General features: G+C 62.3%; 53 protein-coding genes (2 of these 53 running past the window's edge). 35 read left to right on the forward strand and 18 right to left on the reverse strand.

All coding sequences use genetic code 11. The features are described from left to right. The 5 genes from pstB to GDV60_RS00300 form a co-directional block, all read right to left on the reverse strand. Window positions 1-118, reverse strand: partial view of a phosphate ABC transporter ATP-binding protein PstB gene (gene pstB, locus GDV60_RS00280; RefSeq protein WP_029289934.1) — the start only. It extends 716 nt beyond the left edge of the window; 118 of the gene's 834 nt are visible here — the first part of the coding sequence; it begins with the start codon at window positions 116-118; its stop codon lies beyond the left edge, outside the window. Window positions 119-304: 186 nt separating this feature from the next. Next, window positions 305-1,975, reverse strand: coding sequence for a phosphate ABC transporter permease PstA (gene pstA, locus GDV60_RS00285; protein WP_029289935.1), 1,671 nt, complete (start codon window positions 1,973-1,975; stop codon window positions 305-307). A 15-nt stretch (window positions 1,976-1,990) separates the two neighbouring features. Further along, entirely contained in the window at window positions 1,991-4,024 is a 2,034-nt protein-coding gene (locus GDV60_RS00290; RefSeq protein ID WP_169870888.1) for an ABC transporter permease subunit, read from the reverse strand. 486 nt (window positions 4,025-4,510) lie between these two features. After that, window positions 4,511-5,494 carry a phosphate ABC transporter substrate-binding protein PstS family protein gene (locus tag GDV60_RS00295; RefSeq protein WP_159905943.1) on the reverse strand — a complete coding sequence of 328 codons (984 nt, stop codon included), beginning with the start codon at window positions 5,492-5,494 and terminating at the stop codon, window positions 4,511-4,513. A gap of 283 nt (window positions 5,495-5,777) precedes the next feature. Further along, window positions 5,778-7,058 (reverse strand): MFS transporter, encoded by a 1,281-nt coding sequence (locus GDV60_RS00300; protein WP_169851367.1) that lies wholly within the window; start codon window positions 7,056-7,058, stop codon window positions 5,778-5,780. A 562-nt stretch (window positions 7,059-7,620) separates the two neighbouring features. Here GDV60_RS00300 and GDV60_RS00305 point away from each other — a divergent pair. Both GDV60_RS00305 and GDV60_RS00310 read left to right on the forward strand, forming a co-directional pair. After that, on the forward strand, window positions 7,621-8,025 hold the full coding sequence (locus tag GDV60_RS00305; RefSeq protein WP_003176975.1) for an acyl-CoA thioesterase: 405 nt from the start codon (window positions 7,621-7,623) through the stop codon (window positions 8,023-8,025). A gap of 57 nt (window positions 8,026-8,082) precedes the next feature. After that, window positions 8,083-8,970: a D-hexose-6-phosphate mutarotase gene (locus GDV60_RS00310; protein WP_159905945.1), complete on the forward strand. Its 888-nt coding sequence runs from the start codon at window positions 8,083-8,085 to the stop codon at window positions 8,968-8,970. 114 nt (window positions 8,971-9,084) lie between these two features. Here the strand turns inward: GDV60_RS00310 and GDV60_RS00315 are convergent, their stop codons facing one another. The 5 genes from GDV60_RS00315 to GDV60_RS00335 form a co-directional block, all read right to left on the reverse strand. Continuing rightward, window positions 9,085-9,621 (reverse strand): DUF3299 domain-containing protein, encoded by a 537-nt coding sequence (locus tag GDV60_RS00315; protein ID WP_029289947.1) that lies wholly within the window; start codon window positions 9,619-9,621, stop codon window positions 9,085-9,087. A gap of 78 nt (window positions 9,622-9,699) precedes the next feature. Next, a complete protein-coding gene (locus tag GDV60_RS00320) occupies window positions 9,700-9,945 on the reverse strand; it encodes a GlsB/YeaQ/YmgE family stress response membrane protein (RefSeq protein WP_029289950.1) in 246 nt (81 codons plus the stop codon). 100 nt (window positions 9,946-10,045) lie between these two features. Then, a complete protein-coding gene (locus tag GDV60_RS00325) occupies window positions 10,046-11,131 on the reverse strand; it encodes a 5-(carboxyamino)imidazole ribonucleotide synthase (protein ID WP_029289952.1) in 1,086 nt (361 codons plus the stop codon). A 12-nt stretch (window positions 11,132-11,143) separates the two neighbouring features. Continuing rightward, complete coding sequence (purE, locus tag GDV60_RS00330; RefSeq protein WP_029289954.1) at window positions 11,144-11,635, reverse strand: 5-(carboxyamino)imidazole ribonucleotide mutase; 492 nt, start codon at window positions 11,633-11,635, stop codon at window positions 11,144-11,146. Window positions 11,636-11,951: 316 nt separating this feature from the next. Then, window positions 11,952-12,875 (reverse strand): LysR substrate-binding domain-containing protein, encoded by a 924-nt coding sequence (locus tag GDV60_RS00335; protein ID WP_029289957.1) that lies wholly within the window; start codon window positions 12,873-12,875, stop codon window positions 11,952-11,954. Window positions 12,876-13,055: 180 nt separating this feature from the next. Here GDV60_RS00335 and aspA point away from each other — a divergent pair, with 180 nt between their 5' ends. From aspA to GDV60_RS00465, 26 genes are all read left to right on the forward strand, one after another. Further along, complete coding sequence (gene aspA, locus GDV60_RS00340) at window positions 13,056-14,480, forward strand: aspartate ammonia-lyase (RefSeq protein ID WP_038444539.1); 1,425 nt, start codon at window positions 13,056-13,058, stop codon at window positions 14,478-14,480. A 548-nt stretch (window positions 14,481-15,028) separates the two neighbouring features. Continuing rightward, window positions 15,029-15,865: an ABC transporter ATP-binding protein gene (locus GDV60_RS00345; RefSeq protein ID WP_050492657.1), complete on the forward strand. Its 837-nt coding sequence runs from the start codon at window positions 15,029-15,031 to the stop codon at window positions 15,863-15,865. A gap of 39 nt (window positions 15,866-15,904) precedes the next feature. Next, window positions 15,905-16,897, forward strand: coding sequence for an ABC transporter substrate-binding protein (locus GDV60_RS00350; RefSeq protein WP_104911216.1), 993 nt, complete (start codon window positions 15,905-15,907; stop codon window positions 16,895-16,897). 28 nt (window positions 16,898-16,925) lie between these two features. Further along, window positions 16,926-17,699, forward strand: a complete 774-nt coding sequence (locus GDV60_RS00355) for an ABC transporter permease (RefSeq protein ID WP_029289965.1) — start codon at window positions 16,926-16,928, stop codon at window positions 17,697-17,699. Beyond that, entirely contained in the window at window positions 17,699-18,463 is a 765-nt protein-coding gene (locus GDV60_RS00360; RefSeq protein ID WP_371923836.1) for an SDR family oxidoreductase, read from the forward strand. Before GDV60_RS00355 ends, GDV60_RS00360 begins: the two co-directional genes overlap by 1 nt. 13 nt (window positions 18,464-18,476) lie before the next feature. After that, entirely contained in the window at window positions 18,477-19,016 is a 540-nt protein-coding gene (locus GDV60_RS00365; protein WP_029289969.1) for a cupin domain-containing protein, read from the forward strand. 4 nt (window positions 19,017-19,020) lie between these two features. Continuing rightward, entirely contained in the window at window positions 19,021-19,899 is an 879-nt protein-coding gene (locus tag GDV60_RS00370; protein WP_104911218.1) for an alpha/beta fold hydrolase, read from the forward strand. Further along, a complete protein-coding gene (locus GDV60_RS00375) occupies window positions 19,896-20,729 on the forward strand; it encodes an IclR family transcriptional regulator (RefSeq protein ID WP_029289973.1) in 834 nt (277 codons plus the stop codon). The genes GDV60_RS00370 and GDV60_RS00375 overlap by 4 nt, the downstream gene beginning before the upstream one ends. A gap of 1 nt (window position 20,730) precedes the next feature. Beyond that, a complete protein-coding gene (locus GDV60_RS00380; RefSeq protein ID WP_029289975.1) occupies window positions 20,731-21,528 on the forward strand; it encodes an SDR family oxidoreductase in 798 nt (265 codons plus the stop codon). Continuing rightward, window positions 21,521-23,203 (forward strand): thiamine pyrophosphate-binding protein, encoded by a 1,683-nt coding sequence (locus GDV60_RS00385; RefSeq protein WP_070996688.1) that lies wholly within the window; start codon window positions 21,521-21,523, stop codon window positions 23,201-23,203. Before GDV60_RS00380 ends, GDV60_RS00385 begins: the two co-directional genes overlap by 8 nt. 10 nt (window positions 23,204-23,213) lie before the next feature. Beyond that, window positions 23,214-24,017, forward strand: a complete 804-nt coding sequence (locus GDV60_RS00390) for an aspartate dehydrogenase (protein WP_070996686.1) — start codon at window positions 23,214-23,216, stop codon at window positions 24,015-24,017. A gap of 10 nt (window positions 24,018-24,027) precedes the next feature. Continuing rightward, window positions 24,028-25,521 (forward strand): aldehyde dehydrogenase, encoded by a 1,494-nt coding sequence (locus tag GDV60_RS00395; protein ID WP_104911220.1) that lies wholly within the window; start codon window positions 24,028-24,030, stop codon window positions 25,519-25,521. Further along, window positions 25,521-26,486, forward strand: coding sequence for a VOC family protein (locus GDV60_RS00400; RefSeq protein WP_092232224.1), 966 nt, complete (start codon window positions 25,521-25,523; stop codon window positions 26,484-26,486). Before GDV60_RS00395 ends, GDV60_RS00400 begins: the two co-directional genes overlap by 1 nt. A gap of 13 nt (window positions 26,487-26,499) precedes the next feature. Continuing rightward, on the forward strand, window positions 26,500-27,642 hold the full coding sequence (locus GDV60_RS00405; RefSeq protein ID WP_070996685.1) for an FAD-dependent monooxygenase: 1,143 nt from the start codon (window positions 26,500-26,502) through the stop codon (window positions 27,640-27,642). Window positions 27,643-27,644: 2 nt separating this feature from the next. Continuing rightward, window positions 27,645-27,962: a hypothetical protein gene (locus GDV60_RS00410; RefSeq protein WP_029289988.1), complete on the forward strand. Its 318-nt coding sequence runs from the start codon at window positions 27,645-27,647 to the stop codon at window positions 27,960-27,962. Between the two features lies 1 nt (window position 27,963). Beyond that, window positions 27,964-28,191 carry a recombinase-like helix-turn-helix domain-containing protein gene (locus GDV60_RS00415; RefSeq protein WP_029289990.1) on the forward strand — a complete coding sequence of 76 codons (228 nt, stop codon included), beginning with the start codon at window positions 27,964-27,966 and terminating at the stop codon, window positions 28,189-28,191. Between the two features lie 21 nt (window positions 28,192-28,212). Then, on the forward strand, window positions 28,213-29,247 hold the full coding sequence (locus GDV60_RS00420) for an aromatic ring-hydroxylating dioxygenase subunit alpha (protein ID WP_029289992.1): 1,035 nt from the start codon (window positions 28,213-28,215) through the stop codon (window positions 29,245-29,247). Further along, on the forward strand, window positions 29,244-29,675 hold the full coding sequence (locus GDV60_RS00425) for a Rid family hydrolase (RefSeq protein ID WP_159905947.1): 432 nt from the start codon (window positions 29,244-29,246) through the stop codon (window positions 29,673-29,675). Before GDV60_RS00420 ends, GDV60_RS00425 begins: the two co-directional genes overlap by 4 nt. Then, the gene (locus GDV60_RS00430; RefSeq protein ID WP_159905949.1) at window positions 29,668-30,627 is read left to right on the forward strand and encodes a PDR/VanB family oxidoreductase; all 960 of its coding nucleotides are present in this window, start codon (window positions 29,668-29,670) and stop codon (window positions 30,625-30,627) included. The genes GDV60_RS00425 and GDV60_RS00430 overlap by 8 nt, the downstream gene beginning before the upstream one ends. A 596-nt stretch (window positions 30,628-31,223) precedes the next feature. Next, window positions 31,224-32,450 (forward strand): hypothetical protein, encoded by a 1,227-nt coding sequence (locus GDV60_RS00435; protein WP_133715218.1) that lies wholly within the window; start codon window positions 31,224-31,226, stop codon window positions 32,448-32,450. Between the two features lie 366 nt (window positions 32,451-32,816). After that, window positions 32,817-34,268, forward strand: a complete 1,452-nt coding sequence (locus tag GDV60_RS00440) for a sodium:alanine symporter family protein (RefSeq protein ID WP_159905951.1) — start codon at window positions 32,817-32,819, stop codon at window positions 34,266-34,268. A 77-nt stretch (window positions 34,269-34,345) separates the two neighbouring features. Beyond that, a complete protein-coding gene (locus tag GDV60_RS00445; protein ID WP_159905953.1) occupies window positions 34,346-35,323 on the forward strand; it encodes an asparaginase in 978 nt (325 codons plus the stop codon). 50 nt (window positions 35,324-35,373) lie between these two features. After that, window positions 35,374-36,366 carry an AraC family transcriptional regulator gene (locus GDV60_RS00450; RefSeq protein WP_092232238.1) on the forward strand — a complete coding sequence of 331 codons (993 nt, stop codon included), beginning with the start codon at window positions 35,374-35,376 and terminating at the stop codon, window positions 36,364-36,366. 136 nt (window positions 36,367-36,502) lie between these two features. After that, complete coding sequence (locus tag GDV60_RS00455; protein WP_159905955.1) at window positions 36,503-37,537, forward strand: histone deacetylase family protein; 1,035 nt, start codon at window positions 36,503-36,505, stop codon at window positions 37,535-37,537. Next, on the forward strand, window positions 37,534-38,625 hold the full coding sequence (locus tag GDV60_RS00460) for a polyamine ABC transporter substrate-binding protein (protein WP_133715215.1): 1,092 nt from the start codon (window positions 37,534-37,536) through the stop codon (window positions 38,623-38,625). The genes GDV60_RS00455 and GDV60_RS00460 overlap by 4 nt, the downstream gene beginning before the upstream one ends. Window positions 38,626-38,745: 120 nt before the next feature. Further along, window positions 38,746-43,365 (forward strand): dermonecrotic toxin domain-containing protein, encoded by a 4,620-nt coding sequence (locus GDV60_RS00465; protein ID WP_159905957.1) that lies wholly within the window; start codon window positions 38,746-38,748, stop codon window positions 43,363-43,365. 3 nt (window positions 43,366-43,368) lie between these two features. Here the strand turns inward: GDV60_RS00465 and GDV60_RS00470 are convergent, their stop codons facing one another. Next, window positions 43,369-44,895, reverse strand: coding sequence for a PLP-dependent aminotransferase family protein (locus GDV60_RS00470; protein ID WP_159905959.1), 1,527 nt, complete (start codon window positions 44,893-44,895; stop codon window positions 43,369-43,371). Between the two features lie 101 nt (window positions 44,896-44,996). On the opposite strand from GDV60_RS00470, the gene GDV60_RS00475 reads away from it, so the two are divergent. The 3 genes from GDV60_RS00475 to GDV60_RS00485 are packed head-to-tail and all read left to right on the forward strand — an operon-like array spanning window position 44,997 to window position 46,785. Next, window positions 44,997-45,644, forward strand: a complete 648-nt coding sequence (locus GDV60_RS00475; protein ID WP_159905961.1) for an FMN-binding negative transcriptional regulator — start codon at window positions 44,997-44,999, stop codon at window positions 45,642-45,644. Next, window positions 45,631-46,077: a GNAT family N-acetyltransferase gene (locus GDV60_RS00480; protein WP_159905963.1), complete on the forward strand. Its 447-nt coding sequence runs from the start codon at window positions 45,631-45,633 to the stop codon at window positions 46,075-46,077. The genes GDV60_RS00475 and GDV60_RS00480 overlap by 14 nt, the downstream gene beginning before the upstream one ends. Window positions 46,078-46,113: 36 nt before the next feature. Further along, the gene (locus GDV60_RS00485) at window positions 46,114-46,785 is read left to right on the forward strand and encodes a GNAT family N-acetyltransferase (RefSeq protein WP_133715211.1); all 672 of its coding nucleotides are present in this window, start codon (window positions 46,114-46,116) and stop codon (window positions 46,783-46,785) included. Window positions 46,786-46,886: 101 nt separating this feature from the next. Here the strand turns inward: GDV60_RS00485 and GDV60_RS00490 are convergent, their stop codons facing one another. Then, on the reverse strand, window positions 46,887-47,786 hold the full coding sequence (locus GDV60_RS00490; RefSeq protein ID WP_070996664.1) for a homocysteine S-methyltransferase family protein: 900 nt from the start codon (window positions 47,784-47,786) through the stop codon (window positions 46,887-46,889). A gap of 113 nt (window positions 47,787-47,899) precedes the next feature. Here GDV60_RS00490 and GDV60_RS00495 point away from each other — a divergent pair, with 113 nt between their 5' ends. Then, window positions 47,900-48,721 carry an ABC transporter substrate-binding protein gene (locus tag GDV60_RS00495; RefSeq protein WP_154907136.1) on the forward strand — a complete coding sequence of 274 codons (822 nt, stop codon included), beginning with the start codon at window positions 47,900-47,902 and terminating at the stop codon, window positions 48,719-48,721. Next, the gene (locus tag GDV60_RS00500) at window positions 48,718-49,548 is read left to right on the forward strand and encodes an amino acid ABC transporter permease (RefSeq protein WP_029290023.1); all 831 of its coding nucleotides are present in this window, start codon (window positions 48,718-48,720) and stop codon (window positions 49,546-49,548) included. The genes GDV60_RS00495 and GDV60_RS00500 overlap by 4 nt, the downstream gene beginning before the upstream one ends. A 3-nt stretch (window positions 49,549-49,551) precedes the next feature. On the opposite strand, the gene GDV60_RS00505 is transcribed toward GDV60_RS00500, so the two are convergent. Both GDV60_RS00505 and GDV60_RS00510 read right to left on the reverse strand, forming a co-directional pair. Beyond that, window positions 49,552-49,818, reverse strand: a complete 267-nt coding sequence (locus GDV60_RS00505) for a helix-turn-helix domain-containing protein (protein ID WP_371128935.1) — start codon at window positions 49,816-49,818, stop codon at window positions 49,552-49,554. An 8-nt stretch (window positions 49,819-49,826) separates the two neighbouring features. Then, window positions 49,827-50,120: a hypothetical protein gene (locus tag GDV60_RS00510; protein ID WP_256679348.1), complete on the reverse strand. Its 294-nt coding sequence runs from the start codon at window positions 50,118-50,120 to the stop codon at window positions 49,827-49,829. Between the two features lie 275 nt (window positions 50,121-50,395). On the opposite strand from GDV60_RS00510, the gene GDV60_RS00515 reads away from it, so the two are divergent. Next, a complete protein-coding gene (locus tag GDV60_RS00515) occupies window positions 50,396-51,664 on the forward strand; it encodes an autotransporter domain-containing protein (RefSeq protein WP_159905965.1) in 1,269 nt (422 codons plus the stop codon). 66 nt (window positions 51,665-51,730) lie between these two features. On the opposite strand, the gene oadA is transcribed toward GDV60_RS00515, so the two are convergent. Next, on the reverse strand, window positions 51,731-53,539 hold the full coding sequence (oadA, locus tag GDV60_RS00520; protein WP_029290033.1) for a sodium-extruding oxaloacetate decarboxylase subunit alpha: 1,809 nt from the start codon (window positions 53,537-53,539) through the stop codon (window positions 51,731-51,733). Window positions 53,540-53,550: 11 nt separating this feature from the next. Further along, entirely contained in the window at window positions 53,551-54,966 is a 1,416-nt protein-coding gene (locus tag GDV60_RS00525; RefSeq protein WP_029290035.1) for an acetyl-CoA carboxylase biotin carboxylase subunit, read from the reverse strand. 195 nt (window positions 54,967-55,161) lie between these two features. On the opposite strand from GDV60_RS00525, the gene GDV60_RS00530 reads away from it, so the two are divergent. After that, a complete protein-coding gene (locus GDV60_RS00530; protein WP_029290038.1) occupies window positions 55,162-56,136 on the forward strand; it encodes a LysR family transcriptional regulator in 975 nt (324 codons plus the stop codon). On the opposite strand, the gene GDV60_RS26655 is transcribed toward GDV60_RS00530, so the two are convergent. Together GDV60_RS26655 and hexR are read right to left on the reverse strand one after the other, a co-directional pair. Then, entirely contained in the window at window positions 56,066-56,263 is a 198-nt protein-coding gene (locus tag GDV60_RS26655; RefSeq protein ID WP_071610068.1) for a PA3496 family putative envelope integrity protein, read from the reverse strand. The two genes, GDV60_RS00530 and GDV60_RS26655, sit on opposite strands and share 71 nt — an antisense overlap. 309 nt (window positions 56,264-56,572) lie before the next feature. Continuing rightward, a protein-coding gene (gene hexR / locus GDV60_RS00535) for a transcriptional regulator HexR (protein WP_029290040.1) crosses the window boundary here: on the reverse strand, window positions 56,573-57,325 show its 3' portion. It continues 114 nt past the right edge of the window; the window shows 753 of its 867 coding nt (coding positions 115-867); the start codon falls outside the window, past its right edge; it ends in the stop codon at window positions 56,573-56,575.

The raw sequence follows: 57,325 nt of genomic DNA on the forward strand, positions 1-57,325 counted from the left end.
AGTACAGGCTCAGGCCCGGGACTTCGATGGCTACGGTTTCTTCGGCCAGGCTCAGGCTTTGCTTGTCGCGACCCAGGGCTGACATGTTGATGCCGTGGGAATGGGTTTCATGTTGCATGGGATGCTCCCTGTGCTACCAATTCGTTTCGTTGAACCGCGGCTTCATAGTGGGCCTTGCGGTTTACCTCAAATCTGTTTCCAACTCGGTGCCCTGTGGGAGCGGGCTTGCTCGCGAAAGCGTCAGGTCAGAGACACCGCATTCGCGAGCAAGCCCGCTCCCACCTTGGGTCCGCGTTCAATTCAATCAGCTATCCAGCGCCTTGTATTTTTCGCGCAGGTGGTTACGAATCCATACCGCCGACAGGTTCAGCGTGGCGATCACCAGCACCAGCAGGAACGCGGTGGCGTACACCAGCGGACGTGCCGCCTCGACGTTGGGGCTCTGGAAGCCGACGTCGTAGATATGGAAGCCCAGGTGCATGATCTTCTGGTCCAGGTGCAGGTACGGGTAGTTGCCGTCCAGCGGCAGCGACGGTGCCAGCTTCACCACACCCACCAGCATCAGCGGCGCCACTTCACCGGCGGCGCGGGCCACGGCGAGGATCATGCCGGTCATCATCGCCGGGCTGGCCATGGGCAGGACGATTTTCCACAGCGTTTCCGCCTTGGTCGCGCCCAGTGCCAGGGAGCCTTCACGTACGGTACGCGGGATACGAGCCAGGCCTTCTTCGGTGGCCACGATCACCACCGGCACCGCCAGCAGCGCCAGGGTCAGCGAGGCCCACAACAGGCCCGGCGTACCGAAGGTCGGCGCCGGCAGGGCTTCGGGGAAGAACAACCGGTCCACCGAACCACCCAGCACGTAGACGAAGAAGCCCAGGCCGAACACACCGTAGACAATCGCCGGGACACCCGCCAGGTTGTTCACCGCGATGCGGATGATGCGGGTCAAGGTGTTCTGCTTGGCGTATTCACGCAGGTAGACCGCCGCCAGTACGCCGAATGGGGTCACGATCATCGCCATGATCAGGGTCATCATCACGGTGCCGAAGATCGCCGGGAAAATCCCGCCTTCGGTGTTGGCTTCACGCGGGTCATCGCTGAGGAATTCCCAGACCTTGCTGACATAGAAGCCCATCTTGGTCAGGGTGCCCATGGCGTTCGGCTGGTAGGCGTGCACCACGTGGCCGATGTTGATTTCAAGCTCTTTGCCGTTGGCATCGCGGGCCGTGAGGCTGTCGCGGTTGAACTGGGCGTGCAGGTCGGTCAGGCGTGCCTCGATGGCCTGGTAACGCGCATTCAGCTCGGCGCGGTCAGCATCCATGTCGGCCTGGGCGGCGGCGTCGAGCTTACCGCTGAGCTCCAGTTTGCGACCGTGCAGGCGGATACGCTCAAGACCTGCGTTGATCGCGCCAATATCGCTCTTCTCAAGGGTCTTGAGATCGGCGGCCAGCTTGTTCACCCGCTCAACCCGCGCCTGCAGCTCTGGCCAAGCAGCCTCGCCTTCGGCGACGACTTTGCCATCCTGCTTGACGTTGACCAGGGTGCCGTAGAAGTTGCCCCACTCACGACGCTCGATGGCCATCAACTCGACAGGCGTGGTCTGGTTGGTCAGCCACTCGCCGACGATCCACGTGAAGTCGTTGCCGTTCAAGTCACGGTTGCCGACCTTGATCAGCTCGCGGGTCATGAACTCCGGACCTTCGTCCGGCACCGGCAGGCCGGCGCTTTTCAGGCGCTCGCGCGGCACTTGTTCTTTCTGTACCACTTCGCCGATGACGATGTGGTTGGCCTGGCCCGGCACGTTGTAGTTGGCCTGGATCAGGTCGGCTGGCCAGAAGTGACCCAAGCCGCGCACGGCAATCACAGCCAGCAAACCAATGGTCATGATGACCGCGATGGCCACCGCACCACCGCTGATCCAGACGCCTGGGGCGCCGCTCTTGAACCATCCATTCAGGGAGTTCTGTTTCACAGACTTCTACCTTTCTTAAAGCGACGAGTATTTCTTGCGCAGACGCTGACGGATCAGCTCGGCGAGGGTGTTCATGATGAAAGTGAACAGCAGCAGCACCAGCGCCGAGAGGAACAGCACGCGGTAATGACTGCCGCCCACTTCCGACTCGGGCATTTCCACTGCGACGTTGGCTGCGAGCGTTCGCAGGCCTTCGAACAGGTTCATCTCCATGACCGGGGTGTTACCAGTGGCCATCAGCACGATCATGGTTTCACCCACCGCACGGCCCATGCCGATCATCAGCGCCGAGAAAATCCCTGGGCTGGCGGTCAGCAACACGACGCGGGTCATGGTCTGCCATGGCGTAGCGCCCAGGGCCAGGGAACCCAGGGTCAGGCCCCGCGGCACACTGAATACGGCGTCTTCGGCGATGGAGTAGATGTTCGGGATCACTGCAAAACCCATGGCCAGGCCGACAACCAGGGCGTTGCGCTGGTCGTAGGTGATGCCCAGGTCGTGGGAGATCCACATGCGCATGTCGCCACCGAAGAACCAGGTTTCCAGGTACGGGCTCATGTACAGCGAGAGCCAGCCCACAAACAGGATCACCGGGATCAGGATTGCGCTTTCCCAGCCATCCGGTATCCGCAGGCGGATCGACTCAGGCAACCGGCTGAAGATGAAGCCGGCCAGCAGGATGCCAATCGGCAGCAGCATCAGCAGGCTGAAAATCCCCGGCAGGTGGCCTTCGACATACGGCGCCAGGAACAGGCCGGCGAAGAAGCCGAGGATCACGGTTGGCATCGCTTCCATCAGCTCGATCACCGGCTTGACCTTGCGGCGCAGGCTCGGGGCCATGAAGTATGCGGTATAGATTGCCGCGGCAATGGCCAGTGGCGCAGCCAGCAGCATCGCGTAGAACGCGGCCTTGAGCGTACCGAAGGTCAGTGGCGCCAGGCTCATCTTGGGTTCGAAGTCGCTGTTGGCAGCGGTCGATTGCCAGACGTATTTAGGCTCGTCGTAGTTTTCGTACCAGACCTTGCTCCACAACGCGCTCCAGGACACTTCCGGGTGCGGGTTGTCGAGCTCCAGCGGCTGCAGCTTGCCGCCGGCTTCAACGATCACACGGTTGGCCCGTGGCGACATGCCAAAGATGCCCTGGCCTTCGACCACAGGGTCGACCAGCAGGGTGCGGTGCGCGGTGCTGTGGAACACACCGAACTTGCCGGAGGCATCGAGGGCGACGAAGCCTTTGCGACGCTCTTCGGCGGTGATTTCAACGATAGGCGTGGTGCCCATCTGGAAGGTGCGGATCTGCTTGAAACGTTGCTCGCCATCCGGATCGCGGGCCATGAACCACTGGGCCAGGCCACCCTTGGAGTTACCGACGATCAACGAGATACCGCCTACCAACTGGGTGCTGGCGGTGATTTCGGCGTTGCCATCTTCCAACAATTTGTAGCGACCGTTGAGGCTGTTGTCCCGCAGGCTGAACACATCGGCCAGGGCGCGGCCGTTGATCACATACAGCCATTGCTGGCGCGGATCGACGAAGATCGCTTTCACCGGCTCAGTCATTTGCGGCAGTTCGATACGCTTCTGCTCGCTGACAACTTCGCCGGTCATCATGTTTTCTTCGCGGCTCACCGACAGCACGTTCAGGTGCGAACCAGCAGAACCGGCAATGATCAGCGAGGTGTCGGTGGCATTGAGGGCCACATGCTCCAGCGGCCGACCGCCGTCATCGAGCACCATCGGCGTTTCGCCGTATGGATATTCGATCTCGGGCGAGATGGTCTTCTTGCCGTCCGGGTAGGTCACTTTATAAGAGTGGCGGAACACCAGGGACTGGCCATTGGACAGGCCGAGGATCACCAGCGGGCTGCCTGGCTGGTCTTCACCGATGGACACCACACTGGCGCCGGCTGGCAGGGCCAGGTCGACACGCTTGAGTTCAGCACCGGTCTCGACACTGAAGAACAATGCCTGGCCCTTGTCGGAAACCCGCATGGCCACCTGGTTCTGTTCTTCCAGCGAGATCAGCAACGGCTTGCCGGCATCCTGCATCCAGGCCGGAGTCAGGGCCTCGCCCTTGGTCAGGCTGGCACCCTGGAACAGCGGCGCGACCACGTAGGCCAGGAAGAAGAAAATCAGGGTGATAGCGCCGAGGACGGCGAGACCGCCGACCAGCACGTACCAACGGGTCAGGCGATCCTTGAGCGCGCGGATGCGGCGCTTGCGTTGCAGCTCAGGCGTATTGAAGTCAATGCGCTTGGGAGGAGAAGTCGTCGTCATGGTGGAATTGGCCAGATCATTCATGCGCACACCCTAGCGATCCTGTATGACAGAAAGATGACAATGCAGTGACGCAAGAAATCCGCCGCATAGCAGGGCTGGCAGCGGACCGAAAAATTAGGAGTTTCTGTAGGAGCGAGCTTGCTCGCGAAAAACGTCAAGGCACCGCGTTGACTCAGGGACGGCGCGTGATCGTTAACGCTTTTCGCGAGCAAGCTCGCTCCTACAGAAAAGGCCGGCTTTACCCGGCCCCGTAGCTTATTTGCCTTCTTTCAGGCCCAGCTCAATCAGTGTCTTTTCGACCACTTTAGCTGGCAGTGGGATGTAGCCGTCCTTGACTACAACTTCCTGGCCCTGCCTGGACAGAACCAGTTTCACGAACTCGGCTTCCAGCGGGGCCAGAGACTTGCCCGGGGCTTTGTTGATGTACACGTAGAGGAAGCGCGACAGCGGGTACTTGCCGTTCAGGGCGTTCTCTTCGGTGTCTTCGACGAACTCGCCGCCTTCTTTCTTGGCCAGGGCCACGGTTTTCACGCTGGCTGTCTTGTAGCCGATGCCCGAGTAACCGATACCGTTGAGCGAAGAGCTGATGGACTGCACGACCGAAGCCGAGCCTGGCTGTTCGTTGACGTTAGGCTTGTAGTCACCTTTGCACAGGGCTTCTTCCTTGAAGTAGCCGTAGGTGCCGGATACCGAGTTACGACCGAACAGCTGCACTGGCTTGTTGGCCAGGTCACCGGTCACACCCAGGTCGCCCCAGGTCTTGACGTCAGCCTTGGCGCCGCACAGGCGAGTCGACGAGAACACGGCATCGACTTGAGCCATGGTCAGGTGCTTGATCGGGTTGTCTTTGTGTACGAATACAGCCAGGGCGTCCACGGCCACCGGGATAGCTGTCGGCTTGTAGCCGTACTTCTGCTCGAAAGCCTGCAGTTCGTTGTCCTTCATCTTGCGGCTCATCGGACCCAGGTTAGCGGTGCCTTCGGTGAGTGCAGGCGGCGCGGTGGAAGAACCGGCGGCTTGAATCTGGATGTTGACGTTCGGGTATTCTTTTTTGTAGTTCTCGGCCCACAGAGTCATGAGGTTGGCCAGAGTATCGGAGCCGACACTGGACAGGTTGCCCGATACACCAGAGGTCTTGGTGTAGGGCTTGATCGCAGGGTCAACAGCGGCGACCGCGTTGGCAGTGGCTACGCCAGCAGCGACAAAAGTCATTGCCGCCATCAAACGCTTCAGTTTCATGCCTTACTCCTAGCAGATAGGGATAGTTGGATCGGGGCCAAGTATCGGTAGGCCGTGTGAACACTCTATGTCTGGAATATGACAATTAGATGAAAGGCCAGTATTGGCAGCGCAAGTGGACACGGGAGAGGAGCTGAGTAAATGCGGGGGCGAGGCGAGGAATTGCGGTAATTCGGAAACACTCTGTAAACGTTGACTGCCTACAACACCTTGCCGGCGATGGAGCCCTTGAGTCTTACGCTGACCAAGGGACGCCATCGCCGGCAAGCCGGCGCCTACAGGTTCAGCGCCCGCGCTTCCACAGGTACCCGCCCACGACCATCCCCATCACACAGAGGATGGCAACGTAGTAAGCCGGGCCCATCGGGCTTTCTTTCATCAGCAGCGATACCACCAGCGGCGTCAGACCACCGAACACGGCGTAGGCAACGTTGTAGGAGAACGACAGGCCGCTGAAACGCACTACCGGCGGGAAAGCCTTGACCATCACGTAGGGCACCACGCCAATGGTGCCGACAAACAAACCAGTCAAGGCATACAGCGGGAACAGCCAGTCCGGGTGATCCAGCAGGCTGTGATACAGCGTCCACGAGGTCGCGAGCAGCAACGCGCAACCGGCGACCAGCACACGGCCCGCACCAAAACGGTCAGCCAGCGCGCCGGACGCGATACAGCCAAAGCTCAAGGTGACGATCGCCAGGCTGTTGGCCTGCAACGACACCGTCGGGCTGAAGTGGTAGATGGTCTGCAGCACCGTCGGAGTCATCAGGATGACAACGACAATGCCGGCCGACAGCAGCCACGTCAGCAACATCGACAGCACGATGGCGCCACGGTGGTCGCGCAATACCGCACGCAACGGCAACTCGGCCGCCAGGGTCTTGCGCTGCTGCATCTCGGCGAAGATCGGCGTTTCGTGCAACCAACGGCGCAAGTACACCGAAAACAGGCCGAATACACCGCCCAACAGGAACGGAATCCGCCAGGCGTAATCGGAGACCTGCTCCGGGGTGTAGGCCGTATTGATCGCGGTGGCGACCAGCGAGCCCAGCAAAATCCCGCCGGTCAGGCCGCTGGTCAGGGTGCCGCAGGCGTAGCCGATATGCCGTGGCGGTACGTGCTCGGACACAAACACCCACGCCCCCGGCACTTCGCCACCAATCGCCGCACCCTGGATCACGCGCATCAGCAGCAACAGGATCGGTGCCCACAGGCCAATCTGCGCGTAGGTTGGCAGCAGGCCCATGATCAGGGTCGGTACGGCCATCATGAAGATGCTCAGGGTGAACATCTTCTTGCGCCCCAGCAGGTCGCCGAAGTGCGCCATGATGATCCCGCCCAGCGGCCGCGCCAGGTAGCCGGCGGCGAAGATGCCGAAGGTCTGCATCATGCGCAGCCATTCAGGCATGTCGGCGGGGAAGAACAGCTTCCCGACCACCGTCGCGAAAAACACGAAGATGATGAAGTCGTAGAACTCCAGCGCACCGCCCAGGGCGGACAGCGACAGGGTCTTGTAATCGTTGCGGTTCAGCGGGCGGGCGGGCGGCGCAATGCTTGAAGGCACTGTGGTCATGGCAAGGCTTCTCTTATTAGGTCAGATCAGGAATCCGCAACGGCTTGGGTTTGGCCCGGCAGGTCCGGCAAGATAGCAAATTGCCCGGAAAAGCACAGTCTAAACGCCTGCACGGCGGTTGGCGCCAACTCGCAAAGTCACCCCCTTGCGAGGCCCGCCCGTTCCCTCTTCGAATTATTGTCGGGGACCGAAAACGCCAACAAATACTGGGGCGCCGGGTTCAAAATAAACAATGGTCAAACCCCTCAAGTTGCATGACTGTTTTGGCCATTTTATTGACGCCTGCCAAACCCTGTAGATAGATGTACAAAATCAGGACCCGGTGGTCGTCGTGCAGGCTATCGACCGATATACTCCCCACCTTGCACCGGCCTATCAGTGGAAGTTGCGCGAAAACGTCGTTGGCACCGGCCAGCCGATTTCGCAGAGTTTCCCTTCAGGCGCCTTTCGAAAAACGTGACGAACGTAGTATGTTCGGGGCTGAATCGTTTTTCCAAGACGGCTATTCACCGATTACATATTCCAAGAGTCACGGGTCAGAGGCACCCCCGGCATGATCGAACTCGAACAAGAAGATCCTATCCCGCAAGGCGATCTCGCCCTGCAAATCACCGCACTTCCCCGTGAAACCAACGGTTTCGGCGATATTTTCGGCGGCTGGCTGGTCGCGCAGATGGACCTGGCCGGCACGGCAATGGCCAGCAAGGTCGCCGGCGGCCGCGTGGCTACCGTGGCGATCGATCGCATGGCGTTCCTGGTTCCGGTGGCGGTGGGCGCGCAGTTGTCCTTCTACACCCAGGCCCTGGAAATCGGCCGCAGCTCGATCCAGATGATGGTCGAAGTGTGGAGCGATGACCCGCTGTCCAGCGAATGGCGCAAAGTCACCGAGGCGGTGTTTGTGTTCGTCGCCATTGATGGCAGCGGTCGCACCCGCTCGGTTCCGTCACGGGCGCGTTAAACCTCACGGCGGTTTGACGGTCCATTGCCCCATTGCCTGTCATTAAGAGAGCCCTGTATGCCTACGCCCCACGTTGAAACCGTGAAAATGGATGAGCTGGACTGCTGGCGCATCCGCCACAACGGCGCCGAAGTGCTGGTGGCCCAACAGGGTGCGCACGTCTTCAGTTACCAGCCGGCCGACGCAAAACCGGTGATCTGGCCCAACGACAAGGCGGTGTTCAAGCAAGGCAAAGGCATCCGTACCGGCGTGCCGGTGTGCTGGCCGTGGTTTGGTGTATTCGAGCGCAACCCGCAAAGCGTCAAGGCGATGCGCCAGAGCGACCAGCCGGCCGGCGCCCATGGCTTTGCGCGTACCGCCATCTGGACCTTGGTCGGCGTGCAAGACAATCGGGTTGAATTGGCGCTCATTGCGCCAGCGGGCGGTTTCCCTGGCTGGCCGCATCAGGTCGATCTGAACATGAGCCTGCTGCTGGACGAGCAACTGCATATCCGCCTGACCAGCCACAACCGTGGCACCGACACGGTGACGATCAGCCAGGCGCTGCACAGCTACTTCGCCGTCAGCGATGTGCGCAACGTGCAGGTCGAAGGCCTGGATGGGCTGGACTATATCGATACCGCCGACGGTTGGGCGACCAAGAAGCAATCGGGCCTCCTGCACTTCACTGCCGAGACCGACCGCATCTACCTCGACACCCCGGCCCAATTGAACATCGTGGATAACGACTGGCAGCGGCGTATCCAGCTCAACAGCGAAGGGTCGAAATCGACAGTGATCTGGAACCCCTGGACTGAACGCGCCAAGGCTTTCGATGACATGGCCGACGATGGCTGGCAGGGCATGCTGTGCATCGAGACGGCCAATGTGCTGGACGATGCAGTGGCGCTGGCACCGGGTGCGAGCCACACCATGGGCGTGAGCATCGCCAACCTGCCCCTGTAGACCCAATGTGTGCGGGCTTGCCCGCGATAGCGGTGGGTCAGTTAACGAAATGTCGACTGATACACCGCCATCGCGAGCAAGCCCGCTCCCACAGGGGGGGATTTGTGGCGCTGGTTACAGGTCTGACTCCTGCACCACCCGCACCACACCCGCGTCCAGCGCATACGCCGCATCCGCCAGGTCGTTGTTGACCGTCTCCACCTTCAACGTGCCGGTGACCCACAACGGCGTGTAGATATCATCGAGCTTCAAGCCCTTGGGATAGCGCACCAACACCAACTGGTTGGGCGGTGGCGGCGGCACGTGGATGCAAGCGCCCGGGTACGGCACCAGGAAGAACAGGGTACTGCGGCCCTTGGCATCGGTTTCCAGGGGCACCGGATAGCCACCCAGGCGGATGTGCTTGCCATTCATGGCGCCCACGGTCTTGGTCGAATACATCACGGCCGGCAAGCCCTTGCTCTGCTTCAAGCCACCCTTTTCGGTAAAGGTGCCCAGGGCCTCTGGGGAGTTGTGGTCGATATCCGGCATTTGTTCGAGGGCCTTCTGATCCGACTTGGGCATCAGTTCCAGCCAATCGGTTTCCGGCAGCTCAGCGGCGTGGGCCAGGCTTGAACCCAGCAAAAGGACAGTCAACAGGAGGCGGCGCATGAAGGGGCTCGGCAAATAAATACAGTGCCGGCATTCTAGCCCTCTGCGCCTGCGCAGCGCAGAGGGCTTGTCGCTAAATCATTTCTTTTTCAGCAGACCGTAGATCACCAGCAACACAATGGCACCGACCAACGCGCCAATGAAACCCGCGCCCTGGCCTGCCTGGTAGATACCCAGCGCCTGACCGCCATAGGTCGCCGCCAGGGAGCCGGCGATACCCAGCAGGATAGTCATGATCCAGCCCATGCTGTCGTCGCCTGGTTTCAGGAAACGCGCCAGCAGGCCGACGATCAAACCGATAAAGATGGTCCCAATGATACCCATGGCATTTCCCTCTGAATGAAAGTTAGCTGAAGCCTAGTCAGACTTTGGCATCCTGCAATCAGAGGATGGCGGTCACCAATGGTTCCCGCCAGCCCGTGGGTTATTGCGCTGCGATCAGCGCCTGCACCTTGGCAATCTGCGCGTCGAGTGTCGCGCGGTCCTTGCAACGCAAGTTGGCGTGACCGACCTTGCGCCCGACCTTGAAAGCCTTGCCATAGTGATGCAGGTGGCAGTCATCAATCGCAATGACCTGGTCAACCGGCGGCACCACGCCAATGAAGTTGAGCATCGCGCTCTCGCCGACCTTGGCCGTGGAACCCAGTGGCAAGCCCGCTACCGCCCGCAGGTGGTTTTCGAACTGGCTGCACTCAGCGCCTTCGGTGGTCCAGTGCCCGGAGTTGTGCACGCGCGGGGCGATTTCGTTGGCCTTGAGGCCACCGTCGACTTCAAAGAACTCGAACGCCATCACGCCGACATAATCCAGTTGCTTCAATACGCGGCTGGAATAGTCTTCAGCCAGGGCCTGCAACGGGTGATCGGTGCTGGCCACGGACAACTTGAGGATGCCGCTGTCGTGGGTGTTGTGCACCAACGGGTAGAAGCGGGTTTCGCCATCACGGGCGCGTACGGCCACCAGTGAGACTTCGCCGGTGAACGGCACGAAGCCTTCCAGCAGGCAGGCGACGCTGCCCAGCTCGGCGAACGTGCCGACCACATCGGCTTCGGTGCGCAAGACTTTCTGGCCCTTGCCGTCATAACCCAGGGTGCGGGTTTTCAGCACAGCCGGCAGGCCGATGCTGGCGACGGCAGCATCCAGGTCCGCCTGGGACTGGATATCGGCGAACGCCGGGGTCGGAATGCCCAGGTCCTTGAACATGCTCTTTTCGAACCAGCGGTCACGGGCAATGCGCAGCGCTTCGGCGCTTGGGTAAACCGGCACGAATTGCGACAGGAACGCCACGGTTTCAGCCGGCACGCTCTCGAACTCGAAGGTCACCAGGTCGACTTCATCGGCCAGTTGGCGCAAGTGGTCTGGGTCGCTGTAGTCCGCCCGCAGGTGTTCGCCCAGGGCCGCCGCACAGGCGTCCGGCGCCGGATCAAGAAACGCGAAGTTCATCCCCAGCGGAGTGCCCGCCAAGGCCAGCATGCGACCCAGTTGGCCGCCACCGATTACACCGATTTTCATCAATCAACAACCTCAGGCGATGCGTGGGTCTGGATTGTCCAGGACGCTGTCAGTCTGTTCGGCGCGGAATTTCTTCAGGGCCGCGTGGAACTGTGGATGCTTGGCGCCCAGGATACTGGCAGCCAGCAATGCCGCGTTGATCGCACCAGCCTTGCCGATCGCCAGGGTCGCCACCGGAATCCCGGCGGGCATCTGCACGATGGACAACAGCGAATCCACGCCCGAGAGCATCGACGACTGCACCGGCACACCGAGCACCGGCAAGTGGGTCTTGGCCGCACACATGCCCGGCAAGTGGGCGGCGCCACCGGCACCGGCGATAATCACCTCGATGCCACGGGATTCTGCTTCATCGGCATACTGGAACAGCAGGTCTGGCGTGCGGTGGGCAGAGACCACCTTCACTTCAAACGCAATGCCGAGCTTTTCCAGCATATCGGCGGTGTGGCTAAGGGTGGACCAATCGGACTTGGAGCCCATGATCACGCCAACCAATGCACTCATCGTCGTGCCTCTTCTCTCTGGGCGCCCGCAGGCGCGTCAAAAAACAACAAGCCACGCGGGAAATCCGGCGTGGCTTGTTGTACGAATTAAGGCCGGTTGGACCGGCCGAAGGCCGCGCAGTATACCGTAATAATGCAGATAAACAGCCCCTTGGGTGACCATCTGTCTTACACCTCAAACAGGCGGTTTTATTGACTTCCAGGTCAGCGAAAACACCACAAAATACTGTGGGAGCTGGCTTGCCTGCGATAGCGGTGTATCAGCTGACATTTCAGGCACTGACCCTCCGCCATCGCAGGCAAGCCAGCTCCCACATTTAACCGCGCTCAGCCGCCGGGGACTGCGCCGCGCCGCCTTCCAGCTTGCGCCACAACAACCGCACGTTCGCCTTGCGCACCAACGCACAGCGATACAACCGGATCTCCAGCGGCACATGCCACTGCGCCCCGCCGCACACCACCAGTTCACCCCGGGCCAGCTCGGCGCGCACGCTCAACTGTGGCACCCAAGCAATTCCCAATCCTTCCAGGGCCATGCTTTTCAGGCTATCGGCCATCGCGGTTTCGTAAATCGTGGTGAAGCGCAGGGCACGTTGGCGCAAGAGCAGATTGACCGAGCGCCCGAGAAACGCACCCGCACTGTAGGCCAGCAGCGGCACACTGCCCTCGCCCTCCAGGTCAAACAACGGCTTGCCATCGGCATCGGCGGCGCACACCGGGAGCATTTCGGTGTTGCCCAGGTGCAACGACGGGAAAATGTCCGGGTCCATCTGCATCGCCGCATCCGGGTCGTAGAACGCCAGCATCAGGTCGCACCCGCCTTCGCGAAGGGCATGCACGGCGTCGCCGACGTTGGTGGCCACCAGACGTGTGGCGATGTTCAGCCCTTCGTTGCGCAATTGCGCGATCCAGCGTGGGAAAAAGCCCAACGCCAGGGAGTGAGCGGCAGCCACTTGCATGACTTCGCCCTGGCCACCTTCCAAATGATGCAAATGGCGCAGTACTTCGCCCAATTGCTCGACCACCGTGCGCGCGGTGACCAAAAACAACTGCCCCGCCGCGGTCAGTTCGACGGGCGTGCGTGAACGGTTGACCAACGTCAGCCCCAGGGCCGCCTCGAGGCTGCGGATGCGTCGACTGAAGGCCGGCTGGGTGACGAAGCGCCGCTCCGCTGCCTGGGAGAAGCTGCGGGTGGCCGCCAGGGCGCTAAAGTCTTCCAGCCATTTGCTTTCAAGGTTCATCTGATTCTCCAGGGCATGCACCATTTTGGCACACACGCCCGCCATGATAACCGGGTCACATCAACATTATGCCGTTTGTGCATAGGCCAGTGCTTAATAGCATTGGCCCAAAAACTCCCACAAGCCTAGCATTCACAGCGTTCCGGCCTAGCCCGGGTCCATATCGAGATGATTTCCGTCATGTCCTCCGCTGCATCATTCCGCACAGAAAAAGACCTGCTTGGCGTACTTGAAGTACCTGCTCAAGCGTATTACGGCATCCAGACCCTGCGAGCTGTGAATAACTTCCGTCTCTCCGGCGTTCCGATTTCGCATTACCCGAAATTGGTGGTCGGTCTGGCAATGGTCAAGCAAGCCGCCGCAGATGCCAACCGCGAGTTGGGCCAGCTCAGCGAAGCCAAGCACGCTGCCATCAGCGAAGCCTGCGCCCGCCTGATCCGCGGTGACTTCCACGAAGAGTTCGTGGTGGACATGATTCAAGGCGGCGCTGGCACTTCAACCAACATGAATGCCAACGAAGTCATCGCCAACATCGCGTTGGAGGCCATGGGCCACAACAAGGGCGAATACCAATACCTGCACCCCAACAACGACGTGAACATGGCGCAGTCGACCAACGACGCCTACCCGACCGCGATCCGCCTGGGTCTGCTGTTGGGCCATGACGCGCTGCTGGCCAGCCTCGACAGCCTGATCCAGGCGTTCGCCGCCAAAGGTGTCGAGTTCGGCCACGTCCTGAAAATGGGCCGCACCCAACTGCAAGACGCCGTGCCGATGACCCTCGGCCAGGAATTCCGCGCCTTCGCCACCACCCTGGGTGAAGACCTGGCACGCCTCAAAACCCTGGCTCCGGAGCTGCTGACCGAAGTCAACCTGGGCGGCACCGCCATCGGTACCGGCATCAACGCCGACCCGCGCTACCAGGCCCTGGCCGTACAACGCCTGGCCACCATCAGCGGCCAGCCGCTGGTACCGGCGGCCGACCTGATCGAAGCCACCTCCGACATGGGCGCTTTCGTGCTGTTCTCCGGCATGCTCAAGCGTACCGCGGTGAAGCTGTCGAAGATCTGCAACGACCTGCGCCTGCTGTCCAGCGGCCCACGTACCGGGATCAACGAGATCAACCTGCCAGCGCGTCAGCCAGGCAGCTCGATCATGCCCGGCAAGGTCAACCCGGTGATCCCGGAAGCCGTGAACCAGGTAGCGTTCCAGGTCATCGGTAACGACCTGGCCCTGACCATGGCGGCCGAAGGCGGCCAGCTGCAACTGAACGTGATGGAGCCGCTGATCGCTTTCAAGATCTTCGACTCGATCCGCCTGCTGCAACGCGCCATGGACATGCTGCGCGAGCACTGCATCGTCGGCATCACCGCCAACGAAGCCCGCTGCCGCGAACTGGTGGAGCACTCCATCGGCCTGGTCACTGCGCTGAACCCGTACATCGGCTATGAAAACGCCACCCGCATCGCGCGTATCGCCCTTGAAAGCGGCCGCGGCGTGCTGGAGCTGGTGCGCGAAGAAGGCTTGCTCGACGACGCCATGCTCGACGACATCCTGCGCCCAGAAAACATGATTGCCCCGCGTCTGGTGCCTTTGAAGGCCTGAACGCATGTAGCACCGCTCACCAGGTTGAGGGACTAGACACCTCTCACCCTTTTGAGGGCTTGAAGACTTGCTCTTCAGGCCCTTTTTTTTGCCTTTTTTAACGCCTGCCCCCTGTAGGAGCGAGCTTGGCTCCGGGCGGCGTTCCGACGAAAAACCCGAGACCGCCGCGCTTATCCAGGAAGCCCGCGTTTTCGTTAACGTTCTTCGCGAGCAAGCTCGCTCCTACAACTACCTATATAGAAACGCACAGCTGCGTTTTATATATAAAACAAATAAGCCCCTTCGTAACTTCTCCGCGTTACCCGAAAAAGCACCGAGTTCTCGCAACTTCCCAAAACATGCCCGGGCAGTGTGCAATTTCGTGCCATATAAGAACCAACGTTTCATATATGAAACATTAAGCCTGCAACTATTTATATCCAAACAACTGATATCAAAAGACATTTACTAAAAAACTGTAGGAAATAACCCCCTGGCATTGTTCATGCACTAAACGGCGTATCACCTATAAAACAGACCAGAGAACCTACCTGATGGCTGTGAAAGAGATGTACGCCGTGACGCCCCAATGGAATAACCCCGCTCTCAAGGAAGAGCTGGAGCCGACTGAAATTGAATTTCGCAATGTCGGTAAATGTTTCCCGGCCAAGGGTAAAGCGGACGCGCCCTTCGCCATTCGCGAGGTGAACTTCAAGATTCGCCGGGGTGAAGTGGTGTCGATCATCGGCCCATCCGGTTGTGGCAAGAGCACCATTTTGAATATGGGCTCGGGCCTGTACCGGCCCAGCGAAGGTGAAGTGTTCGTCGGTGGCGAGCCGGTCACCGGGCCCGTGCCGCAGGTCGCGTTCATGTTGCAAAAGGATCTGCTGATGCCTTGGCGCAGCATCCGCCGCAACGTGGAGCTGGGCCTGGAGATCCAGGGCGTGCCCGCCGCCACCCGGCAGAAGGTGGCCCTGGACCTGCTCGACCGCTGCCACCTCAACGGTTACGCCGATCACTACCCGTTCCAGCTCTCCGGCGGCATGCGCCAGCGCGCCGCCCTGGCTCGCACCCTGGCCATCGACCCACAGGTGCTGTTCCTCGACGAGCCGTTTTCGGCCCTCGATGCCCAGACCAAGATGATCCTGCAACAGGACATGGCACGGATGCTGTTCGACGAAAAGAAGACCGCCCTGTTCATCACCCATGACCTGATCGAAGGCATCGCCATGTCTGACCGCTTGCTGGTCATGAGCGCGCGCCCCGGCACGATCATCGAAGAAATCAGCATTGACCTGCCGTTTCGCGACAACCCCCTGGAGCGCCGCAAGCTGCCGGAAATCGGCCCGCTGGTAGGCCGCCTGATGGAGTTGCTCCAGGTCGGCGCCGACACCGAACTGCACTGATCACCGCCCTTGCGGCCCCCAACCGATTCAGGAGTTCCCATGCTCAAGTCTCTGTTTCAACGTCTTTGCGCCCTCAGCCTGGGCCTCGGTATGGCCTGCGCCGCCCAGGCACAGCCGACCAAGGTCACTTACCTGCTGCCGGCGCCGCCCAACTCGCCCGCGTTCGCACCGTGGATCATCGCCAAAGAAAAGGGCTACTACACGGCCCAGAACCTGGACCTGACCTTTATCGCCGCCAAAGGTGGCGTGGACGTGGCCAAGCAGATCGGCGCCGGTAACGCGCTGATCGGCGGCGCCATCGGTGACACGCCGATCGTGGTGCGGGCCAATGGCATCCCGGTGCGCGCCGTGGCGGTGCTGGGTGACGGCGGGGTGACGATGATCGCCACCAATGCCAAGGACAACATCAACAGCATCAGCGACCTCAAGGGCAAGACCATGACGGTGATGTCGTACTCCGACACCACTTACTACGCCCTGCTCGCCTCGCTGCGCAAAGCCGGGCTGGGCAAGAACGACGTGGACATCCAGGCCGCCGGCCCCGCCGGGGTCTGGCAGCTGTTCTCCGCCAACAAGGCCCAGGCCATGGCCGGCGTACCGGACTGGGTGATCAATGCCCAGGAAGCCGGGGTGCAGATCAAGCTGATCCCCCAGGACCAGATCTTCGAAAGCATGGCCCAGGCGATTCTCGCCTCGGACGACGCCATCAAGAACCAGCCCCAGGTTGTGCGTGGCGTGGTGCAGGGCACCCTGCAAGGCATGCGCGACATCATCCAGGACCCGCGCGCCGCCGCCGTGACCTTCGCCAAGGCGGTACCGGCCTACGCCGGCAAGGAAGACTCGCTGGAGAAGATCTTCAAGCTCTACGTCGAACACGTCTACGCCAAGCAAGCCGTGCTCGGCCACATCGATCCGGAGCATCTGGACAAGGTGCGCCAGTTCTATGTCAGCGAAGGCATCGTCACCCAGGCGACCCCGCTTGAAGAGCTCTTCACCAACCAATTCGTCGACAGCCCGGTCGCCGCACAGTGAAGCACCGGGACATTGAGGTACGCACACGATGAAAAACAACAACTCCGTGCTCGGTAGCGTCGCGCTGCTGATCCTGTTCCTGGTGCTGTGGCAATGGGGTCCGGGCCTGCTCGGCATGCCCGAGTTCGTCATGCCCAAACTCAGCCGCGTGGCCCAGGAAAGCCTGGTGATGTGGCAAACCGGCGGCCTGCTGCAACACACCCTGATCACCGCCCTGGAGATCGTCGTCGGCTTCGCCCTCGGCGCCCTGCTGGGGGTGATGATCGGCGTATCACTGGGCCTGTCGCCGGCCGCCGAAGCCATGTTGTCGCCGTACATCCTGGCGTTGCAGATCGCCCCCAAAGTCGCCTTTGCGCCGCTGTTCGTGATGTGGCTGGGCTACACCATCTACCCGAAGATCCTGATCGCCATCCTGATTGTGTTTTTCCCGGTGATGATCAACGTGCTCTCGGCGATCCGCACCGTCGACCCGGACATGATCAACCTGGTACGCACCATGAACGCCAGCCGCTGGCAGATCTTCCGCCTGGTGGAGTTCCCGTCGGCCATGGCCGCACTGTTTTCCGGCCTGCGTATCGCCTCGACCCTGGCGGTGATTGGCGTCACCGTCGGTGAGTTGGTGGGCGGCAACCAGGGCCTGGGCTTCTTGCTGGTGGACGCCGAGGGCCAGGGCAACACCGCCGGTGTGTTCGTCGCCATTGTGGCGCTGACCCTGATTGGGGTGATCGCCTACGGTGCGGTGGTGTGGGCGGAAAAACGCGTCCTGCACTACATGCCCAAAGCCATGTTGAGCACTCAATGATGAGCGGCCATGACCTTTTGCTTGCAGGCCGCCGCGTGCTGGTCACCGGCGGTGCCCGTGGCCTGGGCTATGCCTTTGCCCAGGCCATCGGCCAGGCCGGCGCCCGCGTGGTGATCGCCGATGTGCTGCACGAACGTGTGCAGCAGGCCGCCGCCGAATTACGGGCGCTGGGCCTTGACGTACAGGCCGTGACGGTGGACCTGGCGCAACCCGCATCGATCCAAGCCTGTATCGACGCGACGATCAGCCTGCTCGGCGGCCTCGACGGCCTGGTCAACAACGCCTCGATCACCAACTCCGGCGGCAAGAGCTGCGAAGAGCTGAGCATCGACACCTGGGACCAGGTGATGCAAGTCAACGTGCGCGGCACCTGGCTGATGACCACCGCCTGCCTGCCGGCCCTGCGCGCCAGCGGCCAGGGCGCCATCGTCAACCTGGCCTCGGACACCCCGCTGTGGGGCGCGCCGAACCTGTTGGCGTATGTCGCCAGCAAAGGCGCAATCATCGCCATGACCCGCAGCCTGGCGCGGGAACTGGGCAGCGACAACATCACCGTCAACGCCATCGCCCCCGGCCTGGTGCTGGTGGAAGCCACCGCCTACGTGCCCGAGGCGCGCCACCGTTTGTACAACGACCAGCGGGCCCTGCAGCGCCCGCAATTGCCCGAAGACGTCAGCGGCGCCGTGCTGTTCGCGCTGTCCGACCTTGCCCGCTTTATCACTGGACAAACCCTGCCGGTCAACGGCGGGTTCGTCATGCCTTGATCTGGAGACTGTCATGACTGATCTATCTGCCCAAAACGACACCCCAAAAAGCTGGGATCGCCCTGCCGGCGCCAGCCTGGAAAGCTGGATGAGCACGCGTATCGCCCGCTACGAGACGCGCAAGTACGACTGGGATGCGCTGAAGTTCCAGGCCGACTACGACCCCAAGTTCCGCCGCGCGCAAATGCGCTACATCGGCACCGGCGGTACCGGCATCAGCACCGACATGAACACCATCCCGTCGGAGCACTTCACCTTTTCCACCATGGTCATCCCGGCCGGCCACGAAGGCCCGCCACACCTGCACATTGACGTCGAAGAAGTGTTCTTCGTGCTGCGCGGCAAACTCAAAGTGGTGCTGGAAAAGGACGGCGAACGCTTCGAAACCATCCTCACCGACCGTGACGTGATTTCCGTGCCGCCTGGCGTGTACCGCGAAGAGATCAACATCGGCGACGAAGACGCGCTGATGTGCGTGATGCTCGGCGCGAAAAAGCCGATCACCCCGACCTATCCGCCAGAGCACCCTCTGGCCTCTATCAAGCGCGGGTAAGCCCATGTTGCCAGGACTCACTCAAGCCGCGCCGACGGCCCACCTGCAAGCCCAACTGCAGCGCGATTTCCCCCAGCAGCTGGTCGCCTCAGCAGGTGGCCAGCAGGCCCTGCGTGTCTGTGGCACGGGGCCTGCGGTGGTGTTGCTGCACGGCATCGGCTCCGGGGCGGCGTCCTGGCTGCAGGTGGCACAGCATCTGGCGGCCCAGGCTCGGGTCATCGCCTGGGATGCACCGGGTTATGGCGACTCCAGCCCCCTGGAGTCGCAAGTGCCCAAGGCCGAGCAATACGCCGCGCGCCTGGTGCAGATGCTCGATGCGCTGCAGGTGGATGAGTGCGTGCTGGTCGGCCATTCCCTGGGCGCGCTGACCGCCCTGGCATTGGCCCGCAGTGCCCAGGCCAAACGCGTGAGCCGCCTGGTGCTGATCAGCCCCGCTCGCGGCTATGGCGCGCCCGAACGTAGCCCGCAGCGCCAGCAAGTACGCCAGCAACGCCTGGACAACCTGCAACGCCTGGGCATCGCCGGGCTGGCCGCACAACGCAGCGCGCACATGCTGTCACCCCGTGCCCAGCCCGAAGCACTGGCCTGGGTCCACTGGAACATGGCGCGCCTCAACCCGCTGGGTTATCGCCAGGCCATCGAATTGCTGTGCGGCGACGACCTGCTGCGCCACGGCCAACCAGCGATGCCCTGCGACGTGCATTGCGGCGAAGCCGACGCCATCACCACCCCCGACACCTGCCTGGGCGTGGCCAAGGCCCTGGGTGCCAGCTTCAACCTGATCGCCGACGCAGGCCATGCCAGCCCCATCGAACAACCGCTGGTGGTTGCCGGTCGCCTGGCCTACGCCCTCAAACAATCCCTGACAGGTAGAACCTTATGAACGACTCAGATCTGCTGAAGGATGCCCAGGACAAATACATCGTGCCGGGCCTGGAGCGCGGCTTGCTGCTGCTCTGCGAGTTCAGCCGGCGCAACCGCACCCTGACGGCGCCGGAGCTGGCACGGCGCCTGGCGCTGCCGCGCTCGACCATCTTCCGCCTGCTGACCACCCTGGAAACCATGGGCTTCGTCACCCGCAGCGGCAACGAATACCGCCTGGGCATGTCGGTGCTGCGCCTGGGCTTCGAGTACCTCGCGTCGCTGGAGCTGACCGAGCTGGGGCAGCCACTTCTGGCGCGGTTGTGCGACCGGGTGAACTACCCCAGCAACCTGGTGGTGCGCGACGGACGTTCCATCGTGTACGTGGCCAAGGTCTCGCCGCCTTCGGTGTTCTCCAATGCGGTCAACGTCGGCACCCGGTTGCCGGCCCATGCCACGGTGCTGGGGCGCATCCTCCTCGAAGACCTGTCCCTGGCCGAACTGCGCGAGCTGTACCCCGAGGAGCATCTGGAACAGCACTCCCATTGCACACCCAAAACCGTGATGGAGCTGTTCGACTTGCTCCAGGCCGACCGCCAACGCGGTTTTGTCAGCGGCGAAGGATTCTTTGAGTCGGCGATTTCCACAGTCGCCGCCCCCGTACGCGACCAGAGCGGCGACATCGTGGCAGCCCTTGGCGTGACCATCCCCACCACGCAAATCGGTCATGTGAATTTTGAAGAGCTGTTGACCCAGGTCCGGCGCAGCGCCGACGAGTTGTCGCGCCTGCTCAACTACAACGGCGGCGCCCACAGCGGCCAGCCCCGCGTCACTGCCTTGATGAGAGATTGAGATGAGCCTTTATCCATTGCAGGGCCGCACCGCAATCGTCACCGGAGGCTCCTCGGGCATTGGCCTGGCGTGCGTCGAACTGCTGCTGGAAGCCGGCGCCAGCGTCGCGTTCTGCGGCCGCGATGCAGAGCGCCTGCAACGCGCCGAAAACGACCTGCGCCAGCGTTTCCCCCAAGGCCAACTGCTGGCCCAGGTGTGCGATGTGCTCGATGGCGAAGCGGTCAACGCCTTTGCCAGCGCCAGCCAGGCCGCGCTTGGCGCCGCCAGCGTACTGATCAACAACGCCGGGCAAGGCCGGGTCTCGACCTTTGCCGACACCACCGACAGCGCCTGGACCGAAGAACTGAACCTGAAGTTTTTTTCGGTGATCAACCCGGTCCGTGCCTTCAAGCCCCAACTGCAAAACCAGGCCGACGCCGCCATCGTCTGCGTCAACTCACTGCTGGCCAGCCAGCCGGAGCCGCACATGGTCGCCACCTCGGCCGCCCGCGCCGGGATCAAGAACCTGGTGCGCTCGATGGCTACCGAATTCGCCCCCCAGGGCATCCGCGTCAACGGCATCCTGATTGGCCTGGTGGAATCCGGGCAATGGCGCCGGCGCTTCGAAGCGCGTGAAGAACGCGACCTCGACTGGGCGCAATGGACCGCCCGCCTGGCCCAACAAAAACATATTCCCCTGGGGCGCCTGGGCCTGCCGCTTGAAGCGGCCCGCGCGATCCTGTTTCTGGCCTCGCCTCTGTCGGCTTACACCACAGGCAGCCATATCGATGTATCCGGAGGCCTGTCCCGCCATGCGTAATGAAAACACTGTCACCGTGGGCGCTGCCATCACCGCCTTCCTCGAACAATGCGACGTCAAGGCCGCATTTGGCGTGATCTCGATCCACAACATGCCAATCCTCGATGCCTTCGCCGTGCGCGGCAACATCCGCTTTGTCATGGCCCGGGGTGAAGCCGGCGCCGCCAACATGGCCGATGCCTATGCCCGCACCACCGGAGGTCTGGGCGTGTGCCTGACTTCCACCGGCACCGCCGCCGGCAATGCCGCTGGCGCCATGGTCGAAGCACAGACCGCCGGCACGCCGCTGCTGCACATCACCGGGCAGATCGAGACGCCGTACCTGGACCAGGAGCTGGCCTATATCCACGAAGCCCGCGACCAGTTGAACATGCTCAAGGCGGTGTCCAAGGCCGCCTTCCGCGTGCGCAGCGTCGAGACCGCCATCAGCACCCTCAAGCTCGCGGTGCAGACTGCCCTCACCGCGCCCACCGGCCCGGTCAGCGTCGAGATCCCGATCGACATCCAGTCGACCTTTATCCCGATGCCCACCGACCTGTCGCCGCTGCCGATCCCGGTCGCCGTGCCGCCGCCGGAAGCCCTCGACCTGGTGGCCGCGCGCCTGGCCAATGCCAAGCGCCCAATGCTCTGGCTCGGTGGCGGCGCACGGCATGCCGGGCCGCAGGTCAAACGCCTGCTGGCGATGGGTGTGGGCGTGATCACGTCGACCCAGGGCCGTGGCGTGGTCAATGAAGACGACGAGCGTTGCCTGGGGGCCTTTTCGCAAAACAAGCGGGTCGAGCAGTTCCTGCAAACCTGCGATGCCCTGCTGATCGCCGGCTCACGCCTGCGCAGCAACGAGACCTTCAAGTACGCGCTCAAGCTGCCGCAGAACACCCTGCGCATCGACGCCAACCCGGCCATCGAAGGCCGCAGCTATGCCAGCGAACTGTTTATCTGCGGCGATGCAGCCCTGGCCCTGGCCGGCTTGGCTGATCGCCTGGAAGGCCGCCTGCACACCGACCCGCAGTTTCTCAGCGAACTCAAGGCCGTGCGCGAGCAGTCGCGCAGCCAACTGGTGGCGGACCTGGGACCGTACTCGGCGATGGTCGAGCAATTGCAGGCGAGCACCGGGCGCAACTTCTCCTGGGTGCGCGATGTGACCCTGTCCAACAGCATCTGGGGCAACCGCCTGCTCAACCTGTACCACCCGCGCGCCGGGGTGCACGCCCTCGGTGGCGGGATCGGCCAGGGTTTGGCGATGGGTATCGGTGCGGCCGTGGCAGCGGCTGAAACCGCGCCCGAGCGCAAGGTGTTTGCCTTGGCGGGCGACGGCGGGTTCATCCTCAACCTCGGTGAGCTGGCGACCCTGGTGCAGGAGCGCGCCAACCTGGTGATCCTGCTGATGAACGACCAGCGCTACGGGGTGATCCGCAATATCCAGGACGCGGTCTACGGCAGCCGCCATTGCTACGTCGACCTGCACACCCCGGACTACACCAAGCTCGCCGAATCCATGGGCCTGCGCCACGGCCTGGTCACCGACCTCAAGGACTTCGGCAAGGTGGTCGACAGCGCCCTGAGCCAGCCCGGCCCGTTCCTGCTGGAAGTGGACATGCTCAGCGTGGGCAACTTCGCCACCCAGTTCGCCGGCCCGCCCAACAGCGAAACCAAAGCCCAGAAGGCCACCGCCTGAGGATCGTCGCATGTTGCATATCACCATGATCGGCTGCGGCGCCATTGGCGTCGGCGTGCTGGAGCTGCTGGAGAACGATCCGCAGCTGTGCGTGGATTACGTCATCGCGTCCCAGGGCTCCGAAGCCCTGGTACGTCAGCGCCTGGCCAGTTTCAAACAGCCGCCGCAGGTGCTCACGGCATTGCCCGCCGACGCCCGCCCGGATTTGCTGGTGGAGTGCGCCGGCCACCGGGCCATCGAGGAGCATGTGCTGCCGGCCCTGGAGCGCGGCATTGCCTGCCTGATCGTCTCGGTCGGCGCCTTGTCCGAAGTGGGCCTGGTCGAGCGCCTGGAAGCCGCCGCTGAACGCGGCAAAACCCGCATCGAGCTGCTGCCCGGCGCGATTGGCGGCATTGATGCGTTGTCGGCGGCCAAGGTTGGCGGCCTGGACTCGGTCAACTACACCGGGCGCAAGCCGGCCCGGGCCTGGAAGAACACCCCCGGCGAGCAGGCCTGCGATCTGGATTCCATCAGCCAAGCCACGGTGATCTTCCAGGGCAGTGCCCGCGAAGCGGCGCGGCTGTACCCGAAAAACGCCAACGTCGCCGCGACCCTGTCCCTGGCCGGGCTGGGCCTGGATCGCACCCATGTGACATTGATCGCCGACCCCCACAGCGACGAAAACGTCCACCACTTCGAAGCCCGTGGCGCCTTTGGCCGCTTCGAGTTGAGCCTGCGCGGCAAGCCGCTGCTGGCCAACCCCAAGACCTCGGCGCTGACCGTGTACAGCGTGGTCCGTGCCTTGGGCAACCACGCCCATGCCATCTCAATCTAGGAGCCCGTCGATGACCCTCGAACAGACTTTACCGATCTGCATCGCCGGCCACTGGCGCCAGGGCCGTGGCGAGCGCTACGCCAGCCACTACCCGGCCACCGGCGAACCCGTAGCCTGGCTCAATGCCGCCGATCTACAGGATGTGGAAGACGCCATCCAGGGCGCGCACCAGGCGTTCCTGCACAGCGGCTGGGCCCAGCGCAAACCCCACGAACGGGCCGCCGTGCTGTACCGCATTGCCGAGCTGATCCGCCTGCACAGTGAAGAGCTGGCGCAGTTGCAACGCCAGGACAATGGCAAGCCGATCAATGAAACCCGGGCGCTGGTAGCGAGTGCTGCCGGTACCTTCCAGTTCTTCGCCGCTGCCTGCGAAACCCTGGAAGAAACCATCACCCCGTCGCGCGGTGATTTCGTCAGCATGAGCGTGTACGAGCCGATGGGCGTGGTCGCCGCGATCACCCCATGGAACTCGCCGATTGCCAGCGAGGCGCAAAAGGTCGCCCCGGCCCTGGCCGCGGGCAATGCGGTGGTGATCAAGCCGGCAGAAATCACCCCGCTGCTGGCCCTGCGCCTGGCGCGCCTGTGCGAAGAGGCCGGCCTGCCCAAGGGCCTGATCAGCGTGTTGCCGGGCAAGGGTTCATTGCTCGGTGATGCGCTGACCCGCCACCCGCTGGTCAAGCGCGTGTCGTTCACCGGCGGCACCCGCACCGGCAAGCACATCGCCCATATCGCCGCCGACAAGATGATGCCGGTGTCTTTGGAGTTGGGCGGCAAGTCGCCAACCATCGTCCTGGATGACGCCGACCTCGACCACGCAGTGGCCGGTGTGCTGTACGGCATTTTCAGCTCCTCGGGCGAGGCGTGTATTGCCGGTTCGCGGCTGTTTGTTGCGCGCCCCCTGTACGAACCCTTTATGCAGCGCCTGGTGGCCGCCGCCGCCAACCTGCGCATGGGCGACCCGGCCGACGAAAACACGCAGATGGGTCCGCTGATCAGCGCCGGCCATCGTGAATCGGTGGAGCGTTATGTCGCCCTCGGCCTGGCCGAAGGTGGGCGCCTGCGCCTGGGCGGGCAGCGCCCCAGCGGTGGCCTGTATGACCAGGGTTACTTCTACCCGCCAACCATCCTCGAAGGCCTGCACAACCAACAACAGGTGTGTCAGGAAGAAATCTTCGGCCCGGTGCTGGTGGCCATGCCATTCGACGATGAAGAGCAACTGCTGGAGCAGGCCAACGACAGCCTGTACGCCCTCGCGGCCGGCATCTGGAGCCGTGACTACAAGCGCGCCTGGGCCCTGGGCCGGCGCTTGCAGGCCGGCACGGTGTGGATCAACACCTACAAGCAGTTCTCGATCTCCACGCCGTTCGGCGGTTGGCGCGACAGTGGCCTGGGCCGCGAAAAAGGGCGCCTGGGGATCCTGCAATACATGGAACAGAAGAGCCTCTACTGGGGCATGAACCAACAGCCACTGGCCTGGGCCGGTGTGCCACACGAGGTAGCGTGATGAGCGTTTTAGGTATTGATGAAGTCACCTATGGCGTCGAGGACCTCGACACCTGCGTGCGGTTTTTCAGCGACTGGGGCTTGAAGCAGGTCAGCACCCAGACGAACGAAGTGATCTTCGAAACGCTCAACGGCTGCCGCGTAGTACTCGCCGACCTGAACAAACCGGGCCTGCCGCCCGCCATCGAAGCCGGCTCCACCGTGCGCGAAGTGGTGTGGGGTGTGGCCGACGCAGCGGACCTTGCGCTGTACGCCGAACGCATCGCCAACGATCCGGGTTTTGTCGAAGGTAACGGGCGCATCGGCTGCACCGACCCCAACGGCCTGGCGATCCGCCTGCAAGTGACGCGCAAGCGCGAGCTGCAGATCGAGTGCAGCGGCCACAACACCTGGCAGACCAAGGGCCGGATCAACAAGGCCGCGCCGATCTATGAACGCGCCACGCCGATTGAAGTCGGCCACGTGGTGTTTTTCGTCAAGGATGTGAACGCCTGCGAAGCCTTCTACCACGAGCGTTTCGGCTTCCAGGCCTCGGACCGCTACCCGGATCGCGGGGCGTTCTTGCGCACCGCCGAAGAAGGCGGCCATCACGACCTGTTCATGCTGCAACTGCCGGCGCCACGGGCCGGGCTGAACCATGTGGCCTTTACCGTGCGCGATGTGCATGAGGTGTTCGGCGGCGGCATGCATGTGTCGCGCAGCGGCTGGCCGACCGAAATCGGCCCGGGGCGCCACCCGGTGTCTTCAGCGTTTTTCTGGTACTTCAAGAACCCTGCCGGCGCGCTGGTGGAGTACTACGCCGACGAAGACCAACTGACCGGCGAATGGCAGCCACGCACCTTTGAGCCGGGCCCCACGGTGTTCGCCGAGTGGGCGATTGCCGGTGGCATCGACGGCAATACCCGACGCCAGCAACACGTCGAGGCGCCGCAAGGCAAGTTCCTCACCGACAAACCCAAATCCTGAGCAGGAGTCGCCCATGCCTTCCCTGAATATTGCTATCGCCGGTGCCGGTATCGGCGGCCTGACCGCCGCCATCGCCCTGCACCGCGCCGGCCACCAGGTCACCGTGTTCGAACAGTCCAAGGCCTTTTTGCGGGTCGGTGCCGATATCAACCTCACCCCCAACGCAGTACGGGCGCTGGATGGCCTGGGCATTGGCGCCGCCGTGCGCATCCCTGCCGCGCGGCCGACCCACCGCATCAGCCGGATGTGGGACAGCGGCGAAGAGACTTCGCGCCTGGAAATGTCCGATGCCGCCGAGCAGAAATACGGCGCCCCGCAATTGACCATCCACCGCGCCGATCTGCTGGCGGCCCTGGCCGAGGTGTTCCCGCTGGAGCAGGTGCAGTTTGCCAAGCGCGCCGAACGGGTCGAGCAGACTGACGACGGCATCCACCTGCATTTCAAGGATGGCAGCCAGCACCGCTGTGATGTGCTGATCGGCGCCGATGGCATTCATTCGGTGGTGCGCAACGCGCTGTTCGGCGAAGAGCATCCGCGCTTTACCGGGGTGGTGGCGTACCGCGCCGTAGTGCCGGCCGAGTTGGTGGCCCATGTGCCGAATATCCAGGCCTTCACCAAGTGGTGGGGCCCCAACCCGCAGAGCCAGATCGTCACGTTCCCGCTCAACCAGGGTAAAGACATTTTTATCTTCGCCACCACCGCCCAGGACAGCTGGCACGAAGAATCGTGGACCAGCGCTGGCGATGCCGACGAGCTGCGCAGCCACTATCAAGCGTTCCATCCGGACGCCCGCGCCCTGCTGGAGGCGTGCAGCGATGTACTCAAGACCGCGTTGTATGAGCGTGACCCGCTGCCGTTCTGGTCCAAGGGCGCGATCACCCTGCTGGGCGATGCCTGCCACCCGATGATGCCGTTCATGGCCCAGGGTGCCGGTCAGGCCATCGAGGATGCGGTGGTACTCGGTCGCTACCTGCAAGACCTCGACAGCCCGGCCCAGGTCGCGCAGGCATTGCAGGCGTACCAGCAGGCGCGCCTGGAACGTACCAGCCAGATCCAGATCGGCTCGCGCGGCAACCAGTGGCTCAAGGACGGCGGTAATGCCGACTGGGTCTATGGCTACGACGCCTGGACCGTGCCCACACAAAGCGCGGCCTGAACATGAACGAAACCTTGCTGGTGACTGTGCTGCTCAAGCACGACCAATCGAAGAACCTCGAAGACATTCAGCGCCATATGAAGCAGCAAGAGTGGTGGGAGCGTTTTCCGCCCCAAGGCGTGGAACTGGTGAGCTGGACCGTGGCCATGGGCCTGGGCCAGATCGTCACCCTGCGCTTGCCGCCGAGCCTGCTGCCCGCGCTGAACGTGGAGCTGGAACGCTCGGCGTGGGGCGTGTTCAGCACTGAAGTTTTCCCGACATACGACTTTATCCCGGTACGCGAAACGATCCGCGAACGGGTACGCAACGGAGGTCAATGACATGAGCACTACCGAACGATTCCTCGAGCCCCATCAGGCGCGCAAACGGCCCAATACCCAGTTTGAAGAGCTGCTGGGCGATTCCATCGAACGCGCCTTCGGCAACGGCGTGACTGAGCTTGCGGCGCTGCTCGCCCACCTCAACCTGGCCGGCCCGCCCTGCCCGCTGACCAGCGGCGAGTGGACGGCAGATGCCTATCAAACCCTGATGGCCCGGCTGGGCGAATGACCCGGCAGAAGGAATAAAAAAATGACTATGCAATTGACCGTCGACCCTGTTGAAAACCATCTGGCCAATGGCCTAAAAGACCTCTGGTTCCCGGTATTACCCTCGGACCTGCTCGGCGAAAAGCCGGTGTCGGTGCGCCGCCTCGGCTACAAGATCGCCCTGTGGCGCGATAACGATGGCCGCGTACACGCCCTGGAAGATCACTGCCCCCATCGCGGTGCGCCGCTGTCCCAGGGCCCGATCCTGGGCGATCGCCTGCAATGCCCGTATCACGGCATCGAAGTGCGCTGTGACGGCACCGTGACCAAGGTCCCCGGCAGCCCCGGCTGCAAACTTGAAGGCAGCCGCCCGACCCGTATGTTCCATACCCGCGAAGCAGCGGGTGCGATCTTTCTGTTCAACGCCGCCGACCCGCACCTGGAGACGCCGCCCGAGTTGGTGTTGCCCGAGCAGTTGACCTCGCCCGAGTGGAGCAGCTTCGTCTGCTACACCGAGTGGAAAGGTGACTATCGCTACGTGATCGACAACGTCATGGACCCGATGCACGGCACCTACCTGCACAAGATGTCGCACTCGATGAGCGAAGGCGAAGCCACCGCCAAGTTTGTCACCCGCGACACCGACAACGGGTTCTTTTTCGAGAAGGAAGGCCAGCGCGGGGTGAACTTCGACTGGACCGAATTCATGGACAACGGCTGCCACTGGCTGCGCCTGGAAATCCCCTACCCGAAAACCGGCGGCCCGGGCGGCAACTTCACCATTATCGGCAGCTACACGCCGAGCAGCCGCGCGTTGTCAGCGGTGTTCCACTGGCGTTGCCGGCCGCTGACCGGCTGGCAGCGCGACACCTGGCGCTTCCTCTACAAGAACCGCCTGGAAGCGCGGCACTGGGCAGTGCTGGAGCAGGATCGGGTGCTGCTGGAGTTCATGGAGCCGGACGCCAACCAGCGCGAAAACCTCTACCAGCACGACCTGGGTGTGGTGCGTATGCGCCGCTACCTGAAGAACGCGGCCAAGGCCCAGCTTGAACTGATCGACGCGAAGCAACTGTCATGAGCCAGGCCGTGCGACGGGTTGAATGCCAAGGCGTGGCCGAGCCGGCCGGCGCCAGTTGGTCCAACGCCCTGCTGATCGGCCGCGAAGTGGTGATGTCAGGGATGACCGCGCACCCCGCCAGCCGCGAGGCGAGCCTGGATTGCTACGCCCAGACCCTGGTGGTGCTAGGCAAGATCCAGGCGCTGGTGACAGCGGCCGGCGGGCATATCGGCAATATCCACCGGTTGACCGTGTACCTCACCGATATCGCCGACAAGGACCAGGTGGGCCGCGCCCGGCGGGATTTTTTCGCCGGCCAGGCAGTGTTTCCCACGTCGACCCTGGTGGCCGTCAGCGCGCTGGTGTTTCCTGAACTACGGGTCGAGATCGAGGCCAGCGCCCGGCTCGATGTCGACCTGCGTACCGTCACAGAGGTGAATGATGTCTAAGCCTTCCCTGCTCACCGCCCGCGTGCACACTTTGCGCTATGAAGCCGAAGGCATCATCAGCGTGGAGCTGCGGCCGTTGGGCGATACCGTGTTCCCGCCGTTCGAGGCCGGCTCGCACATCGACCTGCACCTGGCCAACGGCCTGGTGCGCAGCTACTCGCTGCTCAACGCTCCCAGCGACCAGGGGCGCTACACCGTGGGCATCCTGCGTGACCGCAACAGCCGCGGCGGCTCGGAATATGTGCACAGCCAACTGCGGGTCGGCATGCCGCTATCGATCTCGGCACCGCGCAACAACTTCGCACTGGACCTGAGCGCCAGCCACAGCGTGCTGGTGGCCGGTGGCATCGGCATTACGCCGATCTACTGCATGTTCCGCCAACTGCTGGCCCAGGGAAAATCCGCCGAGCTGATCTACTGCGCGCGCTCGCGCCAGGAAGCGGCGCTGGTGGAAGCCTTGAACGGGCTCGATGCGCGGGTGGTTTACCACTTCAACGACGAAAAAGGCGTGCCGCCGGACCTCGCCGCCTACCTCGCCGGCAAGCCTGCGGATACGCACTTCTATTGCTGCGGCCCAACGCCGATGCTGGACGCCTTCGAAGGTACCTGTGAGCGCCTGGGTTATCCCCATGCGCACATCGAGCGGTTCACCGCCGCCGAACTGCCGCCCAGCGCAGATGCCCAGAACCGCTACAGCGTCGAATTGAAAAAGTCCGGGAAGACCCTGTCGGTGGAACCCGGCTTGAGTTTGCTGGATGTACTGCTTGAGGCCGGTTGCGATATCGATCACAGCTGCCGCGAAGGGGTGTGCGGTTCCTGTGAGACGCGAGTGGTGGAAGGTGAGATCGACCATCGCGACGGCGTGCTGACCAAGGCCGAGCGTGCAGCGAACAAGTCGATGATGGTGTGTGTTTCCGGCTGCAAGAGCCAACGGTTGGTGCTCGACCTCTAGCCTACAGGCTCGTTGTGATGACTTGTTGTGGCGAGGGGGCTTGCCGGAACGCCGTATCGCCCCCGCTGGGCTGCGAAGCAGCCCTAAACCCAGTCACCTCGGTCTGTCTGACAGTGGGCAGTGAGTTGCATTGGGGCTGCTTCGCAGCCCAGCGGGGGCGATACGGCGTTCCGGCAAGCCCCCTCGCCACAGAAGGCACCTCGCCAAAATGTCAGGTAGCCGTTTATCGAACACATTAATAGGCAAATCATTATTCATCCGTAAACACACAAGTGCCCATTTCATTGGCAGCGTGCAATAAAGACGCACCTATCACGGGCAACTTTGTTACCGCACTTGCGGGTTGTTTCATGGGTTATACAAACAGCTTTGTTTCCCATATAAACAATTGTTTTTAATGATATTTTTATAAAAAACAAACTAACACGCCGCCTGGCACACTTCCTGCTCTACTCCTGTGCATTCACTGATTAAACGGCGTTTCGCCGATAAAACAATAATAACCAACACTTAAACCCGGTAAGACCCGCTCCCTCCTTAGTTGCCTTTAAAGGCAAGCGGACGAGTGTTGCCGATCACCCGGTAGAGAGGTCTCTATGAAGCGCGTCTTGTGTGCAGGATTGATGTTTGCCAGTTTCAGCAGTTTCGCCGCAGAACCCATTCCTTCCGAGCCGGTGCGGGCCAACGCGGCCAAAAAACCTTTCCCGCATATTTCCTGGCGCAGCGATAGCGGTGACAGCAGCCTGGATATCGGCGGTGCGCTGCGTACCAACTATCGCGACGAGCATTGGGACACCACCGAGAACAATGGCCGGTTTCTCTTCGACACGTTCCGCCTGGATGTGCAGGCCACCTACAAGAGCCTCTATAGCGATATCGGCTACTGGTTCCAGGACGACGGCAAGCGCTCCATCGACCGGGGGTTTGTCGGTTATCGGCTCAACGCCAATTCCAACCTGCAACTGGGGGCGCCGTTCAAGCCGTTTGGCCTGGAGCCCTATCCGCAATTTGGCTGGAGCTACCACCTGCCGTTTTTCATGGGCTACGCCTCAAGTGCCGGCACCGGCCTCAAGTACAGCTACAAGGACCAGGACTGGGACGTGCAGCTTGGCTTCTTCCCGCGCATGTTGCCCAGCGATATTCGCTACTCGCCGGAAGTCGGGCGTTACGCCGACCTGAAAGACAATGCGATTGCCTTTACCCAATCGCGCCAGGACAACGAGAAACGCAACCAGCTCAACGCCCGCGTGGCGCGCACCTTCAACAGCGATGGCTGGAAGACCGAGATCGGCGCCTCGCTGGTCACCGCCCAGTTGTACAACGCCACTACCAAGGATGATGGCGACTACTGGGCCGCGGGCGTACACGCCATCATCAACAAGGGGCTGTGGACGGTCACCACCCAGGCCATCCGCTACGAATACGATCCCGAAAACCCGGCCGGCGTCAGCAAGGATTCGGTGTTGATGGGCGGCAACGGCCTGACCCCGGCGTACCTGATCGCCTCCAAGGCCAGCCTGGCCTCGGTCAACCTCGGTTATGACGTCTACACCCCGACCCTGGGGCAGTTGAAGAAGGTCAAGCTGTACACCGACTACAGTCGGATGATGAAAGACAAGAGCGCCTGGGATGATTCGCAGATGTTCACCGTGGGCGCGCAGTTCCTGGCGATGCCGGTGATGGCCTGGGTCGACTTTACCTGGGCGCGCAACGCCAACCCCTATGGCGGTGCAGAGAATGGCAGCGGTTTTACCAACACCAGTTCGGTGGGCAGCAACGAATGGTATTACCGCACCAATGTGAACATTGGTTATTACTTCTGACGCCCCCTTGTAGGAGCGGGCTTGCTCGCGAAGATCGCCAACGATGACGCCGGCGCCCTGAAAAACGCGGTGCCTGGGCGTTTTTCGCGAGCAGCTCGCTCCTACAATAGTGAAACGGTTCAGCTCTTTGCCCGCCTACCATTCCTCGCCCAGTTGCGCTGCTTGCAGACGGCTGGCGCGCACCTAGGTATAGTGCCGCCCCTCTTCGCATGCACGGCCGCCAGCCGCATGCGAACGCCGAACTAATAACAACCCGCGACTTGGAACCGGGACGACCACTCGCCCCACCTATCGTGCTGTCTGCGAAATGGGTTGGAGTCGAGCCGTCCGGCTTTTGCTTTTACAAAAAACAGCGAGGAATACTCCATGCTAGAAGTCATTAACGACTTCCTCTCAGGAAAAGTACTGATCGTGCTCATTGTCGGGCTCGGTGGTTACTTCACGATCCGCTCGCGTTTCGTTCAGTTTCGTCACTTCTTTCACATGTTCGCGGTGTTTCGCGACAGCCTGAAAAGCAGTGCCGGCCAACTCAGTTCGTTCCAGGCGCTGATGCTCAGCCTGGCCGGGCGGGTGGGCGCCGGTAACATCGCCGGCGTCGGCATTGCCGTGACCCTGGGCGGGCCGGGTGCCGTGTTCTGGATGTGGGTCACCGCGCTAGTGGGCATGTCCTCGAGCTTTATCGAGTGCTCCCTCGGCCAGCTCTACAAACGCACCGACGCCGAAGGCACCTACCGTGGCGGCCCGGCCTATTACATCCAGCACGGCCTGCAGAAACGCTGGCTGGGCATGGTGATGGCGTTCCTGCTGCTGGTGACCTTCGGGTTCGCCTTCAACGGCCTGCAAGCCCATGCCGTGACCCACTCGCTGAACAACGCGTTTGGCTTTGACACCACCTACACCGGCCTGGCCCTCGCGGTCTTGCTGGGCCTGGTGTTTATCGGCGGGATCAAGCGCATCGCCTCGATCGCCGACCTGCTGGTGCCGGTCAAGACCCTGGTGTACATCGCCGTGACGGTCTACGTGATCGTGCTGCAATTCGACCAGGTACCGGCCATGCTCGCGACTATCGTCAAGAGCGCCTTCGGTCTGGACCAGGCCTTCGGCGGCCTGGTGGGCAGTGCGATCATCATGGGCGTGAAGCGCGGCGTGTTCGCCAACGAAGCAGGCCTGGGCAGCGCGCCCAACGTGGCAGCCGTGGCCTCGGTGGAACACCCCGTTGCCCAGGGCGTGGTGCAGGCGTTCAGCGTGTTCCTCGACACCTTTATCATCTGCACTTGCACCGCACTGCTGATCCTGCTGTCGGGCTTCTACACCCCAGGTTTTGAAGGCGACGGCATTGCCCTGACCCAGAACTCCCTGGCGGCCGTGGTGGGTGACTGGGGGCGGATGTTTATCTCGGTAGCCCTGGCGTTGTTCGTGTTCACCTCGATCATGTACAACTACTACCTGGGCGAGAGCAACCTGCGCTTTTTGGTGGGTAACAACCGCAAAGTGCTGATCGGTTATCGCGCGTTGGTGCTGGTCCTGATTTTCTGGGGCTCGATCGAGAACCTCAGCACGGTGTTCGCCTTCGCCGACATCACCATGACCATGCTGGCGTTCGTCAACCTGTTCGCCCTGGCGTTCCTGTTCAAGATCGCCATGCGCATCCTCAACGACTACGACAACCAGCGCGCGGCGGGCATCAAGACCCCGGTGTTCGACTCCAGCCAGTTCCCCGACCTGGACCTGGACCGCAAGGCCTGGCCGGCCAACCCGGTGCAGCCTGAGCCAACCGCTCAAGCAACCGTGCCACTGAACGCCCAAGTGCAACGCTGAGCGTAGACAGATGACACGCCGCCCGGCCTTGGGCATGCTCTGGGCCCGGCGGCGTTTTTCGTTCAGGAGATTCTTCGATGTCCAAAGCCAATCACATCATGGTGCTCTACACCGGCGGCACCATCGGCATGCAGGCCAGCGCCAACGGCCTGGCGCCCGCTTCGGGTTTTGAAGCGCGCATGCGCGAACAACTTGCCCACCTGCCAGCGCCCACTTGGCGTTTCAGGGAAATGGCGCCGCTGATCGACAGCGCCAATATGACGCCCGCCTACTGGCAGCGCCTGCGCAGCGCCGTGGTCGAAGCCGTGGACGAAGGCTGCGACGCCGTACTGATCCTGCATGGCACCGACACCCTGGCCTACAGCGCGGCGGCCATGAGTTTCCAACTGCTGGGCCTGCCGGCGCCGGTGGTGTTCACCGGCTCGATGCTGCCAGCCGGCGTGCCCGACAGCGATGCCTGGGAAAACGTCAGCGGCGCCCTGGCGGCGTTGGGCGAAGGCCTGGCACCGGGTGTGCACCTGTACTTCCACGGCGCCCTGATGGCGCCGACCCGTTGCGCGAAGATCCGCAGTTTTGGCCGGCATCCGTTTGCCGCGTTGCAGCGCAACGGTGGCGTGGCCAAGGCCCAGGCGTTGCCCGCCGCCCTGGACTACCGCCAGCCCAAGGCCCTGGCCAATGTCGGCGTACTACCGCTGGTACCGGGCATTGATGCCGGGCAACTGGATGCATTGGTGGACAGTGGCATCCAGGCGCTGGTGCTGGAATGCTTTGGCAGTGGCACCGGGCCGAGCGATAACCCGGCGTTCCTCGCCAGCCTGCAGCGTGCGCAGGATCGGCACATCGTGGTCGTGGCAATCACCCAATGCCATGAAGGTGGCGTGGAACTGGACGTGTATGAAGCGGGCAGCCGCTTGCGTGGGGTCGGAGTATTGTCCGGTGGCGGCATGACCCGCGAAGCCGCGTTCGGCAAGCTGCAAGCCCTGCTCGGCGCCGGGCTGCCCAACAACGAAGTGCGGCGCCTGGTCGAACTGGACCTGTGCGGCGAACTGCGCTGAGCGGCATATAACTTGCTCCACTTCCAGCCATCCCCTGGCTGGAAGTTCCCATGCTGCACTCCCACCTCACCACCCTCAATGCCGTTTCCCTGGTGCTCAGCACCTTCAAGGCCGAAGGCTTGCCCGCCGAAGCGCTGCTGGCCGGCAGCGGTATCTGTGCGGCGGACTTGAGCCGCGCCGACACACGCATCGCCACGCACCAGGAGATGCAGGTGTGCGCCAATGCGGTGGCCTTGCAGCGCGATATCGGGCTGATCGTGGGACGGCGCATGCACGTATCGGCCTACGGCATGCTCGGCTATGCCCTGCTCACCAGTGCCACTTTCGGTGACGCTTTGCGCCTGGCCCTGCGTTATCCGGCGCTGTTGGGAACACTGTTCGAACTGAGCCTTGTGGAAGACGGCGAGCGTATCTGGTTCACCGCCAGCGATTACCGAGAGAGCCCGGCGCTGACCGCGTTCAATGTGGAGCTGTGCCTGGGGTCGTTGAAGGTGATCTGCGACGACCTGCTCGGTCACCCGCTGCCCTTGTTGGGTGCACGCTTTGAGCATGCCGCGCCGGATTACCAGGCGCGCTACGCCGAGTGCTTCGACTGCCGTTTGCAGTTCCAGGCCACGACCAATGCGTTCGCTTTTGACCAGCGCTGGCTCGCCCAACCTTTGCCCCTGGCCGACACCGTGACCCACCGGGCCATGGCCGAGCGCTGCCGCAAACAGAACACCGAATTCACCGGGCGCGAGGCCTGGCTGGGGCGGGTCCGCCAATTGCTCACGGCACAACTGCACGCCGCACCGGGGCTCGATGGCCTGGCCCAGCAGATGAACTGTTCGCCGCGCACCCTGCGCCGGCGCCTGCACGACCTGGGCTGCAGCTATCAGGAGCTGCTGGACGAACTGCGCTTTGAGCGCGCCAAGCAACTGTTGGCGCAAGACCAGTGGCCGATCTACCGAATCGCCGAGCAGTTGGGTTTCAGCGAGACCGCGAGCTTCCGGCATGCCTTTGTACGCTGGAGCGGCGTGGCGCCGAGCCAATTTCGAGCATGACGCTCCATGGAGGGGCGAATTACGGACAGATAATCTGGCCATATTTATCCCCTTTTGGCCGCTCCTGCCGTTCTCCAAACCGGTGTACCCCGCAACACTGCAAGGCATCCCAAGCAGCCTGCGGAGCACAACAAAAATGCTGACGATCTACTCGGACGATCACCACCTGCACCACGGCCGTTGCGAATTGATGGACGGGCAATTGATGCCCTGCTTTGAAATGCCCTCGCGCGCCGATCACGTGCTGCAACGGGTCAAGGACCGTGAACTGGGCCCGGTGCAAGCGCCCCAGGACTTTGGCCTGGCGCCATTGCAACGCATCCACAGCCGCGACTACCTCGACTTCTTCCAGGGCGCGTGGGCCCGCTGGGTAGAAATGCGCCAGGACGGCGACCTGCTGCCCTACACCTGGCCCGCCCGCACCTTGCGCCGCGTGCTGCCCACCAGCCTGCACGGCCAACTGGGCTATTACAGCTTCGACGGCGGCGCGCCGATTACCGCCGGTACCTGGCAAGCGGCCTACAGCGCGGCGCAGGTCGCACTGACGGCGCAACAGGCGATCCAACAGGGCGCCCACAGCGCCTTTGCTTTGTGCCGACCGCCGGGGCATCACGCCGCCGGCGACTTGATGGGCGGTTATTGCTACCTCAACAACGCCGCCATCGCCGCCCAGGCCTTTATCGACCAGGGCTGTAAAAAGGTCGCGATCCTCGATGTGGATTACCACCATGGCAACGGCACCCAGTCGATCTTCTACGCGCGCAGCGATGTGCTGTTCACTTCGATCCATGGAGATCCGCAGGCCGAGTTTCCGTTCTTCCTCGGGTATGCCGATGAGTTGGGCGAAGGTGCCGGCGAGGGTTTCAACTTCAATTACCCGCTGCCGGCCGGTTCCGCCTGGGACACCTGGAGCGCTGCGCTGGAACAGGCCTGCCGCAAGATCGAGAGCTATGGCGCCGAGATCATCGTGGTGTCCCTGGGCGTGGACACGTTCAAGGACGATCCCATCTCGCAATTTTTGCTCGACAGCCCGGACTACCTGGCCATGGGCGCGCGTATCGCGTGCCTGGGCAAGCCGACGCTGTTTGTGATGGAAGGCGGCTACGCAGTGGCAGAAATCGGCATCAACGCCGTCAACGTACTCGAAGGTTTTGAGGGGGCAGCCCAATGAACATGCTCAAGTCGCTTATGCTCTGCGCTGCCGTGTTCAGCACCGCCGCCCACGCCGACGAAAAAACCCTGCGGGTCTACAACTGGTTCGACTACATCACGCCCAAGGCCCTGGACGAGTTCAAGGCGCAGAACCCGGCGATCAAACTGGTGTACGACATCTTCGACACCAACGAAGCCCTGGAAGCCAAGCTGCTGACTGGCAACTCCGGGTATGACGTGGTGGTGCCGTCCAATGTGTTTCTGGCCAAGCAGATCGAGGCCGGGGTGTTCCAGCCCCTGGATCGCAGCCAGTTGCCCAACTGGAACCACCTCGATCCCAAGCTGATGAAGCTGATCGAGGCCAACGATCCCGGCAACAAACACGCGGTGCCCTACATGTACGGCACCATCCTCATCGGCTTCAACCCGGACAAGGTCAAGGCCGCCCTGGGCGCCGATGCACCGGTGGACAGCTGGGACCTGATCTTCAAGCAAGAGAACATCAGCAAACTCAAGCAGTGCGGCGTCGCCCTGCTGGACTCGCCGTCCGAGATCCTGCCACTGGCCCTGCAGCACCTGGGCCTAGACCCCAACAGCAACAAGCCTGCGGACTATGAAAAAGCCCAGGCCCTGCTGCTCGAGATCCGCCCGTACATCACCTACTTTCATTCATCCAAGTACATGGCCGATATCGCCAATGGCGACATCTGCGTGGCGGTCGGTTATTCCGGCAGCTTTTCCCAGGCCGCCAACCGCGCCAAGGAAGCCAACAATGGCGTGACCGTCGACATGCGCCTGCCCAAGGAAGGCGCGCCGATCTGGTTCGACATGCTTGCCATTCCCAAGGGGGCGAAGAATCCGCAGGACGCCTACACCTTTATCAACTACCTGCTGCAGCCCCAGGTGATTGCGCCCATCAGTGACTTTGTCGGTTACCCCAACCCCAACAAGGACGCCACCGCGCAGGTTGCCCCGGCCATACGCAACAACCCCAACCTGTACCCCACCGAAGCCGCCATGGCGACGCTCTATACCCTCAAGCCCCTGGACAGCAAGGCAGAACGCGCCAGGACCCGCGCCTGGACGCGGATCAAGTCCGGCACCTGAGGTTGCCCCCTTGCCGCCCACCGCCGAACCGGGGTGGGCCGCAACTATCTACCGTCATCGCAGCGCCTGCGGTCAGTACCTTGCGTCTCTGAAGGTCTGTCCACCATCAAGGAGCTGAAGATGCCCAATCAATCCCCTACCGCTAACCAGAGCAACGCGAACAATCGCCCCCCCAGTACCTACGACCTGCTCACCCAACTGACGACCGGCCCTTCGAGCCGGGACGTTGCCGCCGCCACCTTGCGCTCGGCGCTCAAGGAGCAATACCCGCTGCTGGATATCGACCCGGACCTGGCGGTGGTGGTCACCCCCCGCTGGCGTATTACCGTCAGCAACATGCAGCCGCTTGCGCCCCTTTGCGAGTCGTTGACCAGCATTCTGGCGCGCCAGGCGTTGTCGCCCGAACCGGTGGACTACATCGACGGCGAGCATTTCCTCACGCTGGACCCTTCGGCACAGCCACCCGTTCACCTGCCGGTGAAAATCGATGCCATCGCACGCCTGATAAACGAGCTGTCCAGCCTGTTGTTCAGTGCCTTTCAAGAGCAGCAACTGGACTACTGGAATACCTCCAACACCGGTACAGGCCCACGCTGGAAAGCCTTCTCCAACATGTTGCGCAGAGTCTGGAGCGTCACCGAGCATGAAGGCTGGAGCGCGCAGGAATGCGCGATGGCCAGAATATTTTTCCAGTACCCCGAGCACGCCACACGCACCGCTCAAGATCCGTACAAATCCCGCGCCTACCTGATCGACATCGATACCCTGAGTAACGGGCAGACATGCCACCTCGGCCTTTCGGGCACGGCGGTGCTGATCGGCGAGCATGAGCAACGCCCTCTGATTCTGATGCACTCGCTGGCGCAAGGTTATCAACGGTTCGACTCCCTCGAACAACTGGAGCAAGCCCTACCCGCCACACTGTCCCGCACCCACCCGGACCTGTCCTTGCACTGGCGGTTGTACGAACCCCCGGCAAACTATTTCGACAACCAGGCCTGTGCCTTGATCGCCATGCAGCTCGGGGTGATTGGCGCTTTGGTCGACACCGATTCGCCGGGCAGCGCAGACGATGGTGAGCCAAGCCCGATCATCGCCCGCATCCTGCCGGGCATTGAAGAGTTGAGCGATCACGAACTGTCCAATATCCGCCACATCCATGAGCGTATTCCACCTTGGCTGGCTGATGCTTCTGACCTCGACGTATCCCTTTACAGCCGCCTGTTGGTGGACCTGGCCGAACTGCACAGCCATAACCATGGCCGGTTGTTCAACGACGGCATTGCGCCAATCCGCACCTACGCCCGGCAACAGTTGCAGGACCGCATTCAGGCCCATCGAGAGGGTGCCCATCTTGAGGTGGACGACATCGAGATCATCATCGAAAGCCCGCAAGTGTGGGGTACCTTTGTCGTGCCCGGCCCCAACACCATTACCCGCCGCGGCCTGATAGACCTGGCGCTGGAAAACCTTGCCGGCCTTCCCACCGGCCAGGCCCGTGTGCTCTACAAAGGCAGCCAGGCACCCGCGTGGCTGTCCTATAGCTACCTCAAGGGCGTGATCGAAGACCTCGACATCGGCAAGCACTACCCGGCCTTGATCAAACAGAAGCTGCTGGATGACCCCCTGGAATCCAAGCGCCGACAGACCCTGTACGCCATGCACCTGCAGGTGCAATTACCCCTGCAGGCCCTGCAGTGGAAGGTTCAGCACAAGCACGGCATCGACGGCCAGGGCTTTCGCTACGTCGCCGCAGCCATGCAGGTGGAGCCACATGAGCGCAAGGTCGAAGGGCAAGAGATCGTCATCCGGGCGCTGGGCTTTGTGCCGACACTGCGCCCCACACCCAAACAGGATGTCGTCGCCAACATGTTTGTGATCGGCCCCCGTGATCACACGCGTGGCCCCTGCCTGCTGTACCGGCCGTTGCTGAACCCGTCGCTGATTCAATTCCCGTCCCGGCAAAACCTGCTTTACGCCATCAAACATGACCACAACCTGCGCGAATCGGTACTGGCCTGGCTACCGGAGGGCGCACGCTTCAACTACGCCCAATACGTGTTCCCCTATAAATTGCCCTCGCCCTGGACGGTGGTGAGGGGGCTGATCGAGTCGCAGACCCTGTTGTATATGAGTGGCCCCATCGCCTTGAGCGATGAGGTGCTGGGCAATGACACCCTGCACACGCTATTCACCGCCAATGCCAACGCGCTGGTCGAACTGGCGACCCGGCAATCGGTGTCCAATGTGCAGAAACGCTGGGCGTCTTACCGCCAGGCGGCCTGGCAGATTTTCAGCGCGGTGTTGCCTTTTTTCGGGCGCACGCTGGGAATCGCCGCGTGGATCTGGCAAATCATGGACGACTTGCAGACCATCGAGCAGGCCCAGGAGCTCGACGACCCACAGGCCTCCTGGGCAGCCGAGGCCGATCTGTTGCTGAACCTGGGTATGGCGCTGATCCTGCACGTCGCCCTGCGCCATCCGCCCAAGCAGGTCGAACCCCTCAAACGTCTACCGGCAACGCCACCGGTACCGGTCGAAGAACCCGCCACACCGGTTCGCAAGGTGGTAGTGGTGAAACAGCCCAACCTCAGCGAACCCGAGCGGCAGGCGCGGCATCAAGACACGCTGTACACCAGCGGTGCCCTGAACAGCCTTCCCACAAGGCTGGCCGCGACGCTCGACGGTTTCAAAGTCAGCAGGCCCACAGGGCTGGGCGCCCAGAACAAGACGCCGGGCCTGCACCTGCACCTCTATCCGCAGGGGGAAAAGTGGTATGCGCCGGTGGCAGAGCGCTGGTTCGAAGTCAACGTCGACAGCCATTCCAACGTGGTGATCATCGACCCCAACACGCCTTCGCGCACCGGCCCCTTGCTGCAGTCCAACCTGGCCGGCCAGTGGTTTATCGATACCCGCCTGCGCCTGCGCGGGGGTGGCTTCAGGAACCGCCGACGCGCCGCCCAGGCCGAAAAACCTTCGCGCATCAGCGACCTGAAGGACAAACTCAATCGCTTTGACGCCACTGAAAATCTCCGCCAATCGCAGATCTCTGCTGCTTACGCCGAGATCGGCACCGGAGCGGGCCCTTCCACCGGGGAACGCCGCGAGTCCTTCATCGAAAAGGCCGACGAGCGCAGGGCCGAATACGAGGTCCCGATCCGTCAACTGCGGTCCCTGAACATTATCGACACCGTGCCCAATTATCAGGGCTACATGATCGATTACCTGAACAAGCAGGTGCTGCTGACCCGCTCCGTCATCGCCGAACGCCTGGAGCCGTTTCGCGCCCTGCTGTCCTCGACCTTGGCCGCGATAGAGACCGAGGGAGCGCCCAACCCCAGGGAGCAAGCTGCGCAGGCACAGGCCATGTCGACCTTGACCGTGGATATGATCCAGCGCCTGGAATACATCGACACCCGTTTTCGCCAACTGGAAAACCTCGGGATCGAAGGCGCCAGGGTGATCCAGGCCACGATGCAGGCGCTGCCCAACCTCGCCCTGCCGGACCTGAAGGCTTACAACATCACCCTGCAGCGCTACCTGTGCATCAAGGAAGGCAAGGGCGAGGCCTTTGTCGATGCGCGCGCGCGCCTGCATGACATCAGCGAGGCGGCGGACATTCACATCCAGAGCCTGATCGAAATGGTCAGCACCATCAGTGAAAGCTCCCTGGATGAGCGCATCGAAGCGCTCAACAGCCTGCTCGACCAGTTTGCGATCAACGACCAGCGCTTGCTGGACCTGCACGCCGAGCACCCGGAGCAGGTGCTGCGCGAGCCGCTGGAGAGCCTGCGCCAGCACATCGACGAGTTCGCCCGCCGCGCGGAGCAGAATCTGGCGCAATGCTTGCGCGAAAGAAAAGCCCTGGAACCCAAGCCCGAGACCGCCAAGGTTGTGCAAACGCCGAAAAAGAAAATCATCAAGACCCGCTTCGACGGCGTGGTGGTGGGCGAGCCTCGGGAAACCCAAAGCGATCTGGTGGACGTGAAGGAACCCATGACGGGCAAGGTGATTGCCACCTTCCACGAAAAAACCCCAGGGGTCTGGGTCGAACGCGAGCAGCAGGCCAGCACCTCGCGGCCGCCTCCGGCGGTGGACCTGGGCGTCAGCATCAACGCGGGCAAAAGCGTGCTCGAAGGCGAGCCCGAGGCGACCCAGCGCATCATCTCCCACTCAAAAAAAGCCGGGCGGATCCCGGTGGAAATCGAAGAGATGTTCCACCAGTATGCCGCCCGCCTGGAGCGTGCGGTCAGCACGATTGAACAGGCGCTCACCGAACTCAATCTGACCGAAAGTGATCGTCCTTCCGCGGCCACCCTCAACAAGCAGCTCAACGACACGGCCGAGCGCCTTTACGAACAGGGCACGCAGACGCGCATCAGCATGACCAAGCAACAACCGCCCACAGCCGCCCGAGTCGAATGGATGTACGACAAGGGGCTGGTGGAAATTGCCAAGGTCGTCAACCGCCGGCGGCTCAAAGGACCGGGCAAGAACTACCTGGACGAATACGAGGTACGTGACCATCAAACCCACGAGGTGCTGTGGTACGCGCACTTTCACTACGGGTCACCACAAGCGGCGCTGCCTGACTATACCGCCGGGCATCTGAAGACCCGTGAGCAGCAGAAACTCGGCGGCGCCTTCCAGTCCACGAGCAGCAATGACCGTGGCCAGATCGCGATTTATCGCAGCGAAATCCGCCTGCCATTGGCCAACAAGCTGTTTTTCAACACCTGACCCTCAGTCGGCCCGCCAGGCCGTGCGCAACCGCGCCAGGGCCTGGGTGATGGCCTCTTCGGGCACGGCGGCAAAACCCAGCACCAGGCCGGCACGCTGGTCCTGCGGCTCAAGGGAGTCGGGCAACCAATAGCTGCTCAAGCCGTTGATTTCGACATCGGCTTTGGCGGCCAGGTCCAGCAATTCCCGCTCCCGCGCCAGGCTGTCCACCCGCACGGTCAGGTGCAGCCCCGCCGTGACAACAGGCAGGCTGCCCATACCGGGCACACCCTGCGGCCAGCCCGCCAACAGGGCATTGCGCCGACTCAACGCAGCACGGCGCATGCGCCGGATATGTCGCTGGAAATGCCCGCTGGCCATAAATTCAGCCATGACTGCCTGGGTGCTGACTTCCGAATGGCGCACGTCCACCGCACGGCGCCGGGCGAACGCGTCCACCAGCCCCGGCGGCAATACCAGATAGCCCAGGCGCAACGCCGGAAACGCAACCTTGCCAAAGGTGCCGACGTACAGCACCCGACCACTGCGATCCAGCGCGGCCAAGGGCGCCAGCGGGGCGCCGCTGTAGCGGTATTCGCCGTCGTAATCATCCTCGACGATCCAACCGTCGCTGCGCTCGGACCAGGCCAGCAACTCCAGGCGCCGCGCCAGACTCATGACCACCCCCAGCGGGTATTGATGGGAGGGCGTGACGTAGACCACACGATTGGCCCCCAGCGCGGTGCAGTCGATACCTTCTGCGTCCACCGTCACACCCTGCATCTGTGCGCCAGCAATGGCGAAGGCGTGCCCGGCGGCGCGGTAGCCGGGATTTTCAATCGCTACGCCATCTCCCGGCCGCACCAGCAACTGTGCACAAAGGCTGATTGCCTGTTGCGCGCCACTGGTGATCACTATTTGCGCAGCGCTGCACTGCAGGCCCCGGGCATTGCGCAAGTAGGCGGCAATCAAGCCCCGCAGGCGCTCATCGCCGGCCGGGTCGCCATAGCACAGTTGCTGCAAGTCCGGCTTGCGCCAGAAAGCCGCATTCAGCTTGGCCCACACGTCAAAAGGGAACAGGTCAAATGCCGGCACGCCCACCCGAAAAGCCCGGGGCGGTCCACTGGGAGGCAGGGGTAAATGATGGGTTTGCAAACGATCCAAAGCCGGGCTGTGGATAACTTTTTTGCGAGAATTTGCCGCCGGATCGGCATCAATTGTGGATAAGGCTGGGGATAAGCCTGTTGAAAACCCTGTGGACAGTTTTGTGGATAATTTTTCCGGCAACTGCGCCACATACGTCCCATCCCCTACCCGGCCCTCGATAAAACCTTCGGCATACAACTGATCGTAGGCGCGCACCACGCTGTTGCGGGAAATCCCCAGCGCCACCGCCAGGTCACGGCTGGCTGGCAGCCGCGTACCGCTGACCAGGCGCGCATCGAGGATGCGCTGGCGCAAGGCCAGGTAAAGCTGGCGCGTCAGGCCCTGCCGGCGGTCCAGCTCAATGCCTGCCGGGTTGAAAGACAGCGGGGGCTCGATGGGCGGCATGTGGCAGCTCCGGCATTGGTCCTATGAAATGAGCACAAGATGGCTCTTACAACGAACCATTAGCCTGCCTAGGATGCTGGCATTCGCCAAGGAAAATCTCCATGTACACACCCCGCGCCTTTGCCCTCGACGATTTGCCTGAACTGCACCAACTGATCCAACACACGCGCTTGGCCCAGTTGGTGACCGTTGGCGAACAAGGCCTGCAAGCCAGCCACCTACCGCTGCTGCTCAAGCACGACGAGGGCCCCCATGGCACCCTCTACGGGCACCTGGCCAAGGCCAACCGGCAATGGCAGGACCTGCAGAGCGGCAGCCAGGCCCTGGTGATTTTTGCCAGTGCCGAGGCCTATGTCAGCCCGAGCTTTTACCCGGCCAAGGCGGAACACGGCAAAGTGGTGCCGACCTGGAATTACCTCGCAGTGCATGCCTACGGCCAGGCCGATGTGTTCACCGACGCCGAGCGCCTGTTGGCACTGGTCAGCGGCCTGACCGACCGCCATGAATCGGCGCGCGCGCAGCCCTGGAAAGTCAGCGACGCGCCGGACGACTACATTCAAGGCATGCTCAAGGCCATCGTCGGTTTCGCCCTGCCCATTGAGCGTTTGCTGGGCAAGCGCAAACTCAGCCAGAACCGCAGCGCAGCAGACATTGCCGGCGTGCGTGACGGGCTGGCCGTCAGCCCCGATGTACGCGATCAGACCCTCGCCCGCTTCATCCCCCAAGGAGCCCCCCATGCACCCGATTGAAATCCGCCCGGTCAGCGCAGCCGATCACGCCGCCTGGTTGCCGCTGTGGCAGGCGTACCTGCGTTTCTACAACACCGAGTTGCCAGACACGGTCAGCGCCAGCACCTGGCAACGCCTGCTCGACCCCAACGAGCCGACGCACTCGGCCCTGGCCTGGCAGGATGGCAAGGCGCTGGGCATGGTCAATTTCATCTACCATCGCTCCAACTGGAGCATCGAGAACTCCTGCTACCTGCAGGATTTGCTGGTAGAACCGGCGCAACGCGGCAGTGGGATCGGCCGCAAACTGATCGAATTCGTCTACACCACCGCCAAGGCCGATGGTTGCTGCAAGGTCCATTGGTTGACCCATGAGAGCAATGCCACGGCGATTGCGTTATACGAACGTATTGCTGAGCGCCCTGGTTTTATCCAGTTTCGCAAAGGCCTCTGAACCCAAGGCCTCAATACAACTCCCCTGGAGAACAGCATGTCGACTTCACTTGCAGACTGGAAAGGCGTCGCGGCGCCCAGCACTCAACTGATCGAGGGGCGTTTCATTCGCCTGGAAAAACTCGACCCGTCTCGGCACGCCGATGGCCTGTGGCAAGCCCTGCAAGGCCCGGGCGCCGACCCCAAGCTTTGGGACTATTTGCCCTACGGCCCATTTCTCGAGCGCGCGGCCTTCGATGCCTGGCTGAACAATCACGCGCTCAACAGCGACCCGTACTTTTTCAGCGTGATCGACCGTGCCAGCGGCGAGGTACAGGGGATTCTGAGCCTGATGTCCATCGTCCCGGCCCAGGGCCGCATCGAAATCGGCCACGTCACCTTTGGCGCCCCGATGCAGCGTTCACCGAAAAGCACCGAAGCGGTGTACCTGCTGGCCAGGCATTCCTTTGAACTGGGCTACCGCCGCCTGGAATGGAAGTGCAACAACGCCAATGCCCGCTCCAAATACGCAGCCGAACGCCTGGGCTTCAGTTTTGAAGGGGTGTTCCGCCAGCACATGGTGGTCAAGGGACAGAACCGCGATACGGCGTGGTATTCGATTTTGGATGGGGAGTGGCCGACAGTGGGTGCCGGGTTTGAAGCGTGGCTTGCCGATGCCAACCAGACCACCGACGGGCAAGTGAGAAGCCTGGCAGAGTGCCGGGCCTGATCCCACCTCAAGGCAGTACAGATCAAAGCTGTCGAGCTTCGACGAGGCTGCTATGGCGGTGGGTCAGGCTCCCACAAGGGTTTCGTTGGATGGCGCTGGGGTCAGGCCAGCTTTTGCGCCAACACCGCGATGTGTTCCGGGCCAATCCCGCAGCAACCGCCCAAATGGCTGGCACCGCGCGCCTGCCAGTCAGCCGCCCAATGCAGGTAACCGGGCGGGTCGAGGTCTTCGCGCAGCGGGTCCAGGCCATCGTTGGCCGTGGCTTGCTTGGGTTGCGGCGGGAAGGCGTTGGCGTAGGCGCCGATATGGATATCGCGCCCCAGGCGCTCAAAGGTCTGCCGCGCAGCGTCAATCGCGGCGCCAATCACCTCCGGCTGGCTGCAGTTGAACAACAACACCTGCACACCCAACTGCGCCGCCGCTTCTGCTGCGTCTGTCACGGGTTCGCCCGAACGCAGGCGCGGCACCTCATCGGTGTCTTCGTCGCGCAAGGTAAACGACAGCCAAAACGGTTTGCCGTCATCGGGCAGGCCGGCGTGGATGGCCCGGGCTTCGACGATGGAGCTTTGGGTTTCCGCCAGCCACAGATCGACATGAGGCCCCAGGCCCGCTACCAGCGGCGCCAGCAGCTCAAGGGCGCGATCGGCTTCAAACAGGTCAGGGCGATAGGAGCCAAACAACGGCGGCAAGGAGCCTGCCACACGTACCGCCTTGCCCGAGGCATCCACCGCCCGGCGCGCGAGTTCGCCCGCCAAGGCCGCGAGGGCCTGGCCTTCGGCGGCAAACCGCGCCTCGCCGATATGGAACGGCACCACCGCATAGCTGTTGCTGGTGATGACATTGGCGCCACTCTCGATATACGCCGCGTGCACCGCTTCCACCGCTTGCGGGGCTTCGCTCAAGGCCAGCGCAGACCACTCCGGCTGGCGAAACGGCGCGCCACGGCGCTGCAGTTCGCGGCCCATGCCACCGTCGAGAATCACTGTGTGTACTGAGCCCATATGCCTTTTACTCATATGCTTATGAAAATAACTCACTATCAGAGTCGTTCTTATAACTATTTAATACGCACCTTCTGGTTATTAACAACCTCTTTTTTATTCAGGTATTCATCGTGAAATTTCCACCGCTGCTGGCCCTCGGCCTGACGATTCTGGCCGCCTCTACCCAAGCCTTTGGCGGTGCCACTCTGGAGCGCATCGAGAAAAAGCAGGAACTGGTCGGCGTGCTGATGGAAAGCTACCCGCCGTTCTCATTTCTCAATGAGCAGAACCAGCTCGATGGCTTCGACGTCGATGTGGCCAAGGCGGTCGCGCAAAAACTGGGCGTGAAGCTGCGCCTGGAAACGCCCTCCTGGGATGTGATCGCAGCCGGTCGCTGGAGCGGCCGTTACGATATATGCATCTGTTCGATGACCCCGAGCAAAGCCCGCGCCGAGGTATTTGACTTTCCGGTGCAGTACTACGCCTCACCGGCGGTGATCGTGGTCAATGCCCAAGACAATCGCATTCATGGCGCCAAGGACTTGAGCGGCAAGAAGGTCGGGCTTACCAGCGCCTCCAGCTATGAAAGCTACCTGAACAAAAACCTGGTGATCGAAGGCGCCGAAGACACGCAATTGCAGTACCCCTTCGAGGACGTGCAGATCGCGCCCTACGACACCGATAACGTAGCCTTCCAGGACCTCGGCCTGGGTGCAGGGGTACGCCTGGATGCAATCCTCACCAACCTGGTCACCGCCCAGCCGCGCTTGACCGAGGACAAACGCTTCAAGCTCGCCGGCCAAGCGCTGTACTCAGAACCCAATTCGGTGGCGATCGAGAAAGGCGACCCGCAGTGGGACAGCAAAGTGCGTGAAGTCTTCGCCCAGCTGAAACAGGACGGCACCTTGAGCAAGCTGTCGCAGAAATGGATCGGCGCCGATATCAGCCAATGACCGCCTTTCCCCCACCTCCCAAGCCGGTGGCTAGCGAATCGCGGCTACAACGCCTCTTCGGTTTCCGCACCCGCCTGTACCTGACCTGGGCGGTGCTGTTCGCCCTGTTCGCGAGTTTTTTCCTGAGCTTTGACCTGAAGTTCTCGATCATCCTCGACAAGCTGCCCAACCTGCTGGGCCTGAGCCTGGCGCCCAGCGGCTTCCTGCAAGGCGCAGCGCTGACGTTGTTTCTGTGCCTGTGTTCGATCGCGGCTTCGTCAGTGCTGGGGTTTGTCACCGCGCTGGGACGCCTGTCGAAAAGCGCCGTGGCCTTTGGCATTGCCAGCTTCTATGCGTCGTTCTTTCGCGGCACACCGTTGCTGATCCAGATCCTGTTGATCTACCTGGGCCTGCCGCAACTGGGCCTGGTCCCGGGCGCCATCGCCGCCGGGATCATCGCCTTGTCGCTCAACTACGGGGCTTACCTGAGCGAGATCTTCCGTGCCGGTATTCTCGGCGTGCCCCATGGCCAACGAGAGGCCGCCCTGGCCCTGGGCATGCGTGACAGCCTGATCTTCTGGCATGTCACCCTGCCACAAGCCATGCGTACGATCATTCCGCCCACCACTAACCAGTTCATCTCGATGCTCAAGGACTCGTCGCTGATTTCGGTGATGGGTGTCTGGGAAGTGATGTTTCTGGCGCAATCCTATGGCCGCTCCAGTTATCGCTACATCGAGATGCTGACCACTGCGGCGATCATTTACTGGGTGTTGTCCATCGGCCTGGAACTGATCCAGGCCCGTATGGAGCGCCACTACGGCAAGGGTTATGTACGACGCGGCTAAGCTTCAGCCCAGCGAACGGCGCACCCTGACCACCCCCATCTGCAAGCCGAACGGACGGAACACAGCGTTCAACGACTTGAGCGTCTGATTGCCCTCGCCATGCTCGATATGCACCAGCGTGCGCACGGAAATCTTGCACATCCTGGCAAATTGGCTCTGGTGCAGGCCCGTGACTTCAACGCGAAGGCGGCGTACCGCTTCGCCGATTTGCAGGGTGCCCTGGGCCAGGCCCTGCTCGATGCCCTGGATCAGCAGGGCGCGTGTATCCATGCTGACAGTCATCGCAGCAGGAAGCGTTTCGCCGCACCCGCCGGTGCAATGTCATGCAAGAAGGCAGGAGCCGTCTTGAGGAAGGTGACATCCCACTCCAGAGGAAACCGCCCACTCAACGCAGAACAAAAACCTTGTCCAATGTCGCCAAGGTGCTCCACGAGATAGTCCTGCCGATAGTGAAACCGACAGGGTCCATCAAAACCTTTTTGAGGCTCGGAAAACTCCAGCCGCATTGCGTCCTGCCAATGGCCGGCATTAAAGATTTGCAACATCAGGGAGTGAATGGCTTCCGTTGGCAATTTAATGCACCTTCGGCGAATGAAGCAGGCTTGATTACGCAATATAGTGCATGCGCGATTGCCAAGCCCGCTTTATTTACGCAATAAAATGCATTTATTGCGCTTAAGCGGGTTAAAAAACGCAATAAAATGCAAACCAGCTCACCTACATTGAGCACGCGTACATTCGCTCCGGACTAAAGACATCTCCCGCGTACTACGCACGCCGCCGCTGACAGTTGTACGCCGGCCACCTCGCTAAATTCCCTGCCTCACATATCAGAGGTTGGGACCGTATGCCCTACACATCCAAGCGACTTGCCATAGTCATGACCTTCGCGCTGAACGCTGCCAGTATTTCAATGGTTGCCGCACGCGGGGATATGGAGCCACCCAGCGACAGCGAGCAGGCACATCCCGTACCTGCCAGCGCTTTTTATTTCGCCGATTACGCCACCACCCACAACGGCCGCAGCGTCGCCCAGGTACTGGACAACGCCATAGACGCATTGTGGGAGCCAGGCGTTCTGAGCGATTACGATCTGGAGCGGATTACCCATGACTACCACTACTTCCGCAACCTGGCGCCCAACAGGCTCGGCGCGGTGCTTGAACAACTGGCCGGCAGCCAGAACGCCAACCTGGGCAGCGCCACCCAGAACAGCCTGGCCCCGCTGAACGCCAGCCTGCTGTCGGTGATGCGCGAGGGGAACGGCGATGCCCCCGGGCGTTTCTGGTTCCAGGGCCTGGGCAGCGGCGCCAGCCTGGGCGGGCAGCACGGCAGCGCCGGCCTGCAGCAACGTACTCGAGGCCTGGTGCTGGGGGCTGATTGGGCGGTGGACCCTGCCTGGCGCGTGGGTGTCGTGGGCGCCAAATCCACCAGCGACCTGAGCGCCAAACGCTTCAAGGCCGGGCTGGACAGCTGGCACCTGGGGGCTTACGCGGTGCGCGAGGACGGGCCACTGGCGCTGCGCCTGGGAGCGATCCATAGCAGCCACGCCGGCCAGAACAAACGCAGTGTCGACTTTGATTTCATCGACTATCGGGAGCAGCTCAAGGGCAAGTACACCGCGCAAAGCCAGACGCTTCTCAGCGAGCTGGGCTATCGCGTGGACCACGGCAGTTTCACCGTCGAACCGTTCGCCGGCGTAGGCTATCAGCGCTACCACCGCGAACGCTTCAAAGAAAAAGGCGGCATGAGCGCCCTCAACGTCGGCGAGCAAACCCAGCAGAATCTGAGCACCACCCTCGGCCTGCGCATGAGCAGCCTCTACACGCTGGACAACCAGATGAGCCTCAAACCTCACGTCAGCGCGAGCTGGAAGCATCTGTACGGCGATGTAGGTAGCAGCGTGCGCCAGTCCTCCGCATGGGTGGACAAGGACGCGTTCAACAGCGATTTCACCATCCAGGGCATCGCGCTGAACCGCGACAGCCTGGCCTTGCAGGCCGGGCTGGGGCTGGCAGTGTCGGCCACGCAGAGCGTCGGCCTGACTTACACCGGTGACGTTGGCGCCCGCAGCACCAGCCAGGCAGTCATGGGCCAATGGACCCTGACCTTCTGAATTTTGCGCAAAAAAAAGGGGGCACATGCCCCCCGAGGATTAAGCGGTAGTGTCGAAGGCTGTGTATCAGCCTTCGATTTCGATCAGGATTTCGCCCGGGTTGACCCGGTCGCCCTTGGCCACATGAACGGCGCTGACCTTGCCGGCGATGGCCGCCTGCACTTCGGTCTCCATCTTCATCGCTTCGGTGATCAGCACGGCCTGGCCGGCCTTGACCACGTCGCCTTCCTTGACCAGCACATCCACGATATTGCCCGGCATGGCCGTACTCACATGGCCCGGCTCGCTGGCTTGCTTGCGTTTGCTGGTGCCGCCGCCGACGAATTCGTTGAGCGGTTCGAACACCACTTCTTCCGGCATGCCGTCGATGGACAGGTAGAAGTGACGCTTGCCTTCGGCCTTGACGCCGACACCGGTGATATCGACGCGGTAGCTTTCGCCGTGCACGTCGATGACGAACTCGGTCGGCACGCCTTCGCCACCGGCACGGGCCACGCCGCCGGCTTCAGGGATTGGCAGCAGCACTTCAGGGCTCAGGGTCCCGGCTTCACGCTCTTCGAGGAACTTGCGTCCGATATCGGGGAACATGGCGTAGGTCAGCACGTCTTCTTCGGACTTGGCCAATGCGCCGATTTCGCCACGCAGCTTGGTCATTTCCGGCTTGAGCAGGTCGGCCGGGCGCACGTCGATCACGTCTTCGCTGCCGATGGCCTGGCGCCGCAGTTTCTCGTCCACGGTGCCCGGCGCCTTGCCGTAGCCGCCCTGCAGGTAGAGCTTCACTTCGTTGGTGATGGTCTTGTAGCGCTCGCCGGCCAGCACGTTGAAGAACGCCTGGGTGCCGACGATCTGCGAGGTTGGCGTCACCAGCGGCGGGAAGCCGAGGTCTTCGCGCACCCGCGGGATTTCGGCCAGCACTTCGCTCATGCGGTTGAGGGCGCCCTGCTCTTTCAACTGGTTGGCCAGGTTGGAAATCATCCCGCCCGGTACCTGGTTGACTTGCACGCGGGTGTCGACGGCGGTGAATTCGCTTTCGAACTGGTGGTACTTCTTGCGCACGGCGTAGAAGTACAGGCCGATTTCCTGCAGCAGTTCCAGGTCCAGGCCGGTGTCGAATTCGCTGCCTTTAAGGGCGGCGACCATCGACTCGGTGCCTGGGTGGCTGGTGCCCCAGGCGAAGCTGGAGATGGCGGTGTCGATATGGTCGGCACCGTTTTCGATGGCCTTGAGTTGGCACATCGCGGCCAGGCCAGCGGTGTCGTGGGAGTGGATAAAGATCGGCAGGCTCTGCTCGGCCTTCAGCGCCTTGACCAGCTCGCCGGTGGCGTACGGGGTCAGCAGGCCGGCCATGTCCTTGATTGCCACCGAGTCGCAACCCATGGCTTCCATTTGCTTGGCCTGGGCCACGAATGCCTCGATGGTGTGCACCGGGCTGGTGGTGTAGGCGATGGTGCCCTGGGCGTGCTTGCCCGCCGCTTTCACCGCTTCGATGGCCACGCGCAGGTTACGCACGTCGTTCATGGCGTCGAAGATACGGAACACGTCGATGCCATTCACGGCGGCCTTGGCGACGAAGGCCTTGACCACATCGTCGCTGTAGTGGCGGTAGCCCAGCAGGTTCTGGCCACGCAGAAGCATTTGCAGGCGCGTGTTAGGCAACGCGGCGCGCAGTTTGCGCAGGCGCTCCCACGGGTCTTCTTTCAAGAAACGTACGCAGGCGTCGAAGGTCGCGCCGCCCCAGACTTCCAGGGACCAGTAGCCGACTTTGTCGAGCTTGTCGCAGATCGGCAGCATGTCGTCAGTGCGCATGCGGGTCGCCAGCAACGATTGGTGGGCGTCGCGCAGGATGGTGTCGGTTACGAAGATTTTCTTAGACATTGGAATGTTCCTCACAGGCCTGCGTGGGCGGCGATGGCGGCGGCGATGGCCAGGGCCAGCTCTTCGGGTTTGCGCTTGATCGAGTAGTTGGTCAGCTCAGGGTGGCTTTCCACAAAACTGGTGTTGAACTGGCCGCTGCGGAATTCCGGATTGCGCAGGATTTCCTGGTAGTAGGCGGCGGTGGTCTTCACGCCTTGCAGGCGCATGTCGTCCAGGGCACGCAGGCCGCGGTCCATGGCTTCTTCCCAGGTCAGCGCCCACACCACCAGTTTCAGGCACATGGAGTCGTAGAACGGTGGGATGGTGTAGCCGGTGTAGATCGCCGTATCGGTCCGCACACCCGGGCCGCCGGGGGCGTAGTAACGGGTGATCTTGCCGAAGCTGGGCAAAAAGTTGTTCTTCGGGTCTTCGGCGTTGATGCGGAACTGCAACGCAAAGCCACGGTGCTGGATATCTTCCTGTTTTACCGACAGCGGCAGGCCGGACGCGATGCGGATCTGCTCGCGGACGATGTCGATCCCGGTGATTTCTTCGGTGATGGTGTGTTCCACCTGCACCCGGGTGTTCATCTCCATGAAGTACACCTCGCCCTCGGCGAGCAGGAACTCCACGGTGCCGGCGTTCTCGTAGCCCACGGCCTTGGCCGCGCGCACCGACAGGTCACCGATATAGGCACGCTGCTCGGGGGTCAGTTGCGGGCTTGGGGCAATTTCGATGAGTTTCTGGTTACGGCGCTGGATCGAGCAGTCGCGCTCGAACAGATGCACCACGTTGCCAAAACTGTCGCCGAGGATCTGCGCCTCGATGTGCTTGGGATTGACGATGCATTTTTCCAGGAACACTTCCGCCGAGCCAAAGGCCTTGGTGGCCTCGGAGATCACGCGGGGGAAGGCTTGTTCGAGTTCTTCACGGCTGTTGCAGCGACGAATGCCGCGCCCGCCACCACCGGAGGTGGCCTTGAGCATCACCGGGTAGCCGATGCGGTCACCTTCGGTCAGTGCTTCGGCGATGTCGGCAACGTTGCCTTCGGTGCCGGGGGTGACCGGCACACCCGCCTTGATCATGCTGCGGCGCGCTTCGGTCTTGTCGCCCATGCGGCGAATCACTTCGGCGGATGGACCAATGAATTTGATACCGCGTTCGGCGCAGATATCCGCCAGTTCGGCGTTTTCCGATAGGAAGCCGTAGCCGGGGTGCAATGCGTCGCAGCCGGTTTCCACCGCCAGGTTCACCAGCTTGCGCGGGTTCAGGTAGCCGGCCAGGGGCTCGGCGCCAATGCTGTGGGCCTCGTCGGCGCGCTTGACGTGCAAGGCATGCCGGTCTGCGTCGGAATAGACCGCCACTGAACGGATACCCATTTCGGCACAGGCCCGCACGATGCGGACGGCAATCTCACCACGGTTGGCGATCAGGATCTTTGTTATCACTTGGAATTTCCCTTGAGCCGATTGCTGCATTCATCGACCTGCTAGACCAGGTCGGCGCGTGACCAAATGTTTCAAGCCAGTCGCGAGATACACACTATGCGCACTTAGGGATTAACAAAAATCAATAATTATTGGGTTGTGTATAAGTAAAGACTTATAGTTGAGCGCACAGACCCCGGCGAGACCTTTTTAATTATGCGTAAGTCATTGATGCGTATGACATTACGTCAATTGCAGATCTTTAATGAGGTCTGCGATTTGCGTTCCTACAGCCGCGCAGCTGAAGAAATGTCCCTCACGCAACCGGCGGTTAGCCTGCAAATTCGCCAGCTCGAAGAGCTGGTCGGCCAGCCGCTGTTCGACTACGTGGGCAAAAAGCTCTACATGACCGAAGCGGCCGAAGCCCTGCAACGGGCCAGCCGGGACATTTTCGGGCGCCTGGAAAACCTCGATATGCAGCTCTCGGACATGCAGGGCTCGCTGCAGGGGCAATTGAAGCTGGCGGTGGAGTCCAGCGCCAAATACTTCGTGCCGCACTTGTTCGCCGCCTTCAAGCGCCAGCACCCGGAGGTGCAGTTGCACCTGACAGTGGTCAACCGCGCCCAGGTGATCCGCCGGCTGTCGGACAACCGTGACGACCTGGTGATCATGTCCATGGTGCCTCAGGACATGGGCCTGGAATTCCTGCCGTTTCTCAATAACCCGATTGTGGCGGTGGCCCCACCGGACCATCCGCTGAGCCTGCAAGGGCCGCTGCGCCTGCAAGACCTGGAGCCTTACACCCTGTTGCTGCGCGAACCCGGCTCCGGGACGCGTTTGGCCTGCGAGGAATACTTCAAGGAAAAGCGCGTGCACTTCACCCAGACGGTGGAAGTGGCCTCGGCCGAGGCACAGCGCGAGTGCGTGGTGGCGGGGTTGGGCGTGGCGCTTTTGACACGCCACGCCCTGAACCTGGAACTGGCCACCGGCGGGCTCAAGGAGCTGCCGGTGGAAGAGCTGCCGCTGTACCGCAGTTGGTGCCTGGTGCAGGCCAAGGCCAAACGCCTGTCACCGGTGGCCCATGCGTTCCTGGGCTTTATCCGCAGCGAGCGGGTACAGATCAGCGCGCTGGCTGAACGCTTCGCTGGGCAGCCGCGGGTGCCTGCCAGTGCAACTCCGGGTAGTCACTGATGCTCTGCAGCAGTTGACGCTGCTCGCAGCGATCTTCAATTGCACGCCGGAACGCCATGCGGCGCTGGTCTTCCTGCTGACGACGGGTCTTGACGGTGCTGGTGCTGTCTTCGTAGTGCCGGGCCATTTCGAGTCTCCCAATGCGAGTACGGGGAGTTCAGGATGGGCACGGGGGATGACGGTTTGGCGGCGCGGGGGTTACAGGACGATGAATACTGACCTGTGGTGAGCGGGCTTACTGTGATGAAAAGGTTTGTTGTGGCGAGCGGGCTTGCCCCGCGCTGGGCGGCGAAGCCGCCCCAAAACCAGGCAACCAGGAATGTCTGATACACCTCATTGTTCTTGAATGGGGCCGCTTCGCCGCCCAGCGCGGGACAAGCCCGCTCGCCACAACAAGCCCACTCAGCTCAACAGGCACGCTTGCCAGGGGATCGAGTCAGTCGTCGAGGGCTTTGACGGACTTGGGTGACAACCGCAGGCTGCGCAAGCTGCGCTTGACGCTCTTGAGGTGGTTGACCAGACTCGGGCCACGCGCCATTGCCACGCCCATCGCCAGCACGTCGATCACCACCAGGTGGGCGATACGCGAGGTCAGCGGGGTGTAGATTTCGGTGTCTTCGTGTACATCGATCGCCAGGTTGACCGTGGACAGTTCCGCCAAGGGCGTCTGGCTCGGGCACAGGGTGATCAACGAAGCGCCGCTTTCACGCACCAGGTTGGCGGTGATCAGCAAATCTTTGGAACGACCTGACTGGGAAATACAGATCGCCACGTCGGTGGGCTTCAACGTCACCGCCGACATTGCCTGCATATGCGGGTCGCTGTAGGCCGCCGCCGTCAGTAGCAAACGGAAGAATTTGTGCTGGGCATCCGCCGCCACCGCGCCGGACGCACCAAAGCCGTAGAACTCCACACGCTGGGCCTGGGACATGGCGGTCACGGCTTTTTGCAGCTCGATCGGGTCGAGCTTCTCCCGCACTTCCATCAGGGTGTGCAGGGTGGTGTCGAAAATTTTCAGGCTGTAGTCGGCGACGGAGTCGTCTTCGTGAATCGCGAACTGGCCGAAGCTGGCACCGGCCGCCAGGCTCTGGGCCAGTTTCAGCTTCAAGTCCTGGAACCCCGAGCAACCGATGGCGCGGCAGAAGCGCACGATGGTCGGCTCGCTGATGCCTACGCTGTGGGCCAGGTC

Origin of the sequence: Pseudomonas sp. DTU12.1, assembly GCF_009873475.1 — a bacterium.
GTDB classification, from domain to species: Bacteria; Pseudomonadota; Gammaproteobacteria; order Pseudomonadales; family Pseudomonadaceae; genus Aquipseudomonas; species Aquipseudomonas proteolytica.

Bases quoted from the DNA above. Each gene is read 5' to 3' on its own strand.
- GDV60_RS00405 (WP_070996685.1), top strand. From the start codon at position 26,500: ATGCCTTCCCTGAATATTGCTATCGCCGGTGCCGGTATCGGCGGCCTG.
- GDV60_RS00400 (WP_092232224.1), top strand. From the start codon at position 25,521: ATGAGCGTTTTAGGTATTGATGAAGTCACCTATGGCGTCGAGGACCTC.
- GDV60_RS00325 (WP_029289952.1), bottom strand. From the start codon at position 11,131: ATGAAAATCGGTGTAATCGGTGGCGGCCAACTGGGTCGCATGCTGGCC.
- GDV60_RS00345 (WP_050492657.1), top strand. From the start codon at position 15,029: ATGTACGCCGTGACGCCCCAATGGAATAACCCCGCTCTCAAGGAAGAG.
- GDV60_RS00530 (WP_029290038.1), top strand. From the start codon at position 55,162: ATGCGTAAGTCATTGATGCGTATGACATTACGTCAATTGCAGATCTTT.
- GDV60_RS00380 (WP_029289975.1), top strand. From the start codon at position 20,731: ATGAGCCTTTATCCATTGCAGGGCCGCACCGCAATCGTCACCGGAGGC.
- GDV60_RS00490 (WP_070996664.1), bottom strand. From the start codon at position 47,786: ATGGGCTCAGTACACACAGTGATTCTCGACGGTGGCATGGGCCGCGAA.
- GDV60_RS00295 (WP_159905943.1), bottom strand. From the start codon at position 5,494: ATGAAACTGAAGCGTTTGATGGCGGCAATGACTTTTGTCGCTGCTGGC.
- GDV60_RS00455 (WP_159905955.1), top strand. From the start codon at position 36,503: ATGCTGACGATCTACTCGGACGATCACCACCTGCACCACGGCCGTTGC.
- GDV60_RS00415 (WP_029289990.1), top strand. From the start codon at position 27,964: ATGAGCACTACCGAACGATTCCTCGAGCCCCATCAGGCGCGCAAACGG.
- GDV60_RS00365 (WP_029289969.1), top strand. From the start codon at position 18,477: ATGACTGATCTATCTGCCCAAAACGACACCCCAAAAAGCTGGGATCGC.
- GDV60_RS00475 (WP_159905961.1), top strand. From the start codon at position 44,997: ATGTACACACCCCGCGCCTTTGCCCTCGACGATTTGCCTGAACTGCAC.
- GDV60_RS00410 (WP_029289988.1), top strand. From the start codon at position 27,645: ATGAACGAAACCTTGCTGGTGACTGTGCTGCTCAAGCACGACCAATCG.
- GDV60_RS00450 (WP_092232238.1), top strand. From the start codon at position 35,374: ATGCTGCACTCCCACCTCACCACCCTCAATGCCGTTTCCCTGGTGCTC.
- GDV60_RS00515 (WP_159905965.1), top strand. From the start codon at position 50,396: ATGCCCTACACATCCAAGCGACTTGCCATAGTCATGACCTTCGCGCTG.
- GDV60_RS00465 (WP_159905957.1), top strand. From the start codon at position 38,746: ATGCCCAATCAATCCCCTACCGCTAACCAGAGCAACGCGAACAATCGC.
- GDV60_RS00470 (WP_159905959.1), bottom strand. From the start codon at position 44,895: ATGCCGCCCATCGAGCCCCCGCTGTCTTTCAACCCGGCAGGCATTGAG.
- GDV60_RS00425 (WP_159905947.1), top strand. From the start codon at position 29,244: ATGAGCCAGGCCGTGCGACGGGTTGAATGCCAAGGCGTGGCCGAGCCG.
- GDV60_RS00290 (WP_169870888.1), bottom strand. From the start codon at position 4,024: ATGCAGGATGCCGGCAAGCCGTTGCTGATCTCGCTGGAAGAACAGAAC.
- GDV60_RS00395 (WP_104911220.1), top strand. From the start codon at position 24,028: ATGACCCTCGAACAGACTTTACCGATCTGCATCGCCGGCCACTGGCGC.
- GDV60_RS00445 (WP_159905953.1), top strand. From the start codon at position 34,346: ATGTCCAAAGCCAATCACATCATGGTGCTCTACACCGGCGGCACCATC.
- GDV60_RS26655 (WP_071610068.1), bottom strand. From the start codon at position 56,263: ATGGCCCGGCACTACGAAGACAGCACCAGCACCGTCAAGACCCGTCGT.
- GDV60_RS00440 (WP_159905951.1), top strand. From the start codon at position 32,817: ATGCTAGAAGTCATTAACGACTTCCTCTCAGGAAAAGTACTGATCGTG.
- GDV60_RS00315 (WP_029289947.1), bottom strand. From the start codon at position 9,621: ATGCGCCGCCTCCTGTTGACTGTCCTTTTGCTGGGTTCAAGCCTGGCC.
- GDV60_RS00390 (WP_070996686.1), top strand. From the start codon at position 23,214: ATGTTGCATATCACCATGATCGGCTGCGGCGCCATTGGCGTCGGCGTG.
- GDV60_RS00375 (WP_029289973.1), top strand. From the start codon at position 19,896: ATGAACGACTCAGATCTGCTGAAGGATGCCCAGGACAAATACATCGTG.
- GDV60_RS00420 (WP_029289992.1), top strand. From the start codon at position 28,213: ATGACTATGCAATTGACCGTCGACCCTGTTGAAAACCATCTGGCCAAT.
- GDV60_RS00480 (WP_159905963.1), top strand. From the start codon at position 45,631: ATGCACCCGATTGAAATCCGCCCGGTCAGCGCAGCCGATCACGCCGCC.
- GDV60_RS00370 (WP_104911218.1), top strand. From the start codon at position 19,021: ATGTTGCCAGGACTCACTCAAGCCGCGCCGACGGCCCACCTGCAAGCC.
- purE (WP_029289954.1), bottom strand. From the start codon at position 11,635: ATGAGTGCATTGGTTGGCGTGATCATGGGCTCCAAGTCCGATTGGTCC.
- oadA (WP_029290033.1), bottom strand. From the start codon at position 53,539: ATGTCTAAGAAAATCTTCGTAACCGACACCATCCTGCGCGACGCCCAC.
- GDV60_RS00505 (WP_371128935.1), bottom strand. From the start codon at position 49,818: ATGGATACACGCGCCCTGCTGATCCAGGGCATCGAGCAGGGCCTGGCC.
- GDV60_RS00310 (WP_159905945.1), top strand. From the start codon at position 8,083: ATGCCTACGCCCCACGTTGAAACCGTGAAAATGGATGAGCTGGACTGC.
- GDV60_RS00385 (WP_070996688.1), top strand. From the start codon at position 21,521: ATGCGTAATGAAAACACTGTCACCGTGGGCGCTGCCATCACCGCCTTC.
- GDV60_RS00320 (WP_029289950.1), bottom strand. From the start codon at position 9,945: ATGGGTATCATTGGGACCATCTTTATCGGTTTGATCGTCGGCCTGCTG.
- GDV60_RS00430 (WP_159905949.1), top strand. From the start codon at position 29,668: ATGTCTAAGCCTTCCCTGCTCACCGCCCGCGTGCACACTTTGCGCTAT.
- GDV60_RS00305 (WP_003176975.1), top strand. From the start codon at position 7,621: ATGATCGAACTCGAACAAGAAGATCCTATCCCGCAAGGCGATCTCGCC.
- GDV60_RS00435 (WP_133715218.1), top strand. From the start codon at position 31,224: ATGAAGCGCGTCTTGTGTGCAGGATTGATGTTTGCCAGTTTCAGCAGT.
- aspA (WP_038444539.1), top strand. From the start codon at position 13,056: ATGTCCTCCGCTGCATCATTCCGCACAGAAAAAGACCTGCTTGGCGTA.
- GDV60_RS00500 (WP_029290023.1), top strand. From the start codon at position 48,718: ATGACCGCCTTTCCCCCACCTCCCAAGCCGGTGGCTAGCGAATCGCGG.
- GDV60_RS00350 (WP_104911216.1), top strand. From the start codon at position 15,905: ATGCTCAAGTCTCTGTTTCAACGTCTTTGCGCCCTCAGCCTGGGCCTC.
- GDV60_RS00360 (WP_371923836.1), top strand. From the start codon at position 17,699: ATGAGCGGCCATGACCTTTTGCTTGCAGGCCGCCGCGTGCTGGTCACC.
- GDV60_RS00485 (WP_133715211.1), top strand. From the start codon at position 46,114: ATGTCGACTTCACTTGCAGACTGGAAAGGCGTCGCGGCGCCCAGCACT.
- GDV60_RS00335 (WP_029289957.1), bottom strand. From the start codon at position 12,875: ATGAACCTTGAAAGCAAATGGCTGGAAGACTTTAGCGCCCTGGCGGCC.
- GDV60_RS00460 (WP_133715215.1), top strand. From the start codon at position 37,534: ATGAACATGCTCAAGTCGCTTATGCTCTGCGCTGCCGTGTTCAGCACC.
- GDV60_RS00355 (WP_029289965.1), top strand. From the start codon at position 16,926: ATGAAAAACAACAACTCCGTGCTCGGTAGCGTCGCGCTGCTGATCCTG.